General features: G+C 62.4%; 49 protein-coding genes and 2 pseudogenes (1 of these 51 running past the window's edge). 22 read left to right on the top strand and 29 right to left on the bottom strand.

What is annotated here, in order from left to right; translation table 11 throughout:
* The 3 genes from KBX18_RS05500 to KBX18_RS05490 form a co-directional block, all read right to left on the bottom strand.
* On the bottom strand, window positions 1–638 hold a 638-nt coding region (locus tag KBX18_RS05500), incomplete at its 3' end, for an ATP-binding protein (protein ID WP_255995143.1).
* Window positions 639–667: 29 nt separating this feature from the next.
* Window positions 668–2,608 carry a cation-translocating P-type ATPase gene (locus KBX18_RS05495; protein WP_255995142.1) on the bottom strand — a complete coding sequence of 647 codons (1,941 nt, stop codon included), beginning with the start codon at window positions 2,606–2,608 and terminating at the stop codon, window positions 668–670.
* 66 nt (window positions 2,609–2,674) lie between these two features.
* Window positions 2,675–2,920, bottom strand: coding sequence for a hypothetical protein (locus tag KBX18_RS05490; RefSeq protein ID WP_038589537.1), 246 nt, complete (start codon window positions 2,918–2,920; stop codon window positions 2,675–2,677).
* 109 nt (window positions 2,921–3,029) lie between these two features.
* On the opposite strand from KBX18_RS05490, the gene KBX18_RS05485 reads away from it, so the two are divergent.
* Window positions 3,030–3,413 (top strand): helix-turn-helix transcriptional regulator, encoded by a 384-nt coding sequence (locus KBX18_RS05485; RefSeq protein ID WP_051904784.1) that lies wholly within the window; start codon window positions 3,030–3,032, stop codon window positions 3,411–3,413.
* Between the two features lie 252 nt (window positions 3,414–3,665).
* Here KBX18_RS05485 and KBX18_RS05480 read toward each other — a convergent pair.
* Window positions 3,666–4,009, bottom strand: a pseudogene (locus KBX18_RS05480) (DNA methyltransferase); the annotation flags it as partial.
* 91 nt (window positions 4,010–4,100) lie between these two features.
* Between KBX18_RS05480 and KBX18_RS05475 the strand changes: the two are divergent.
* Together KBX18_RS05475 and KBX18_RS05470 are read left to right on the top strand one after the other, a co-directional pair.
* Window positions 4,101–4,415, top strand: a pseudogene (locus tag KBX18_RS05475) (integrase core domain-containing protein); the annotation flags it as partial.
* 139 nt (window positions 4,416–4,554) lie between these two features.
* Window positions 4,555–5,148 carry a hypothetical protein gene (locus tag KBX18_RS05470; protein ID WP_255995141.1) on the top strand — a complete coding sequence of 198 codons (594 nt, stop codon included), beginning with the start codon at window positions 4,555–4,557 and terminating at the stop codon, window positions 5,146–5,148.
* Window positions 5,149–5,277: 129 nt separating this feature from the next.
* On the opposite strand, the gene clpB is transcribed toward KBX18_RS05470, so the two are convergent.
* The gene (gene clpB / locus KBX18_RS05465; protein WP_255995140.1) at window positions 5,278–7,926 is read right to left on the bottom strand and encodes an ATP-dependent chaperone ClpB; all 2,649 of its coding nucleotides are present in this window, start codon (window positions 7,924–7,926) and stop codon (window positions 5,278–5,280) included.
* A gap of 436 nt (window positions 7,927–8,362) precedes the next feature.
* On the opposite strand from clpB, the gene KBX18_RS05460 reads away from it, so the two are divergent.
* On the top strand, window positions 8,363–8,851 hold the full coding sequence (locus KBX18_RS05460; protein WP_255995139.1) for a YafY family protein: 489 nt from the start codon (window positions 8,363–8,365) through the stop codon (window positions 8,849–8,851).
* Here KBX18_RS05460 and KBX18_RS05455 read toward each other — a convergent pair.
* Window positions 8,848–10,236: a sodium/glutamate symporter gene (locus tag KBX18_RS05455; protein WP_005288290.1), complete on the bottom strand. Its 1,389-nt coding sequence runs from the start codon at window positions 10,234–10,236 to the stop codon at window positions 8,848–8,850. The genes KBX18_RS05460 and KBX18_RS05455 overlap by 4 nt on opposite strands.
* Window positions 10,237–10,309: 73 nt before the next feature.
* Between KBX18_RS05455 and KBX18_RS05450 the strand changes: the two genes are divergently transcribed.
* The gene (locus KBX18_RS05450) at window positions 10,310–11,230 is read left to right on the top strand and encodes a hypothetical protein (RefSeq protein WP_255995138.1); all 921 of its coding nucleotides are present in this window, start codon (window positions 10,310–10,312) and stop codon (window positions 11,228–11,230) included.
* Here KBX18_RS05450 and KBX18_RS05445 read toward each other — a convergent pair.
* The gene (locus tag KBX18_RS05445) at window positions 11,227–12,018 is read right to left on the bottom strand and encodes a carbon-nitrogen hydrolase family protein (protein ID WP_255995137.1); all 792 of its coding nucleotides are present in this window, start codon (window positions 12,016–12,018) and stop codon (window positions 11,227–11,229) included. The genes KBX18_RS05450 and KBX18_RS05445 overlap by 4 nt on opposite strands.
* Before the next feature lie 90 nt (window positions 12,019–12,108).
* On the opposite strand from KBX18_RS05445, the gene KBX18_RS05440 reads away from it, so the two are divergent.
* The 3 genes from KBX18_RS05440 to KBX18_RS05430 are packed head-to-tail and all read left to right on the top strand — an operon-like array spanning window position 12,109 to window position 15,328.
* Window positions 12,109–12,339, top strand: coding sequence for a hypothetical protein (locus KBX18_RS05440; RefSeq protein WP_255995136.1), 231 nt, complete (start codon window positions 12,109–12,111; stop codon window positions 12,337–12,339).
* Window positions 12,340–13,527: an alpha/beta hydrolase gene (locus KBX18_RS05435; protein WP_255995135.1), complete on the top strand. Its 1,188-nt coding sequence runs from the start codon at window positions 12,340–12,342 to the stop codon at window positions 13,525–13,527.
* A 49-nt stretch (window positions 13,528–13,576) separates the two neighbouring features.
* The gene (locus KBX18_RS05430; protein ID WP_255995134.1) at window positions 13,577–15,328 is read left to right on the top strand and encodes a pyruvate dehydrogenase; all 1,752 of its coding nucleotides are present in this window, start codon (window positions 13,577–13,579) and stop codon (window positions 15,326–15,328) included.
* A 605-nt stretch (window positions 15,329–15,933) separates the two neighbouring features.
* Here KBX18_RS05430 and KBX18_RS05425 read toward each other — a convergent pair.
* The 4 genes from KBX18_RS05425 to dnaK form a co-directional block, all read right to left on the bottom strand.
* Complete coding sequence (locus KBX18_RS05425) at window positions 15,934–16,335, bottom strand: heat shock protein transcriptional repressor HspR (RefSeq protein ID WP_005288272.1); 402 nt, start codon at window positions 16,333–16,335, stop codon at window positions 15,934–15,936.
* 24 nt (window positions 16,336–16,359) lie between these two features.
* Entirely contained in the window at window positions 16,360–17,559 is a 1,200-nt protein-coding gene (gene dnaJ, locus KBX18_RS05420) for a molecular chaperone DnaJ (RefSeq protein WP_255995133.1), read from the bottom strand.
* A gap of 135 nt (window positions 17,560–17,694) precedes the next feature.
* On the bottom strand, window positions 17,695–18,420 hold the full coding sequence (gene grpE / locus KBX18_RS05415; protein ID WP_255995131.1) for a nucleotide exchange factor GrpE: 726 nt from the start codon (window positions 18,418–18,420) through the stop codon (window positions 17,695–17,697).
* A 9-nt stretch (window positions 18,421–18,429) separates the two neighbouring features.
* Complete coding sequence (dnaK, locus tag KBX18_RS05410) at window positions 18,430–20,295, bottom strand: molecular chaperone DnaK (RefSeq protein ID WP_255995130.1); 1,866 nt, start codon at window positions 20,293–20,295, stop codon at window positions 18,430–18,432.
* Between the two features lie 294 nt (window positions 20,296–20,589).
* Between dnaK and KBX18_RS05405 the strand changes: the two genes are divergently transcribed.
* The 3 genes from KBX18_RS05405 (at window position 20,590) to KBX18_RS05395 (ending at window position 23,762) form a co-directional block, all read left to right on the top strand.
* Window positions 20,590–22,110, top strand: coding sequence for an AI-2E family transporter (locus KBX18_RS05405; protein ID WP_255995148.1), 1,521 nt, complete (start codon window positions 20,590–20,592; stop codon window positions 22,108–22,110).
* Window positions 22,111–22,179: 69 nt separating this feature from the next.
* Window positions 22,180–22,704 carry a type 1 glutamine amidotransferase domain-containing protein gene (locus KBX18_RS05400; protein ID WP_255995129.1) on the top strand — a complete coding sequence of 175 codons (525 nt, stop codon included), beginning with the start codon at window positions 22,180–22,182 and terminating at the stop codon, window positions 22,702–22,704.
* Window positions 22,701–23,762 carry a biotin/lipoate A/B protein ligase family protein gene (locus KBX18_RS05395; protein ID WP_255995128.1) on the top strand — a complete coding sequence of 354 codons (1,062 nt, stop codon included), beginning with the start codon at window positions 22,701–22,703 and terminating at the stop codon, window positions 23,760–23,762. Before KBX18_RS05400 ends, KBX18_RS05395 begins: the two co-directional genes overlap by 4 nt.
* Before the next feature lie 15 nt (window positions 23,763–23,777).
* Here the strand turns inward: KBX18_RS05395 and KBX18_RS05390 are convergent, their stop codons facing one another.
* The 3 genes from KBX18_RS05390 to KBX18_RS05380 all read right to left on the bottom strand — a co-directional run bounded on the left by KBX18_RS05390 (window position 23,778) and on the right by KBX18_RS05380 (window position 25,468).
* Complete coding sequence (locus KBX18_RS05390) at window positions 23,778–24,455, bottom strand: GPP34 family phosphoprotein (protein ID WP_005288251.1); 678 nt, start codon at window positions 24,453–24,455, stop codon at window positions 23,778–23,780.
* An 83-nt stretch (window positions 24,456–24,538) separates the two neighbouring features.
* Window positions 24,539–25,027 carry a MarR family winged helix-turn-helix transcriptional regulator gene (locus KBX18_RS05385; protein ID WP_005288248.1) on the bottom strand — a complete coding sequence of 163 codons (489 nt, stop codon included), beginning with the start codon at window positions 25,025–25,027 and terminating at the stop codon, window positions 24,539–24,541.
* A gap of 21 nt (window positions 25,028–25,048) precedes the next feature.
* Window positions 25,049–25,468, bottom strand: coding sequence for a hypothetical protein (locus KBX18_RS05380; protein WP_005288245.1), 420 nt, complete (start codon window positions 25,466–25,468; stop codon window positions 25,049–25,051).
* 174 nt (window positions 25,469–25,642) lie between these two features.
* Between KBX18_RS05380 and ribB the strand changes: the two genes are divergently transcribed.
* Genes ribB through KBX18_RS05365 form a run of 3 tightly spaced genes read left to right on the top strand, consistent with a single transcriptional unit; the run spans window position 25,643 to window position 29,738 of the window.
* The gene (gene ribB / locus KBX18_RS05375) at window positions 25,643–26,395 is read left to right on the top strand and encodes a 3,4-dihydroxy-2-butanone-4-phosphate synthase (RefSeq protein ID WP_005288240.1); all 753 of its coding nucleotides are present in this window, start codon (window positions 25,643–25,645) and stop codon (window positions 26,393–26,395) included.
* The gene (locus KBX18_RS05370) at window positions 26,392–27,633 is read left to right on the top strand and encodes a lysophospholipid acyltransferase family protein (RefSeq protein ID WP_005288238.1); all 1,242 of its coding nucleotides are present in this window, start codon (window positions 26,392–26,394) and stop codon (window positions 27,631–27,633) included. Before ribB ends, KBX18_RS05370 begins: the two co-directional genes overlap by 4 nt.
* Window positions 27,634–27,635: 2 nt before the next feature.
* Window positions 27,636–29,738, top strand: coding sequence for an MMPL family transporter (locus KBX18_RS05365; RefSeq protein ID WP_005288235.1), 2,103 nt, complete (start codon window positions 27,636–27,638; stop codon window positions 29,736–29,738).
* 111 nt (window positions 29,739–29,849) lie between these two features.
* Here KBX18_RS05365 and KBX18_RS05360 read toward each other — a convergent pair whose 3' ends face one another.
* The 9 genes from KBX18_RS05360 to KBX18_RS05320 all read right to left on the bottom strand — a co-directional run bounded on the left by KBX18_RS05360 (window position 29,850) and on the right by KBX18_RS05320 (window position 38,145).
* A complete protein-coding gene (locus tag KBX18_RS05360) occupies window positions 29,850–30,530 on the bottom strand; it encodes a GPP34 family phosphoprotein (RefSeq protein ID WP_005288232.1) in 681 nt (226 codons plus the stop codon).
* Between the two features lie 279 nt (window positions 30,531–30,809).
* A complete protein-coding gene (locus KBX18_RS05355; protein WP_005288227.1) occupies window positions 30,810–31,265 on the bottom strand; it encodes a GPP34 family phosphoprotein in 456 nt (151 codons plus the stop codon).
* A gap of 235 nt (window positions 31,266–31,500) precedes the next feature.
* Entirely contained in the window at window positions 31,501–32,454 is a 954-nt protein-coding gene (locus KBX18_RS05350) for a sulfite exporter TauE/SafE family protein (RefSeq protein WP_050748860.1), read from the bottom strand.
* A gap of 31 nt (window positions 32,455–32,485) precedes the next feature.
* Window positions 32,486–33,202 (bottom strand): sirohydrochlorin chelatase, encoded by a 717-nt coding sequence (locus KBX18_RS05345; RefSeq protein WP_255995127.1) that lies wholly within the window; start codon window positions 33,200–33,202, stop codon window positions 32,486–32,488.
* Window positions 33,203–33,218: 16 nt separating this feature from the next.
* Window positions 33,219–34,538, bottom strand: a complete 1,320-nt coding sequence (locus KBX18_RS05340) for a sulfate adenylyltransferase subunit 1 (RefSeq protein ID WP_005288218.1) — start codon at window positions 34,536–34,538, stop codon at window positions 33,219–33,221.
* Window positions 34,538–35,440: a sulfate adenylyltransferase subunit CysD gene (gene cysD, locus KBX18_RS05335; protein ID WP_005288216.1), complete on the bottom strand. Its 903-nt coding sequence runs from the start codon at window positions 35,438–35,440 to the stop codon at window positions 34,538–34,540. The genes KBX18_RS05340 and cysD overlap by 1 nt, the downstream gene beginning before the upstream one ends.
* A complete protein-coding gene (locus KBX18_RS05330; RefSeq protein WP_005288215.1) occupies window positions 35,433–36,209 on the bottom strand; it encodes a phosphoadenylyl-sulfate reductase in 777 nt (258 codons plus the stop codon). Before KBX18_RS05330 ends, cysD begins: the two co-directional genes overlap by 8 nt.
* The gene (locus KBX18_RS05325) at window positions 36,209–36,466 is read right to left on the bottom strand and encodes a hypothetical protein (protein ID WP_005288214.1); all 258 of its coding nucleotides are present in this window, start codon (window positions 36,464–36,466) and stop codon (window positions 36,209–36,211) included. Before KBX18_RS05325 ends, KBX18_RS05330 begins: the two co-directional genes overlap by 1 nt.
* The gene (locus KBX18_RS05320) at window positions 36,463–38,145 is read right to left on the bottom strand and encodes a nitrite/sulfite reductase (protein WP_255995126.1); all 1,683 of its coding nucleotides are present in this window, start codon (window positions 38,143–38,145) and stop codon (window positions 36,463–36,465) included. The genes KBX18_RS05325 and KBX18_RS05320 overlap by 4 nt, the downstream gene beginning before the upstream one ends.
* Before the next feature lie 223 nt (window positions 38,146–38,368).
* Here KBX18_RS05320 and KBX18_RS05315 point away from each other — a divergent pair, with 223 nt between their 5' ends.
* Window positions 38,369–39,058 (top strand): hypothetical protein, encoded by a 690-nt coding sequence (locus KBX18_RS05315; protein WP_255995125.1) that lies wholly within the window; start codon window positions 38,369–38,371, stop codon window positions 39,056–39,058.
* Between the two features lie 200 nt (window positions 39,059–39,258).
* On the opposite strand, the gene KBX18_RS05310 is transcribed toward KBX18_RS05315, so the two are convergent.
* Window positions 39,259–39,657: a type II toxin-antitoxin system VapC family toxin gene (locus KBX18_RS05310; RefSeq protein WP_255995124.1), complete on the bottom strand. Its 399-nt coding sequence runs from the start codon at window positions 39,655–39,657 to the stop codon at window positions 39,259–39,261.
* Window positions 39,658–39,663: 6 nt separating this feature from the next.
* Window positions 39,664–39,930, bottom strand: a complete 267-nt coding sequence (locus KBX18_RS05305; RefSeq protein WP_255995123.1) for an antitoxin — start codon at window positions 39,928–39,930, stop codon at window positions 39,664–39,666.
* Window positions 39,931–40,040: 110 nt separating this feature from the next.
* On the opposite strand from KBX18_RS05305, the gene KBX18_RS05300 reads away from it, so the two are divergent.
* The 5 genes from KBX18_RS05300 (at window position 40,041) to KBX18_RS05280 (ending at window position 46,421) form a co-directional block, all read left to right on the top strand.
* On the top strand, window positions 40,041–41,765 hold the full coding sequence (locus KBX18_RS05300; protein WP_255995122.1) for an ABC transporter ATP-binding protein: 1,725 nt from the start codon (window positions 40,041–40,043) through the stop codon (window positions 41,763–41,765).
* Complete coding sequence (locus KBX18_RS05295; RefSeq protein WP_255995121.1) at window positions 41,762–43,576, top strand: ABC transporter ATP-binding protein; 1,815 nt, start codon at window positions 41,762–41,764, stop codon at window positions 43,574–43,576. Before KBX18_RS05300 ends, KBX18_RS05295 begins: the two co-directional genes overlap by 4 nt.
* 95 nt (window positions 43,577–43,671) lie before the next feature.
* A complete protein-coding gene (locus KBX18_RS05290; RefSeq protein WP_255995120.1) occupies window positions 43,672–45,033 on the top strand; it encodes a Na/Pi symporter in 1,362 nt (453 codons plus the stop codon).
* Window positions 45,034–45,043: 10 nt separating this feature from the next.
* Entirely contained in the window at window positions 45,044–45,421 is a 378-nt protein-coding gene (locus KBX18_RS05285) for a hypothetical protein (protein WP_005288192.1), read from the top strand.
* Window positions 45,414–46,421, top strand: coding sequence for a substrate-binding domain-containing protein (locus tag KBX18_RS05280; RefSeq protein ID WP_255995119.1), 1,008 nt, complete (start codon window positions 45,414–45,416; stop codon window positions 46,419–46,421). The genes KBX18_RS05285 and KBX18_RS05280 overlap by 8 nt, the downstream gene beginning before the upstream one ends.
* 126 nt (window positions 46,422–46,547) lie before the next feature.
* On the opposite strand, the gene KBX18_RS05275 is transcribed toward KBX18_RS05280, so the two are convergent.
* Window positions 46,548–47,480, bottom strand: coding sequence for a DUF3824 domain-containing protein (locus KBX18_RS05275; RefSeq protein WP_255995117.1), 933 nt, complete (start codon window positions 47,478–47,480; stop codon window positions 46,548–46,550).
* A 99-nt stretch (window positions 47,481–47,579) separates the two neighbouring features.
* A complete protein-coding gene (locus KBX18_RS05270; protein WP_255995116.1) occupies window positions 47,580–48,836 on the bottom strand; it encodes a hypothetical protein in 1,257 nt (418 codons plus the stop codon).
* 154 nt (window positions 48,837–48,990) lie between these two features.
* On the opposite strand from KBX18_RS05270, the gene KBX18_RS05265 reads away from it, so the two are divergent.
* Entirely contained in the window at window positions 48,991–49,632 is a 642-nt protein-coding gene (locus KBX18_RS05265; RefSeq protein ID WP_198002214.1) for a DUF1707 domain-containing protein, read from the top strand.
* 32 nt (window positions 49,633–49,664) lie between these two features.
* Window positions 49,665–50,933, top strand: a complete 1,269-nt coding sequence (locus KBX18_RS05260) for a pyridoxal phosphate-dependent aminotransferase (protein ID WP_255995115.1) — start codon at window positions 49,665–49,667, stop codon at window positions 50,931–50,933.
* A gap of 71 nt (window positions 50,934–51,004) precedes the next feature.
* Here KBX18_RS05260 and KBX18_RS05255 read toward each other — a convergent pair whose 3' ends face one another.
* On the bottom strand, window positions 51,005–54,445 hold the full coding sequence (locus tag KBX18_RS05255) for a hypothetical protein (protein WP_255995114.1): 3,441 nt from the start codon (window positions 54,443–54,445) through the stop codon (window positions 51,005–51,007).
* Window positions 54,446–54,559: 114 nt separating this feature from the next.
* Window positions 54,560–54,964, bottom strand: partial view of a UDP-glucose/GDP-mannose dehydrogenase family protein gene (locus KBX18_RS05250; RefSeq protein ID WP_255995113.1) — the 3' portion only. Its footprint extends 933 nt past the window's final position; the window shows 405 of its 1,338 coding nt (coding positions 934–1,338); its start codon lies beyond the right edge, outside the window — the gene reads right to left on this strand; it ends in the stop codon at window positions 54,560–54,562.

The following is a 54,964-nucleotide window of genomic DNA, read 5'->3' as shown; positions in this document are numbered from 1 at the left end:
AGGCATGGAGGTAGATTACCTTTCCCCGACTCAACACAGCCGGACTCAGAGGTGTCTACCAAACAGGGGTCAGGTCCTTGTTTGATGTCGTCGCGGGTTCGCATGTCTTCTCCTGTCAGGGTGAGTTTCGAGCCGTGGTTGGCGAGTCTGGACATGACTGCGTCTGCCAGTGCTGCCTCGGAGAACACGTCGTACCAGTAATCGGGTTCGTGTTGGCTGGCGATCACGGTAGAGGCATGCTCACGCCCGACGAGCAGGTTGAATACCTGGTTCAACGCGTGCGCTGAGACATCGGTGGCGAGAAAGTCATCGATGACGGCAAGTGCCGGGGCTTGCAGGTCGGCGAGGAGCTGTTTGCGGGCCTGGGGATGCTCAGCCGCGGCGTCGAAATCGTTGGCCAGGTCGTTGAGCCGGAAGTAACGGGCGGTGAGCTTTTTGCGGCACGCCGCGACGGCCAGGGCTTGAGCGAGAAAACTTTTACCGGTGCCGGTAGCTCCCACGATGATGAGGTCTTTGCCGTAGTCGATCCATTCGCAGGTGGCGAGCCGGTCGATGCGGTCTTGGGTCACACCGCGGCCGGGATAGGCATCGAAGCGCTCGAGTGCGGCGGTTGAGCCAAGGAGTTTCGCTTCACGCAACCTTGTCTGTATGACCTTGTTGTCGCGGGCTATGCAGTTCGTTTTTGCCGGGTTTCGCCGCGGCCGGGGAGCATCATACGCAGGCCGTTGAGGATGATCAGCGCGGCGCTGCCTTCATTCAGCAGCAGTCCCGTGGTGAGGGTCATCCAGCCGGCGAGGGCCGCGATGATCAGAATGGCCACGACGGCAAGGCTGAGCGCGATGTTGATCTTGATGTTGTTCCGGGCCCGTCGGGAGAGGCGGATGGCTGCGGGGAGCCGGTCCAGTTCGTCGGCCATGAGTGCGACGTCAGAGGTTTCGAGTGCGACGTCGGTTCCGGCGGCGCCCATGGCGATGGCCAGGTCCGCGTTGGCCAGTGCGGGGGCGTCGTTGACTCCGTCGCCGACCATGGCGATAACCCCGTACCGTTCGCGCAATTCACGTACGGCGGCTGATTTGTCCTCGGGCAGCAGTTCGGCGCGGTAGTCGTCCAGACCCAGGGCATGGGCGGTGGTTTTAGCGACGGTGGCGTTGTCTCCGGTGAGCATCAGCACCCGTTCGATGCCTAGTTCGCGCAGTTCGGCGATAGTGCTGTGGGCGTCGGGGCGCAACTGGTCCGCGACCGCCAGAACGGCCAGTGGCCGGGTGTCCTCGCGCAGTACGACGGCGGTGGAGCCGTTTGCCTCGGCTCCGGCCACGGCCGCTCCGACTTGCGGGTCGGTGCGGTCCGCGTCCGAGGGCCGGCCGATGTGCATGGCTCGGCCGTCGACGACGGCCTCCATGCCGGCCCCGGGGAGGGCGCGGGCGTCCCTGGCGGTGGGGATGTCGAGGCCCCGGTCCCTGGCCCCGGCGGTGATGGCGGCGGCGATGGGGTGTTCGCTGCCGGCCTCGACGGCGGCGGCCAGTGCGAGGGCTTCCTGTTCGGTGGTGCCGCCGAACGCGGTGACCTGGGCCAGGGCAGGCCGGCCGCGGGTGAGTGTGCCGGTCTTGTCGAAGGCGACGGCCTTGATGTCGGCCAGGCGTTCGAGGTAGATGCCGCCCTTGATCAGGATGCCGTCCCGTGCTCCGCGGGCGATGGCGGTGACGACGCTGACCGGCACGGAGATGACCAGCGCGCAGGAGCAGGAGACAACAAGGATTACAAGGGCTCGATAGATGGCCTCACGCCATTCGAAGCCGAACAACGGCAGAACCAGGGCCACCAGGACCGAAAGGGCGAACATGGCGGGGGTGTAGACGGCGCTGAACCGGTCGGCGAAGCGCTCGGTGCGGCTGCGGTTAGCCTGGGCCTCCTCTACCTGTTCGATCACCCGGGCGAGGATGGTGTCGTAGTGCTCCTTGGTCACCTGGACGCGCAGCACGCCGTTGCCGTTCAGGCTTCCGCCGAAGACCTCGGTCCCGGCGGAAGCCTCCACCGGCTCGGATTCGCCGGTGACCGGGCTGGCATCGACCCACGAAGCACCCTCGGTGACGGTGCCGTCGGTGGGCAGACGCTCACCGGGGCGGACGAGGACGACATCACCGGGGTGCAGCGCCTCCACGGACACGGTTTCGGTGAAGCCCCCGTCTGTGAGCCGGTTCGCGTTCGGGGGTGCCAGCTCCAACAGCGCGCTGATGGAGCCGCGTGCCTTGTCGGTGGCGTAGGCTTCCATGGCCTCGCCCAGGCTAAAGATGACCACGAGCATCGCGGCTTCTTCGATCACCCCCAGCGCGATCGCACCGATGGCGGCCATGATCAGCAGCACGGTGATGGTCAGCTGCCTGTTGCGCACGGCGCGGATGGCGCTGCGCAGCGGGTAGGCGCCGCCGATGACGATCGTGGCCCAGAATAAGGTCAGGGCCACCGGCTCGGAGTGGATGGTCCACTCCACGGCCAGCCCCGCGGCCAGCAGCACCGCGGCTACCGCCAGGGCCACCATCTCGCTGCTCTGCCACCACCGGCGCCGGGACTGAGCGGTGAGCTGTGTTGAGGTGTCAAATTCGGCATTCATTCGGTGATTTCTTCTCTCTGTGAAACGTGAGGACATGACTCGTGAGGGTCAGCCCTCACCAGGTGATCAGGCGCGGACGGGGCGTGCCGGGCCGGCCGGCGCCAGGGACAGGCCGGCCTTCTGTGCCGCTTCAACGATGGCGCTGTCGGCCACGGTGCCGTCGTGCGTGACCAGCACGACGCCGGAGGCCAGGGCGTCGACCTTCTGCACGCCGGGCAGGGCCTCGACGGGGGCAAGGTCTCTGGAGCAGCTTACGCATCCGCCCCCGAGCGCGCGGTACTTGGAACGGACCAGCTGGATGGGTGTGTTCACGGGTGTCTCCTTCACAATGTGCAGTACTTCGACAGACTTCGAAGTCCGGCTTCCATGATACTCACACTTCGATAGTTGTCAAACTATCGAAGTATGCTAGAATGGAGGCATGTCGATCCCATCCTTGGACCCTCCTGCGCCAAGTGCGCTGGGTTACTGTACGCCGTTGTCCGGTGAGCCAATCACGGCGGCCCAGGCCGAGGCCGTCTCCCGGATGCTCAAGGCCCTGGCGGATCCGGTCCGGCTGCGGCTGATGTCCATGGTGCTCTCGCACGAGGGCGGCGAGGCATGCGCAATGTGTGACCTGACCGAGGGCTTCGACCTGGCAGTTTCGACACTCAGCCACCACCTGAAAATCCTGCACGACGCCGGGCTCGTTGACCGTGACAAGCGAGGGGTGTGGGTCTACTACAAGGCCCGCCCCGAGGCCATGGATGCTCTGCGCACCCTCTTCGGTTCCGACCTTTCCACGCCGCCGGCAGAAGCTGGTTGAGCACGCAACCGCGCGGCACCGGGTATGGGCTTGCGATGCGCGAATCAGCTCAGAAGAAAGCCGTTTGCCGCATGCTCCTAAAACGATCCTTAGCGCTACTTTTCCGCGGAATGGTCCTCGACCCCCGCCTCGCGCGCACCGCCTGAGCAGCCTCCTACATCCGGTTGAGGATGGTCCTGCGGGACTGGGCGATCGGCCATAAAGAGCCGCAGCCATCGTTCTCTGGAGCACCGTCTACCTCGACCGCACGGTCAACCCTCGCGCGTCGGAACGCGGTGAGTAGACTTTTTCCCAGCTAATCTCCGCCACAAAGTTCCCACTTCCAAAGACTTCATCCATAAGCGCGCGCATGCGGTGGTTTCCACGTCGTCCAGGTGAACCCAGATCGAACCGTCATCGCTAAGAAGCTTGCGCAGGTGAACCAGACGATCACGCATCATGGTGAGCCAGACGGAGTGTTCGAGGTTGTCCTCGTAATTGGCGAAGGTTTGTGCGGTGTTAAACGGCGGGTCAATGTAGATGCACTTCACCTTGCCGAGGTACTTCTCGCGCAACTCCGGCACGCGGGTGAGAGCTTCAAGCACGTCGCCGGACTTCACCGTTAAGGAAGCCCGTCCCGAGACACGCTTCGGACCTCCGTGCAGCAGCGACCTTGCTTCTCGCGCGCCCGTACTACGTGGATTTCGCTCAGAAGGGCTTGTCCACCACAGTGACCGCGGCTCGCAGTATGTGTCGATCCGTTACGGTGAAGCGCTCGCCCAGGCGGGTATCGATCCGTCTGTCGGCACCGTTGGCGACTCCTATGACAACGCGTTGGCTGAAACGGTCAACGGGCTCTACAAAACAGAGCTGATTTATCCCCACCGGCCGTGGGCATCGGTCGGTGAAGTCGAGATTGCCACCCTTCGCTGGGTGCACTGGTGGAACAACCAGCGACTTCATCAATCCCTGGGATATATAACTCCACAGGAGATGGAGGACGCTTACTATCAACGATCAGGCGCTCAAACGTTGGGCGTTAAACAAGCGGAACGAAAGCCAGGACGCTTCATGGGTGGTTACGCGATCGAAAGAAACCGCCGAACTGACCCGCGGCGCTCACCCCTGCACGACCATGCCAGAGGGTCAACGTTGTCGGCGCATGAAGCTGCGCCCTGAAGAGATCACGCTTATCGACGGCGCCCGCACCCTCACCCCATTCCGCACCGCCGCCGACATTGCCGCTACGTATGGGCTGGTGGAAGGCCTGGTGGCTATGTCTTGGTTGAAGTACAGCGGGTGGGGAATTGGGAGGTTGCGTCGAGAAGCGGAAAGGCTTGGGCCGGTTAAAGGGATCGCGACAATTCGACAGTGCATCGAGCTGAGCAGTCCGCGCGCGCTGTCTCCGTTTGAGCCGTATGCGCAGGGGCTGTTCGTCGAAGCCGGAATTGAAGGCATCCGGATGCACCCGCGGCTGTCTCTTCCCGGTGGGCGGTACATCGAGCCCGACCTGATGATCGGTGACCACGTGGCCGTGGAAATCGACGGGGATGCGAAGTACGACGGCGTCACCTACGGATCCCTCGACGACATCAGCCGCGGCGAACTGAAACGGCAGAAACTGCTGATCAACATGGGCCTGGAAGTTGTGCGGTTTTCGCCGCGGGAGCTGTTAACAAACCCCGAGTACTGCATCGAGACTTTGCGTGGCGCGATCGAGCGGGCCAGCCGCCGCCCAAGCCAACCCGGCAAATAGCTAGAACCAGACAGCTAGATTGCCCGGTTCTCGGCCCGAAACGGAGCTTTCTAGTCGTCGGGTTCTAGTCAATCGGAATGGTGGGGGCGCGGTGGGGTCGAGGTGGGGACTGTCGGGCCTGCCGCAGCGCTAGTTGGCGTCTGCGGTGTCGGTGTCGGCTCCGGCGTGCGCGGCTCCGTCGCCAGCACCCTCACCAGCGTCAGCGGCCTCGCCGGCACCGCCAACTGCGGCACCGCGGGTGACGGCCAGCGTGTCCGCGTCCGGGCCGACCTCAACGAGCACGGCATCACCGTCGCGGATCTCTCCGGCCAGTACCTCGCGGGCCAGCTTGTCGCCGATCTCCTTCTGGATCAGGCGGCGCAATGGGCGGGCGCCGTAGGCGGGGTCGTAGCCGCGGTCGGCGAGCCAGCGCTTGGCGGCGTCGGAGACGTCGAGTGCAAGCCTGCGTTCCGCGAGCCGCGACGCGAGCGAACGCAGCTGGATGTCCACAATGCCGACCAGCTGGTCCTGCGTCAGCGGATCGAACACGACCACGTCGTCGAGGCGGTTGATGAACTCCGGCTTGAACGCCCGCTTCACAGCCTCCATGATCTCGTCCCGCGAGCCACCGGCACCCAGGTTGGAGGTGAGGATGATGACGGTGTTGCGGAAGTCGACGGTGCGGCCTTGGCCGTCGGTAAGCCTGCCTTCGTCAAGGACCTGCAGGAGGACGTCGAAGACGTCCGGGTGGGCTTTCTCGACTTCGTCGAAAAGCACGAGCGAGTACGGGCGACGGCGCACGGCTTCGGTGAGCTGGCCGCCGGCGTCGAAACCGACGTATCCGGGGGGCGCACCGACGAGGCGCGCGACGGAGTGCTTTTCGCCGTATTCGGACATGTCGATGCGGATCATGGCGGATTCGTCGTCGAAGAGGAACTCCGCGAGCGACTTCGCCAGCTCCGTTTTGCCCACACCCGTCGGGCCGAGGAAGAGGAACGAACCGATCGGGCGGTTCGGGTCGGCGATCCCGGCGCGCGAACGGCGCACAGCATCCGACACCGCGTTGACCGCCTCGTGCTGCCCGACGACGCGCCCGCCGAGCACGCTTTCCATGTGCAGCAGCTTCTCGGTCTCGCCTTCCATCATCTTGCCGGCGGGAATGCCCGTCCAGCTGGACACAACGTCCGCGATGACATCCGGCGTGACTTCTTCCGTCAGCATGGTCTTCGCGCTTGCCGACGCCTCCGCCGCCTCCACCTGCGCCTCCAACTCCGGGATGCGACCGTATCGCAGCTCCGACACCTTGGCGAAGTCACCGTCACGTTCAGCGATCTCGGACTGGTTGCGCAGATCTTCCAGCTCTTCCTTGGCGTGCTGGACCTTGTCGATTTCGGACTTCTCGTTCTCCCAGCGGGCTTTCATCTCGCCGAGTTTCTCGCGCTGGTCGGCGAGTTCCTGACGCAGGGCGTCGAGACGCTCGCGCGAAGCTGCGTCGGACTCCTTTTCCAGTGCGATCTCCTCAATCTCGAGACGGCGGACGACGCGCTCAAGCTCATCGATCTCCTGCGGGGAGGAGTCGATCTCCATGCGCAGGCGGGAGCCGGCCTCGTCGACCAGGTCGATAGCCTTGTCCGGAAGGAAGCGGTTGGTGATGTATCGGTCCGACAGCGACGCCGCCGCGACCAGCGCCGAGTCCTGGATGCGGACACCGTGGTGCACTTCGTAGCGGTCCTTCAGGCCGCGGAGGATGCCGATGGTGTCTTCCACGCTCGGCTCGCCGACATACACCTGCTGGAAACGGCGCTCCAGGGCGGCGTCCTTTTCGATGTACTTGCGGTACTCGTCAAGAGTGGTCGCACCGACCAGGCGCAGCTCACCGCGGGCCAGCATCGGCTTGATCATGTTGCCGGCATCCATCGAGCCATCGCCGGTCGCACCGGCGCCGACGATCGTGTGCAGCTCGTCGATGAAGGTGATGATTTCACCGTCGGAGGACTTGATCTCATCGAGCACGGCCTTGAGGCGCTCCTCGAACTCGCCGCGGAACTTCGCGCCCGCGACCATCGAGCCCAGGTCCAGGCTGATCAGCGTCTTGCCCTTCAGGGATTCCGGCACGTCGCCCGCGACGATGCGGCGGGCCAGGCCCTCCACGATCGCGGTCTTACCCACGCCTGGCTCACCAATTAGCACCGGATTGTTCTTCGTGCGGCGGCTAAGCACTTGGACCACACGGCGGATCTCGCTATCGCGCCCGATGACCGGGTCGATCTTGCCCTCGCGGGCGCGTGCCGTCAGGTCGGTCGAGTACTTCTCCAGCGCCTGGAATTGTCCCTCCGGGTCCTGCGTGGTCACCTTCTGGTGCCCGCGTACCGACGGAAACGCCCCCTTAATGGTCTCGTACGTCGCACCCCGCTTCTTCAGCAGGTCAGCGGCTTCATCCGAACCGCGTGCAATGCCGGCGAGGAGGACTTCGGTGGAGACGTATTCGTCGCCAAGCTCGCTGGCGAGTTCCTGCGCAGTGTTCAGCGCGTTGAGGCCGTCGCGGTTGAAGTTCGGGTTGGCCATGTTCTGGCCTTCCGCCTTCGGGTAGCCGTCCACGATGGCGGCGGCCTCTTTCACCACGGTCTGCGGGTCAACACCGGTTGCCTTCAGCACCGGCGCGGCGATGCCCTCCTCCTGGGAGAGGATGGCCTGCAGCAAGTGCGCTGGACGGATATCCGGGTTGCCGTTGGCAGAAGCCGTCTGCAGAGCCTGCTGGAGAGCTTCCTGTGTCTTTGTAGTGGGGTTGAATGAGCTCACGAGGGGCTCCTTTCTGAATGCTTTTGTTCTAAATTCCTAACTCCACGCTAGGTGGTCGCTCACTTCAACGCCCGCAAGGTTGAGTCTGTTCCACTCAAGGCGAAAAAGCTTGACGACGCCCCGCCCCCCTCTGGCCCTTTCCGCCTACATGCGGACATGTGCGCTCCTGCCGATGCGGTCACCGATGTCCTAGTTGCGACCGTTTTTCGGGTTCTAGCAGGAGTTTCGTACGGGCGAGAACTAGGGCTTTTATGCCCTGGTTCTAGCAGCACCAAAATCGCTGCTCAAGACATAAAAACACCAACGATGCGGTCAGTCATGCCCACAACCGCTGGCGAGCACATATCCACCAAACTAACCTAACGGCAGATTCATCGCGGCAACCACGGCCGTGGGGCTGTGTGGATCGTGGGAGACAAAAGAGGGGAAACAGGCCATGACAAACAAGGCCGAAGCGAAGGACGTTGGATCGATCTTTGAAGGTCGCCCCAAGTGCCCACCGTTTCTACGAGGCGCGATGTTGCTCGCGCTTTTGCAAACCAGGCAAACATTCACAGGTAGCGAGCTTGCGGAGCGGATCGGTGTCAACGATCGCACGCTGCGCAGGTACATCGGAGAACTCGGCGCGTTGGGATTCGAGGTCGAGGGCCGCCCCGGATTCTACGGCGGGTACCAGCTCAAGAGCGTCGATGCTATCCCTCCCCTCATCTTCAGCGAGGATGAAATGGAAACGATCCTGGCAGGTCTTGCCTACATCAGGTACCCGGAGGACGAATATGCCGAACGGGCTAATGACCTCGAAGAGCGCATCAGGAAGCTTCTCCCCGAAGCGTTCCTCGAGTCGCTGCGGATGCCCCTCCTCAAGAAGTACGGGGAGGGTTATCAGATGAGGGTGGAGGCGAAAGCGTCGAAAAGCGGGGGCTAGATCGCGTTCTTGATCCGTGTGCTTCCTGAACCGCCGGACCCCGCGCCCGATTGACCGTCGGCGTATTTCTTCGCGGGGGCCCATTTGAGAACAAAACTCATGACCAGAATGCCCGCCGCGATCGCGGTGGAAATCCACCCGAATCCGCCGGTGAAGGAGGCGATGACGGCAATCGGCGCGAGAATGGTCATGCCGATCTCGAAGGGGGCGAAGCCGACGTAGGCCACGCCGTATTCGTTCAGGGTGCCGGATTTGAGCTTCGGGTCGGCCATCTTGAGCAGCGCGATACCGGTGGCCACAGCGGCGGTTGCCCAGCCCCAGCCGAAGAGCCCGCGCTCGATCCAGTGTTCACCGAAGTAGAGCGGCGCCATGACCAGCAGGTAGAACAGGCAGAACACCACGCCGAGAACGAACAGCAGCACGAGCGCCTGCCAGTAGTCCGCCAGCGCGGCGGGAACGATGGAGGCGATACCGAACGCGATCATGTAGTCGGTCGCAGCACCGGAGATGGCACTAACGGTGTCTTTGTCCAGGTAGTTCGGGCGGCGCACCAGGCGCAGGCCAAGGCGGCCCAGCAAGCCGATGACGAACGACAGGGCGTACAAGGGAATGGAGACGTTGGGCCATTGGGCCTTGATTGCGTCGTTAAGCACATAGGCAATGAGCACGGTGAAAACGATGAAGCCGGCGTGCAACGCGAGCGGCTCGATCGACGACGGGTTGGTCGTGGCTTTACCGATGGATGGGCGCTCATCTTCGTTCTCGATGTAGCCGGATCGGAGGTCTTCCGGCAGTTCGCCCTGCAGCTCGGTCGTCTTGCTGGCGCGAATGCCCCAGTTGGCCACGATGACACCGCCGACGATGGCGACAAGCGTGCCCACGGTCGCGGCAGTGAAACCGAGCGAGGATGCGCCTTCCACACCGATGTCCTCCAGCGAGGACCCCACGGCCGCGGCGGTACCGAAGCCACCGACGAAACCGACCGGCAGCATCATGCCGAACCAGTCTTCGGTGCCGAACACGGGCTTGAACAGGTAGAGGCCGAGCAGCACGAACAGGCCCCACTGGAACACGAACATCGTGGTGGAAAACGCCCACATGTTGCGCGCACCCTTAGCCACGGACCCGCCGAGGTCCATCGAGTACGCCATCGACGCGAACACGACGGCGATGAGGATAGTGGTGTAGGTGCCGACGTTCTCTGAGAAGTTGATCCACCCGAGCACCTCCGGCCCAAGAACCAGTCCGAGCAAACCGGCCGTGATTGGGGCCGGCAGCAGCAGTTGCTGGAGCATGCGGATTCGCTGGCGCAGGACGTTGCCGACGATGAGAAGGAGGGAAATCCATCCGACGTCAAGCAGCATGTCGTAAGGTGTGAATTCCATGTGCCGGACCTTTCACGAATTGTGCTATACCGGTTAGCTTAGCGTGCAGCCCGGACATACTAGTGTTTGTTGCATGGCCGAGCTTGATCACATGGCACGGGAAGAGCTGGACGCGCAGCTCACGCAGGTGCCTGAAGCACGCACGCTTATCGACGTTCTTTTCACCCCCTCCCCCACACCCTCCGTCGAAGACACTGCCTTGGACCGGCGGCGCCTGGGCGTCACCCCGGAGGATTACGAGGCATTGGCCGACGAGATGGAGCAAGCCCTCTCCCGCGCGCTGGCGCTGGCAGGGCAGCTTCCGGGACGGATGACAGAGGCCGACGAGCGCGAGCTGCTCGACCGCGCCCGCGGCAGGTTGATCGGCATGGCAGCGGTGGCCCGCCGGGCGGATGTGGACGGCATTCCGCCGGCGACGGCCGCGGAGGTCACGGGCGTGTTGCCCCTATTCATCCCGCCGGAGATCAACGGCTCGGGCATGCCGGGCTGCGCTGTCTATCTTGAGGCTCCTGCCCCGGTCGATTACCTTTCCGGCCAGTCGCTACCAGTCCTGCGGCCGAACGCTGGCCCAGCGGTGAGCGGGGCAGCTGATGCTCTTCAGCAGCAGTGGGAGGAACTCGTTCCCGCCGTTCCTCCGAACGATTACGGTCAGCTCGTCTTCTTCCTGCTTCCGAATCTCCGGGACGGCGGCCAAGCTGGCCCGATTCGCGTGCCGGGCATCGGCGAGTACTGGACTTTCGGCGAGCCGCGCGGCGACGCCATAGACCTCACCCTGCCCGCCGGCGCGTTAGGTGTGACCTTCACCGTCGACGGCACGGGCGAGAGGTTGCCGGGGGCGCGTGCGGCGGTGTTTGAGCTGGTGGGGAGGATGGCTGAGGACGTCGAAAAGCAGCAGATGAGTGTCAATCTGCTTGTCGACGCCATCGGTGCCAACGAGCCCGGCATCCGCTCCCTCGCAGAAAAGACAGACTGGCTTTCTTTGACGCTGTTCTAAAGGAGCGGCAGCGACTCTTGCTGCTTCGCGGCCTCGTCGGGGTCGATGTCGACAACGAGGACCTCGGGCTCGTACCCGCCCTCGGCAAGGATACGGCCGTCGGGCGCGACCGCCATCGAGTGCCCCACGCCGGTCGGCCCGGAATTTTTTCCTGCCTCGGCGGAACCACCCGGCCGAGCCTGGTCTGGAGCCATGATGAACACCCCCGCATCCAGGGCGCGGGCCCGGGAAAGAATGTTCCACTGCTCGACCTTGTTTTCGCCGTCGGCCCAGCTGGTGGGCACGACGATGACCTTGGCACCTTCGCGGGCGAGCTGCTTGAACTGCTCGGGGTAGCGGATGTCGAAGCAAATGGCCACGCCCACCGTCACGCCCTCATGGGTGAAGGTGTGCAGGTCGGTGCCGGGGCGGACAGTTTTGGACTCTTGGTACTGCGCGGTGTCGAAGGTGTGGATCTTGTCGTACCCCTCATGCAGCCCGTTTCCGGTGATCAGCGCGGTGTTGTAGACGCGGTTGATCTCGCCCTGGCTGTCGGCGGGGCGGAACATGCCGGCGACGATGGTGATGCCGAGCTCGCGGGCAAGCTCGCGCAACCCCGTCGCAAACGGCCCGTCAAGCTCCTCGGCCTGCGTGTCCAGGCGGCCGGAGTCGAACGCCTGCGAAGTCGCCTCCGGGCAGACGATGAGGGTGGCACCTTTGTCCGCCGCTTCGCGGATCTTTTCGGACGCCAGCCGGAGGTTGTCCGCCTTGTCGTCGGAAGTGGTGATTTGCACGAGTCCGATACGCATGCGCCCCAGCGTATGTGCAATTCTCGCCGAATTCCACAGGCAAAATCGGGCCTTGTTGCACCTAGTTTGCGGATGGTTTTGGCTAGGGCCATGAGCTACATCGAAACGCCACGTAACCTCCCCTACCTGTCCGAATGGTCCGCACCCACGATGGACGGACTGGCCACTCTCAGCCTGACCGCGACCGCACTCGCCCGCGCGCATGACTCCCTCCAGGCCGCGCTGCGCCGCCGCGACGAGGCCCTCCACGCCCACGACGGCGAACTGCACAGCTTCGTCGCCGACGCCGTCCACGTCGACGACACGGTCTTCGGAGGATAAATGCTGGTCACATCAGAACTCACCGCCGCCGCGTCCAGCTTGCGGTCCGCGCGCACCAGCGCCCTTTCGCGTATCGACGACACCTCCCACCACCTCACCTCCCTCTCCTCCATCGGCTTCGCGGGACCGGCCGCCGATGCCGGGCTGGGCCGTCTGGCTGATCTCGGGCGCGCCTTCGATGGGCCCGCCGACCAGATGAATACTGTGGCCGGGATCTTGGAGGATGCCGCCACAGCGCAGGCCGCCCTCGACCTCGCAAATGAGGCCCTGCGGACAGCCATCGTTCCCCCGCCCGCCATGGCGGCCCACCGCGCCGCCGTCGTCAGCCTGGCCCTGGCCGCCCGGATGCTCGACCAGGCCTGCGCTTCCGCGATCTCCGGGGCCTGTCTCTTAGAGCACGAAGCCGACCTGGACCGGCTGGCTTTCCATCCCGGGGAGTCGCTGAACGATATCAGCGCGCGGAACATGGGCACCGCCCCCACATCCGTCCGAGACGCGATCGAGGATGCGGACGGCCTTCTCCTCGAGGCCGGCCCCGGCGGGTACACCGTCATGGTCGGGCCGCGGAGCGATGTTGCCGACGGTGGCGCCGGCGACCTCATCGACCCCAGCTCCGTGACCACTATGGTCTCGGGCGTGTCCTCCGGAACCCCGGCCAAACTTCCCCGGGCCATCGAAGAAGCACAGAACGTCGCCGATGCGACCGGCGGCGCCGTCATCGTGTGGCAGGGGTACGCCCCGCCGCCGGATGTCCCCTCGGGCATTGACCCGTCAGCTGCCCGCGCCGGTGCCGACGACCTCGCAATCTTCCAAATGGCTATCGACGAACGCTTCCCCGGCGCCCACAAGATCGTCATCGGCCACAGCTACGGATCGGTCGTGGCCACCCGCGCGGCAATGGATCACGGGCTGTTCGCCGATGACCTGGTCCTGGCCGGTTCGCCCGGTGTCCCGGCGCGCAACGCCGACGAACTGACGCTTGTGGGTGATGATCCGCAGGTCACCGTCGTGGACTCCCCCACCGACCCGATCCGGGCTCTCCGGGGACCGTTCGGTGCCGTGCACGGCTACAACCCCTCGAGCCCCATCTTTGGTGCCGACCAACTGAACGGGGTGCGCGGTTCCCACACCGATTACTTCACGGACGCGGAGATGCTGGAGGGGCTGGGGCGGATGGCGCGTCGATAAGCGAAAAGCGCGTACGGTGGTGGTGCAACAAAAATGAAAGGAATTTCTTATGGCTAAAGATTTCGCCCACCAGATCGTGGAGACGCTAGAAAAGAACGGCGTCAAGCGCATTTACGGCATTGTCGGTGACTCGCTCAACCCGGTATCGGACGCGGTCGCGGAAAGCAACATCGAGTGGATTCACGTCCGCAACGAGGAAGCCGCCGCATTCGCAGCCGGTGCCGAGTCCTCCGTGACCGGCGAACTCGCGGTGTGCGCAGCCTCCTGCGGACCGGGCAACACCCACCTTATTCAGGGCCTTTATGACTCCCACCGCAATGGCAACAAGGTGCTCGCCATTGCGTCGCACATCCCCAGCCAGGAGATCGGCTCCAAGTTCTTCCAGGAAACCCACCCGGAGAAGATCTTCCAGGAATGCTCCGGGTACTGCGAGATGGCCAACTCCGCCACCCAGGGCGCGCGCATTTTGCACCACGCGATCCAGTCCACGATGGCCGGCAACGGTGTATCCGTATTCGTCATGCCCGGTGACATCGCCAGCCAGGACGCAGTAGACCTGCCGCTGCTCGAATCCACCATCGCCCGCGGCACCGACAAGCGCGTTTTCCCGGACTCCGGCGAAGCTGCGGCGCTGGTCCAAGCAATTAACGACGCTGAAACCGTGACCCTCTTCTGCGGCGTCGGTGTCCAAAACGCCCGCGAAGAAGTCCTCCAGCTCGCCGAGAAGATCAAGGCCCCCATCGGCCACTCCTTCGGCGGCAAGATGCACATCCAGTACGACAACCCGTTCGACGTGGGCATGAACGGCCTGCTCGGCTACGGCGCGTGCTACGACGCATCCCACGAAGCCGACCTGCTCATCCTGGTGGGCACCGACTTCCCCTACAACGACTGGCTGCCTACCGGGAACGTCGCCCAGATCGACATCAAGGCCGAGAACATGGGCCGCCGCACGAAGGTGCAATACCCCGTCGTCGGTGATGTCAAGAGCGTCATCGAGAACATCCTCCCCCACATCGAGGAGAAGACGGACCGCTCGTTCCTAGACAAGATGCTCAAGGAGCACGCGCGCCTGCTCGAGAACGTGATCGACAACTACGGCCCGAACGACAAGGCCACCCCGATCCACCCCGAGTACGCCGCCAACCTCATCGACGAACTTGCCGACGAAGACGCCCTCTTCACCGTCGACACCGGCATGTGCAACGTCTGGGCCGCCCGCTACATCACCCCGAACGGCAAGAAGGATGAGCTCGCATCCTTCCGCCACGGCACCATGGCCAATGCTGTGCCGCAAGCCATCGGCGCTCAGGCCGCCGACCGTGACCGCCAGGTGATCACCTTCTCCGGTGACGGCGGCGTCTCGATGCTGCTGTCCGAGCTCATCACCGTCAAACAGCACGAGCTGCCGGTCAAGATGATGGTGTTCAACAACTCGTCCCTGGGCATGGTCAAGCTCGAGATGATGGTCGCCGGCCTGAAGGAATTCCAGACCGACCACGACGGCGTCAACTACGCCGACATCGCCTCCGCCGTGGGCATCACCTCCTTCCGCGTAGAAAAGCCGCAGGACCTGGAGAAGACCCTGAAGAAGGCCCTCGCCCACGACGGCCCGGTGCTGGTCGACATCGTCACCGACCCCGACGCCCTGTCCCTGCCGCCCAACTTCGACTGGGCCATGATCAAGGGCTTCACCGAGTCCGCAGTCAAGACCGTTCTCGACGGTGGCATCGGCAACATGGTCGAGCTCGCACGCTCTAACCTCCGCAACATCAAGGGTGCGGCAGCGATCGAGTTCTAGCTTGGTGAGCTAGTTCTCGGAGAGGGTCAGCCTTGTGGCTGGCCCTCTTTTTGGGTTCTGAGGCGGCCCCGCGCGAGTGCCTAGGGTGCGCGTGCGGCGTGCGCCAATTGCGGTGCGCGTGTGGGTTTAGTGCGCCCCTTGGGGTTCACGTGCGGAAAAGTTGACAAACTCGATTTCGATTTACAGACCTCTGGCTCGCCCACCTGCACAAACACAATTTTAGTGAACCCGGCACGTAAACTATTGCGCACGCCGGGCAGCGTGGCCCGGGCTAGGTCCGAGCTAGGTCCAAGTTGGGCACGGGCTAGGCCCGATCGAGCGATCGCACGGGGCCTTGTGCAAAAGATGACAAACTCGAATTCGATTTACCCCCCGAAAAGCTCTCTAACTGCACAGACAGCTCTAGACAGGAATCGGGTTTGTTATCTTTTGCACAACCGCGACCCAAGCGGCCCTCAATCGAACCCAAGACGAACCCGAGACAAGACCGCAAAAGGCCCCCGCATCCCACAATTGCGGGCACAGGGGCCAATGGGGACCGCTGGGACTGCTGAGGGGGCAAAGTCCCCCAGCCGCAACCCCAGCGCCAGCCCCAGTCCCGACCGCTATTGCTGCTGCTGGGTGGACGAGGTCCGACTCCGGCGAGTGTTTCGCGACCACGCCACCACCGCCGTGGAGCGGGGCACGTGGACGAGTTCGCCGCCGCGCCGCTTTTCGCGCTTCTCCTGTGCGAGGAGCTGTTTGAGTTCGGTGTTTTCGTCCTCGAGCTCGTCGATACGCTCGCTGAGGCTGATGATGGTCTTGATGCCTGCGAGGTTCACGCCCTCTTCCTGGGACAGGCGCTGGATGGTCCGTAACCGGTTGATGTCGCGCTCGGAGTAGCGGCGGCCGCCGCCAGAGGTACGCATGGGGGTGACCAGGCCCATCCTGTCGTAAGTGCGCAGGGTTTGGGCGTGCATTCCGGTCAGTTCGGCGGCGACGGAGATGACGTAGTATTCCTCATCCATTGGCACTGTGCGTCACCTCCTTTCCTATACGGCTCCGGCCCAGCCAGCGCGAGGGTTGAAGCCGGAGTCTTTCTCTGCCTGGGCGTAGGCGCGTAGGGCGCTGGAGGCGGTGGCGTCGAGGTTCTTCGGCACGGTGACTTCGACGGTGACCATGAGGTCGCCGGCGTTGCCGGATTTCTTGGGCACGCCGCGGCCTTTCACGCGCAGGGTGCGGCCGTTGGGTGTGCCGGCCGGCACCTTGACCTTGACGGGGTTGTCCAGGGTCGGCACGGTGACGGTGCCGCCGAGCGCCAGCTCGGAGAAGCTGACCGGCACGGTGACTGCGAGGTCGTCGCCGTTGCGGGTGAACACTTTGTCGGGGTGGACGGTGACGTAGACGAAGAGGTCGCCGGCCGGGGTGCCGTTCGGTCCTGCCTCGCCTTGGCCGGCCAGGCGGACCTTTTGGCCGTCGATCACGCCGGCGGGAATCCGCACGGTGATTGACCTGGTCCGGTGGGTGGTGCCGGTGCCGCCGCATGTCGGGCACGGGTCCTCGACGGCCTGGCCGGTGCCGCCGCAGCGGGTGCACGGCCGGGACATCCCGAACGCCCCCTTCTGCTCGCTGACAAACCCGGTGCCAGAGCAGTCCGGGCACGTGGAGGTTTTGCCGGTCTTCGACCCTGAGCCGTGGCAGTCGGTGCACGGCGCTTCGCCGGTCAGCTCGACGGGGATGGTGGTGCCTTTGACGGCTTCGCGGAAGTCGAGTTCTATTTGCGTTTCGACGTCGGCCCCCCGCGTCGGCCGAGCACCCCTGCCAGTGCCGCCGCCGCGGTTAAAGAGGCCACCGAAGAGGTCACCAAGACCGCCTTCCGCAGAAAATCCTCCGCCTTGTCCAAACGCTTCGCCGAATCCGAAGTCTGATGTGGTGAAGTCTTGTTCCGCGCTGCGAAACCCACCCGGGAAACCCGAGCCTCCTTTCCCCCCGAAGCGCATGAAGCCTCCGGAGTCCATCATCCTTTTGAATTCGTCGTACTCTTTGCGTTTCGCGTCGTCGCCGATGACGTCGTACGCTTCGGCCACCCGCTTGAACTTGTCCTCGGCCGCCTTGTTGCCGGGGTTGGAGTCCGGGTGGTACTCCCGGGCGAGTTTGCGGTAGGCCTTCTTAATGTCAGCTGCGGAGGCGGACTTACTCAGCCCCAGGTCGCCGTAATAGTCCTTGTTGGCCCATTCTTGCTGCATAGCCATGTGCACCCCCTCCTTTCGTCTCAGAGGTTTAGTTTCTAAGTGTAGTTTCGCTCAATAAATTCGTTACTAAATAAAGAAGCGGCCAGGGGGAAGCTTTTCGCTTGTCGACGCTTCCCCTCCGGCCGCATCACCCAACTATTCCGTCGGGCCGTCCGTGCCAGGCGAGCCAGCCGGACCAGCCTCATCGGCAGGGCCAGCCCCCTCAGCCGGGTCAGCGATGATGACCATCGCGTTGCGGATCAGCTTGTCGCCGATCTTGTAGCCCTTGCGCAGCACCGTCCCGATGACCTTCGTGTCGCCGGTGGACAGGTCCTGCACAGCTTCGTGGATCTCCGGGTCGAAGGCGTCGCCCTCGGCACCGAAACCCTGCACGTTCTGGCTGTCCAGCACGCCGCGGAGGTTGTCGCTGAACGCCTTCAGGGGTCCTTCGGCCAGGTCGCCGTGCTGTTTTGCGAGCTCGAGATCGTCGATAAGCGGAAGCAGCTGTGCGACGACCTTGGCTTTGGCGGTGTCGGCGATTTGTGCGCGCTCGCGGTCGGTGCGGCGGCGGTAGTTGGCGTACTCGGCGCTCACGCGCTGGAGGTCCTCCGTGCGCTCGGCGAGCTGGAGCTCCAAGTCGCTGACGGTGCCGTCGCCGTCGACGTCGCGGTTGACCTCACGGTCAATGCCTTCACCTTCGGCGAATGCCTCGTCGATTTCCTTGTCTACCGCCGGGTCGGCGAGGGGGTCCTCGGAATCCAGGGCCTCAGCCTCAGCCGCTTCTTCAGCCAAGGTTTCGGTCTGGTCCGGGGAGATGTACTCCTCGTCGGTCGCTTCGGGCGCACCCGGGTTGTCGGGCATCTGCTCGTGCGGGTTCGTCATGGTTGCTCCTTAGTTGTTCCGGGAGTCGTCAGCGTTGTCGGTGGTGTCAGCGTCGTCCTCTTCGACAACCTCAGCGTCGACAACGTTGTCGTCAGCCTCCGGCGCAGCGCCTGCCTGGGTAGCACCGGCGTTAGCGTCAGCCTCGTAGATGGCCTTGCCCATCTCCTGGGACTCGGTGGACAGCTTCTCCACAGCCACCTTGATGGCGTCGATGTCCTCGCCCTTGAGCGCTTCGTCGACCTCATCGGCAGCTGCAGTGACCTTGGTGCGGATGTCCTCGTTGATCTTGTCGGAGTTCTCGTCCAGGAACTTGCGGGTCTGGTAGGCCATGGACTCCGCGTTGTTGCGGGTCTCCTGCTCCTCGCGGCGAGCCTTGTCCTCGTCAGCGTGAGCCTCCGCGTCCTTGATCATCCGGTCGATCTCGTCCTGGGACAGGCCGGAGCCTTCCTGGATCTTGATCGTGTTCTCCTTGCCGGTGCCCTTGTCCTTGGCGGACACGGAGACGATGCCGTTGGCGTCGATGTCGAAGGTGACCTCGATCTGCGGAACACCGCGCGGTGCCGGAGCGATGCCGCCGAGCTCGAAGGAGCCGAGCAGCTTGTTGGCCGACGCCATCTCGCGCTCACCCTGGAAGACCTGAATCTGCACCGACGGCTGGTTGTCTTCAGCGGTGGTGAAGGTCTCGGACTTCTTGTGAGGGATGGTGGTGTTGCGCTCGATCAGCTTGGTCATCACGCCGCCCTTGGTCTCAATGCCGAGGGAGAGCGGGGTGACGTCGAGAAGCAGCACGTCCTTGACGTCGCCGCGCAAGACACCAGCCTGCAGGGCAGCGCCGAGGGCCACGACCTCGTCCGGGTTGACGGACTTGTTCGGCACGTTGCCGGTGAGCTCCTCAACCAGGGCGGACACAGCCGGCATACGGGTGGAACCACCGACGAGGACGACCTGGTCGATGTCGCCGACGGACATGGAAGCGTCCTTGATCACCTGGTTGAACGGCTCCTTGGTGCGGTCAAGCAGGTCAGAGGTGATCTTTTGGAACTCGGTGCGGGTGAGATTCTCATCCAGGAACAGCGGGTTCTTGTCAGCGTCAACCGTGATGTACGGCAGGTTGATGGATGCCTGTTGAGCGGACGACAGCTCAATCTTCGCCTTCTCAGCAGCCTCGCGCAGACGCTGCAGAGCCATCTTGTCCTTGGTCAGGTCGATGCTGTGCTGAGCCTTGAACTTCTCCACGAGCCAATCGACGATGCGCTGATCCCAGTCATCACCACCGAGCTCGTTGTCGCCGGCGGTAGCCAGCACCTCGACGACACCGTCGCCGATCTCCAGCAGGGAGACGTCGAAGGTACCGCCACCCAGGTCGAACACGAGGATGGTCTGCTCGGTGTCAGCCTTCTCCAGGCCGTAAGCGAGAGCAGCCGCGGTCGGCTCGTTGACGATGCGCAGCACGTTCAGGCCTGCGATCTGGCCGGCCTCCTTGGTGGCCTGGCGCTGTGCGTCCTCGAAGTAGGCCGGAACGGTAATGACGGCATCAGTGACCTCGTCACCCAGGTATGCCTCCGCATCACGCTTGAGCTTCATCAGCGTGCGGGCGGAGATTTCCTGCGGGGTGTACTTCTTATCGTCGATGTCAACGTTCCAGTCGTTGTCGCCCATGTGGCGCTTCACCGAGCGGATGGTGCGGTCAACGTTGGTCACGGCCTGGTTCTTTGCGGACTGGCCGACGAGAATCTCGCCGTTCTTCGCAAAAGCGACGACCGACGGAGTGGTGCGCGACCCCTCAGCGTTCGCGATAACGACGGGCTCGCCGCCCTCAAGAACGGAAACGACCGAGTTCGTCGTACCAAGGTCAATACCTACTGCACGTCCCATTGTGTGATGTCCTCCTGTGTAAAGGTGCGTTTATCAGTGTTTTTCTGTGAGTTGATTGCTCTTCACTCAACTTCTGCGGGCCACTGTACCACTCGACCGTGACACTGCTGCGAAGAGTTGAGCTTGACCCACTCAATCTCCACAACCTGCAGCCACACAAAGTTGTTCCCGGTTCGCTCAACTTTCTTCGTTCCCGCTGATCACGCGCGCTTGTCGACGCCACCTCCCCCACACCCGGTGAACGCTGGTGCATCATGACTGTCGCCGAACCGTTACGGAATGCGCCCACAGTCGATGTGGACAAAATCGCCCACTCTGGCAGAATGCACAGGCGTGAATAATTCGAACAAGGACGGCACCACCGGCAAGAACACCGGTGGGGATTTCGCCGACACCCTCCTCGACTCGCTTGAGGAGCCGAAGACCCTCCCCACTCCCGCCGACGCGGCACTGGAGATGTCCCACGAACCGATCGACCGCGGCCAGGTCATCGCCAGCGACGGCAAGTCGGCGGCGGCGTGGGCGCTGCGTTTCATTGTCGTCGTCATTGCGACGGCATTCCTGTTCAAGATCATCGGCTTCGTGTGGGTCGGCGTACTGCCGCTGTTGCTCGCGCTGATCTTCTGCACGGTGTTGTGGCCGCCTGTCCGCTGGCTGCGCAACCACAAGGTGCCCGGCGCGCTGGCCGTCTTCATCGTTCTGCTCGCTTTCTTCGGCGCGATCGGCGGCCTGTTCGCCGCAATGGCCCCGACGATCAAGACGCAGTCGGTGGAGCTCTACCACCAGGCCGAAGAGGGTGTCCAGCGCATCCTGGACTGGGTGGAAACCTCCGCCCCGTTCGACGTGGACACCAGCCAGATTGAGCAGGCCATCAGCCAGGCGGGCGACTTCGTCCGCGGCCAAGCCTCCAACATCGCGTCCGGCGTGGTCACGGGTGTGGGCGCGGTTGCTTCCATCGGTACGACGTTGGCACTGATGCTGGTGCTCACCTTCTTCTTCCTTAAGGACGGTGACCGCTTCCTGCCGTGGCTGCGCAAGTACACCGGCGTGAAGGCTGGCTGGCACCTGACTGAGGTGCTCATGCGCTCCTGGAACACCCTGTCCGGCTTCATCCGCACCCAGGCAATCGTGTCCCTGGTGGACGCTATTTTCATCGGCCTGGGCCTGGTCCTGCTGGGCGTTCCGCTGGCGCCGGTGCTGGCTGTGATCACCTTCTTCGGTGGCTTCATCCCGATCATCGGTGCGTTCACTGCCGGTGCCCTAGCGGTCGTTGTTGCCCTGGTCTCCGGCGGCGTGACTAAGGCGCTTCTCGTGCTTGCGCTGGTCATCCTGGTCCAGCAGCTGGAGGGCAACGTGCTCCAGCCGGTGCTGCAGTCCCAGGCGATGGGCCTGCACGCGGCGATTGTTCTCTTGGCTGTCGCCGTCGGCGGTACGGTCTTCGGCATCATCGGCGCATTCTTGGCTGTCCCGGTGGCTGCTGTCGTGGCCGTCTGGTTCCGCTACTGGGCTGAGATGGTGTCGCTCCGCAGCGGAGAGATCACAGCCGATGACATACAGATAGCCACCCAGCAATCCCAAACGCTGGATTCCCGCGAAGCCTACCTGGCTGTGCGCGACCGCATGCGCTCCCTCGGTCGCCGCAAGGGCCAGACCCAGCTCGACGAGGAAGCGGGCAAGCTCGGCTCCACCAAGGTCCCGCACGATACGAAGAAGACCTACGACGAGGAGACACCGGGCGAATCCCGCGCGCTGTCTAAGGAAGCCGTCTCGTCTGACAAGGAACGCAAGCGCGACCTCGATAGCGACGACGTTTAAGCTGCTTAACCGCGCTCCCATTGAAAGGCCAGCCCCCGGGCTGGCCTTTTTTCTATACCCTGGAACGGCATGAGCACTCTGGAGAACAAGACCATTGCCATCCTTTCCACCAACAACTTTGAAGACTCTGAGCTGACCAGCCCGCGCGATGCCGTGCACGAGGCAGGCGCGACCACCGTAGTCGTGTCCACCGAGTTCGACTCCATCGAGGGCAAGAACGGCACCGAGGTCTCCGTCGACCTGACTACCTCCGAGGCCAACGCCGCTGATTACGACGCACTGCTGCTGCCGGGCGGCACCTCCAACGCTGACCAGATCCGCACCGACGAGGCTGCTGTGAAGCTCGTCCGCGAGTTCACCCAGGCCGGCAAGCCCGTCGGCGTGATCTGCCACGGCGGCTGGATCCTCACCGACGCAGAAGCTGTCTCCGGTGTGCGCATGACCTCGTACCCCTCCCTCAAGACCGATCTGTCGAACGCTGGGGCGACGTGGGTTGATGAAGAGGTAGTCGTCGATAAGCGCATCGTCTCTTCGCGCACCCCCGACGACCTCCCTGCTTTCAACAAGGCCATCATCGAGGAGTTCGCTAAGTGACCTCCCACCACTTTGAGGTGAAGGTCGCCGGAGGCAAGCTCGTCGTCGCGGACGTCCAAGAAGACGGCACGACGATCACGGATGCGCGCATCTCCGGCGATTTCTTCCTCGAGCCGGAGGAGGCGTACGACGCGATCAACCGCGCCCTCGTCGGCGCATCAGTCACCGAGACCGCCGACGATCTGTGCAAACGCCTTGACACGGAGCTTTCTCGCTTCGATGACCTCGCGCTCCACGGCTTTTCGACGAAGGATGTGGCCGTCGTCACCCGTCGCGCCATCCTCGACGCGAAAGACCTCACCGACTACGAGTGGACGGTCATCCACTCCCCCGTCCTGCCCACGCCGATCAATGTGGCGCTGGACCAGTACCTGCTCGAAGAGGTCGCTGCTGGGCGCAAGGGCCCGATCCTGCGTTTTTGGGAATGGGAGGACAAGGCTGTTGTCTTCGGTTCCTACCAGTCCTTCCAGAACGAGTTGGATCCAGAGGGCATTGAGAAGCACGGCATCGTGCCTGTGCGCCGCATCTCCGGCGGCGGGGCGATGTTCATGGAGGGCGGCAACTGCGTCACCTACTCCATGTACCTGCCCGACGACATCGTGCGCGGCCTGTCCTACGTGGACAGCTACCAGTATCTCGATGCCTGGGTCCTGGCCGGGTTGCAGTCGCTCGGTGTGAACGCTTGGTACGTTCCCATCAACGACATCACCTCCGACGGCGGCAAGATCGGCGGTGCTGCGCAAAAGCGCATCCCTGGCGCGATCCTGCACCACACGACGATGTCTTACGACATCAACGCTGACAAGATGATGGATGTCCTGCGCGTGGGCAAGGTGAAACTGTCGTCTAAGGGCGTGCAGTCCGCCGCCAAGCGTGTTGACCCGCTGCGCCGCCAGACAGGTGTCCCGCGCCAGGAAGTCATCCAGGCGCTCATGGACACGTTCATAGCGCGCTACCCCGCAGAGGTCGGCGCGCTTAGCGACGATGATTTGGCCGCAGCCCAGCACCTCGTGGACACCAAGTTCAGCACCGAGGAGTGGACGCACCGCGTCCCGTAGCTGGCGCTACTACGGTTAGCTAGATGCCGCCGCTTCTTCCACAGCGGCGGCGCTGGCGACCGATAGCAGCACCGTGTTGATTCCGTCGACATTCTCGAAGGTGCCTGCGTCCAGCACCTGTCGATCGATCTGCTTCACCCGCATACGCAGGTCATTGAATGGAATGCCCTCGATTTCGCCGAGGAACTGGCGGCGCAGCTCGCCGGTGTTCTTCAGCAGAAGAATGACCATTGCTTCCTCCGGGCGCGGCTCCTCCTTGCCCAGGAAGATGTCGCGGTAGCGCTGGCGCATGGCCTTCTCGATGGTCTCATCCTTTTCCGGGAAGCGCTGCCAGTGCAGGCCCAAGAATCCCGCGCGCTCCTCGTCGAGCACACCCTCTTCAATGAGTCGCTGGGCAATGGCTTCCTTCTTGGCGAACTTCCGGGAATTGAGCAGCGAGTACACGCTCGGGTGCCCCTTCTTCTCCACACGGGCCACACCGTGAGCGAGGGCGGGGTGACCTTCGGAGCGGGCAACGGCGCCGTTGACAAGCGAGACGCTCGGGCTCTTACCGGCATGCACATCGACCAGCCCGGTTGCGACCAGATCGCACAGCAACGCGCCGTTCAACGCCACGCGCTGGTGGCTCACCCCCACCTCGACGTGGGCGGATTTGTCCGAGAGCAGCAGGAAGAGGGCTTCGCTGACGAGCATGGTGGAAAGTCCTTCTATGGTCGATATATAACTCGCCCCAGTCTATCCGGCAATCGGTAAACAACAAGCCGCATTCCCTCGCATCACGGGTGATAGAGGTGCGGAAAACGTCGCTGCAGAGCCCCCTTGAGCTCTGGATCCGACACAAGTGCAACAAGTTCCTCGATCACCGATCCCCCGTGAGCCTCTGACACTGCTCGCAGCTCGGCCGCTAACTGGGATTCGAACTCGACTTTCTTCTCTTTGATCTGAGTGAGAAGCTCACGCCCTTTGGGTGAGAGAGCATGAAGCGTCAGACGCTTGTCCTCGGTCGACTGTGCTGAGACAGATATTCCTTTCCTAACAAGCGCGTCGAGCAAACGGCTAGGGCTACCGGATTCACAGACAAGATACTGGCCAACTTCTTTCGTGCTAATTGGGCCATGAACGCCTAGCACTTCCACGACCTCCGCCTGGGAGTGAGTCAAACCCACCTCAGAGAAGAGCCGATTGAGCCGTCGGCTCCCCTGGCGCTGGAGCGCGAGAATGAGATAACGGAATTCCTCAGGATGAGTGAATAGCTCTAACGGCATGTCATTCCTTCCCTCGTGTTGTCAGCTTTCAGTCTCGAGGAAACGCGCCAATCGCGCTAACCGCTTACCGGGCACCAACGCCGCCTCTCGCTGCCCAATCACGGCCGACAGAGTCCCGGCTTGCCTAATCCGATGAGTAACCCGTGTCGTTCCATCCAACTGGGATTCAAGCAGAAAAGACGAATGTTCGCGCAGACCCGGAATATCAATTTCAAAGTCGACAACGTGGCCCGTTGAAGTCTCAGACGCGGCGGCCACGATCGTACCGTTCAATACTTTTTGCACCGTGAGCGCGTGCGAACCGTCGGCACGAGGCGGGCTCACGAAGCTGAAAGCAGGATTCCACGAGGGCAGGCGTTCCAAGTCTGTCACGACCCCAAGAATGGCGCGCTCACCGGCATGAATCGTCACGGCGGCACTATTTTCGGTTTTAAATGACATGTCACCGACATTATCCAAGACACGTGCTTTGGTCAAGTAAATTTATTTCCCCCTGCCTGGTCGACTTCCACTTCAAATAAATTCCCAGTTCAGAGAAGTTGATCTACGTTTTCCCGTCTGGTTACATTCCGTGTTGCAACATGCATGTTGCCACATCTAAGACTGGAAAGGAACATGATGCTCCAAACACACGAAGAACAGGCATCCGTCAACAAGACTGACGAGCGCCTTTTCGCAGAAACCGAACTCAGCCCGATTGAGAAAATCGTTTCCGACGTCGCGGCGGGCAAGATGGTGGTCCTTGTCGACGACGAAGACCGCGAGAACGAAGGCGATCTGATCATGGCCGCTGAAGCTGCTACTCCAGAGGCCATCAACTTCATGATTACGCAGGGCAGAGGATTGCTGTGCGTGCCAATGCCTGCAAACCATGCACAACGGTTGAATCTGCACCCCATGGTGAAAACCAACGAGGACGATTTCGGCACGGCATTCTCTGTCTCTTGCGACGCGACCGGTGACTACGGGGTCACTACAGGTATTTCAGCCTCTGATAGAGCGCGAACGGTCCAGCTCCTGGCTAACGGGGGTAACGAGAATGACTTTCACCGTCCAGGGCACATCTTCCCCCTCATCGCTCGCGAAGGCGGGGTTCTCACCCGAGTCGGCCACACAGAGGCCGGAAGCGATCTGGCCGCAATGGCTGGTTTCTCTCCAGTTGGCGTCATCATCGAAATCATCGGTGATGACGGTGAAATGCTTCGACTCCCTCAACTCGTCCCGTGGTGCAAAGAGCGCGGGATCTCCATCTCGACCATCGAGCGCATGCGCGACTACCGGAACGAACAAGTACGCGCAGGAGTCCGAATTGACCAGAAACCCGACGGAACTCCCATCGCCGAGACGCTGAAAGGCGACGCACAGTGAAGAACTACAATTCAAGCTTTCTTGGTCAAACTGTCCGCCGAGTTTCTACGCCGCGAATCCACGACTTCGTCCTGAACCACGTCGGCTTCATCGAGGGTTTGGAAAATATTCCACGCACCGGACCGGTCATTTTTGTAGCCAATCACTCCAGTTACATGGACCACTTCGTTACGAAGACCCTGGCAAACTCAGTTCGCGGAGGCGAGGAGTGGTTCCCCACCAAAGCCGAGGCATTCGAATCGTTTCTTTCGCGTGTTTGGCACGAGTCGATGAACTGTTATCCAGTCGACCGTGACGCACCAGGAGAAGAAGTATTTCGTCGCGCACAAGACGTTCTCGAGGACGGCGGCACTCTCGTGCTCTATCCAGAAGGCACACGCAACGTGGGCGAAGGACTCCTGCCCTTCAAATCCGGCGCGTTTCGCATGGCATTAGCGAACAACACACCCGTCGTACCCATCGGAATGACCGGACTTGCAGAGGTTCTACCAAAAGGCGCTACTGTACCGCGGCGCCGTCTCTTCTCCGTTTCCATCGGCGAGCCGTTGGTCCAGCCAGAGGTGGGTGATGAGCGAGAAAACGCCCGTCAAATGCGCGACCAAGCGTTTGAAATCGTCGCTGAGCTAAAGGATCGAAGCAAGAATCCGAATGGAGCCGATCGTGGTGCCGCGGTGAGCCGCATGGTGGAACTGGCGCAAACTATAGTGCGGGAGAACCTCACTCCCCAGGGAACCCTTCCTCCGGCGGTAGTTCGGCGGGTCGAATTGCTGTTGCGCATCGCGCGTAAAACATCCCGCCGCGACCTCAGTCTCCCCGTTCAGCAGACCCGGTTATCCGGTTTCAAGGCCCTCAACTCACACACATCGGCAGGCACTGCAGCACGCGCCGCGATCGTTAACCAGCGGGCTCTTCTACTTTCAGACCTAGACGGATCTGATGATTTTTCTGCTTACCTCGCTGGAAGAAGCGCCTTAACACTGCCACGTTGGCTCGGTGGTGGAGCGAATTTAGCGCGCTCTCAGTTCCAACGGGCGGTGTCCCGCGGAGGAAAGATGACCTCTCAATCGTACGTGGGGCTCGCAGAGTCGTTCCTCAAAATTGGAGACATTGACGCCGCAATAGAGGCTTACCGCCAAGCAGAGGACAGCATCCCCGCCGATGATCCGCGTGGCGATCTCCGTCGAGAAAAGATCGCGTCTGCGGTTGCGTCGGCCAAGTCAGCATCGGAAAGAAACTAAATATGCCCATAAGCCTCGTAAAAAAGTACTCAAAGCTCATTCTCGTAGTGTGGTTGCTCCTTTCCGCGCTCGGGGTAGTTGGAGCACTCCAGCTCAACGGCGCCGTGAAAGCCGGAGGCTTCAACGACGAGAACGGGACGTCCTTTGTCGGCCAAGAGGTGAACGAGCATGCCTTCGGCGATCCCGCGAATCAACTCACTGTCGTCCTGAACTCCGACAGCAGCATCTCTTCAGAAGTGCTAGACAACGTCTCGACGGGTATAGAAACTCTGCCGAACATCGACTCAGTCATCGATGGGCGTGCGCTCGCCTCATTGTCTTCTGATTCAGGGAAAACCCAAATCCTCCAAGTCGGCGTAGCGGCTGATAATACGACGACTCAAAACATGATCCCTGACCTCCGTGACAGAGTCGAGACAGCAGTGGAAGGAGAAGATGTCACGAGCCATGTGACTGGAGCCCCCGCTTTGGACTACGACTTGAACATTCAGTCCCAGCAAGATGCCTTGCGAGCGGAGATCATCGCCTTCCCACTTCTCATTTTGGTTCTGCTGCTCATCTACAGAGCTGTCGGTCCTACGCTGGTGACACTCCTGGTTGCAGGCGCTTGCCTTATTGGAACGCAAGGCATCGGAACCCTGCTAGCTTCGTTCCTCGATGTTTCCAACATGTACATCACCGCAGCCTCCCTTATCGGCTTGGCCGTTTCGGTGGACTACTGCTTGTTCTTGATCGCTCGATACAAGGAGTTTCTTATCGCGGGACATCCGCCTGAGGACGCTCTGCGGCGAGCAACCAACACCGCAGGGCATTCCATCCGCTTTGGCGGCTTGAGCGTCATCGCCGCTCTATGTGCTCTGTTCATCGCTCGGAATATGGTTTTCAGCTCGATTGCCATGGCTGGCATCGTGGTCACGTCCATCGCGCTTTTGGCGTTGGCAACTCTTGTGCCAGCTGCAATTATGCTGCTGGGAGACCGATTCTTCTTCGGCAAACTCCCTGGATACGAGAAAACAATGCGAGCTCCGGAAGATAAGGAGAAACGCACTTCGAGCCTCCCGCTCAAATCGCCCTTGCTTGCAGTCGTGTTGATCGCCGTGCCATTGCTCATCGCCGCTACCCCTCTGGCGAGCATCAAACTCCAGGTTCCCGTAGCAAGCTCGTCCATTCTCCCAGCAGGAATGGACTCACGCGAGGGGATCGAAATCATTGAATCTGAGCTCAACGCCCGCGAGCTGTTTCCCACTATGGTTACGTTCGCCGGGACGGAGGGCCAGTCAGCCCAAGAACTCGATGCAGAAGTCGAGGAATTCCTCGCGGACATCGAAGAGGTTCGACACGTCGATCAGGTATTCGCGTCGGGAACACCTGCAGAGCAGTATTCCCCCTACCCATTGAGCGCCGAGAAAGAGGGACGCGCCTATAAGAGGGTCGTCATTACGTCTACGGACTTACCGGATTCCGACGCCGCCCACGAGATGGTTGCGGATATCAAGAAAGCGGCAGACGAGTACCCCGACACCTTCGTCTCAGGCGCCACAGCGCAGGGCGACGACTTTGATCGACTGGTCCAAAAGTCCATTCCCTGGATCGTGGGTTTCGTCCTCTTGATTTCGCTGCTTCTCCTTGGATGGGCTTTCCGGTCGTGGCGACTAGCCACACTCGCGGTCGTGCTCAACGGTCTCGTTGTCTCCGCAGCGATGGGTTGCCTATCCCTGCTGTGGAAAGCCGTAACTGGTGAAGCGATCAACAGTGTGACGCCGATCGTCGTGTTCGCGATCGTATTTGGCCTGAGTATGGATTACATGGTGTTGATGGCTTCACGAATGAAAGAGCAGTTCGCTTCCGGCTCAACCCATCGCGATGCCATTGCGGAGGGAGTTGCGCACACATCCCGTCTCATCATCTCCGCCGCGATCATCATGATTGGAGTTTTCCTCTCATTCATGGTGGCTGAAATCAGCATCATTCAAGAGCTGGGCCTTGGGCTGGCGATGGCCGTCGCTTTGGACGCACTCATCGTTCGACCCATCCTCCTGCCGGCAACGCTCGCTTTGCTAGGTGAGAAGGTATGGGGCAAAACCCAATCAACGAGCTCTAACTAGACGCTTAGTTCGCGCAGTGCAGTGAGTAAGCGATTGGACGCAGACAAGACTCCTGTGCGGACTTGCTGGCGCTGGACCGAACACTCCCTTGGTGTCCGGTCAGCCCCTGCGCTACCTCCTGGCCTGGTTAGCCATCATCACTGTCGTGTTGACCGTGACCGATGTTTCAGCACTGTTCGCTGCCTTGATCACCAGCTCAAGATCCGGGTCCGTCACCAAGGCCGCCACATCTCTGACTGCCTGCTTCACTTCGCCGCGGCCCATTCCGCGTAGCTCTTCCTTGAGGAGGGCGCGGACGGCATCGTAGGCGTCGAGAAGCGCTACGAGCATCGATTCTTGCAATGTCGGGTTTGCTTGGCCGCGGAGAATCTGCTCAAGTCGGCCGCGGAGCTGCAGCTCCACCGACTCATCGCGAGTAGGAAATTGATTTCGGGAGAGGAAACTGAAAACCCCGTCTGTTTCCTCGAGGACACCCTGCGCGACGAGCCCCTGTGCGACATCTTTCCGCTTCGCGAACCAGTCATCCGCGATGATGTCGTAAGTAGACCTGTTGTTTCGCTTCTCAATCATCTCTACGCCGTGTCGCAGCACAGGATGCTCGACCTGCGCCGACGGAACAGCAGCTGTGAGCTTCGGGGCGCGGATTGTTCGGTCAGTGATCGTGACTAGTTTCCAACCAACCAGATCGGCCATGAGTCCACTGCGGAGGAGCATGTCGTTCCACAGCATTGAGGTTTCGTGTTTACCTTTGTCGTTCGTGGAGAGAAGTAGTATTTGCTCCGAAATCAACATGCCCTCAGTATATGGACACTCGGAGCTGGCCCGCCCGGAAAAATGTCCCCTGCATCATCGCAGTTTCCTGCGTGTTAGCTCCGAACCAGCGGAGCACGGTCGTGTGGTCAGAGCTACTGTCCCCTGGGCTCGGCAGGAATAGATTTTCAGTATCGCCTTTCAGTGAACCGATGCGACGTTTTCCCAGGCGGGATTTCACCGGAGGCGTCAGAAGGCGATAGTAAAAATGTAGTGAGCGCGGTGCCTTGCCCGAAAAAACACCAACACACCCAGTCCGACTTAGGGGGTGAACACGGTCATCGTCGCGCCGACCGCAGCCATTTCCACGCACTTCTTCGCAGCTTTGAGCGTCTGAGCGATCTCGGGGGATGTGACGGAGGCGGATGCGTTTTCAATCGCTTGCTTGCGTTCTGTGCGCCTCATCCCGCGCAGCTCCTCTTTGAGGAGCGGGCGGATGGCGTCGTAGATATTGAGGAGCATGATGAGCGTCGCATCCTGCTCCGTCGGCTGCGCCTGACCACGAAGGATCTGCTCCAGGCGGCCGCGGAGCTGCAGTTCCGGCATCCCATCGCGGGTCGGGAACTGGTTCCGGGAGAAAAGACGGAAGCCTCCGCCGGACTCCTCCAGAACCCCCTCGGCGACCAGTCGTTGGGCGACATCCTGGCGCTTGCCAAACCATTCGGACCACAGGACGTCCGTAAGTCGTTTTGCCCGACCGTTTCTCCAGGGCTTCAACGGCAGTACGGAGGACAGGATCCTCCACTTGGGCCGCAGGCACGCTCGGAGCGACGATCGGGTCTCGGAGCTTGCGCTCTGTGATGGTTGCAAGGCCGCGGCTCATCAAGTCCGCAAGCAAACCGCTGCGCAGCAGCATGTCGTTCCACAGGAAAGCCGACTCGTGCTTGCCTTCGTCGTTGGTGGCCAGGAGGAGGACGCTCTCCGAGATCAGCATGCCTCAAATGTAGATATTTTACCGGACGTGCGAGTCTGCCGGAGTCTCTGTCGCCTCGGCCGAACCCGACTCAGCGCCGATTGCTGCTTCCTTCTCGTTCGCCGCGCGCCAGTTCGCGCGGTGGCGCCGCCAGCCGCGGATCGACAGTGCCACGCCGACAACCAGAACGACCACCCGCACCACGATCAGCACGGTCGCCCCGACACCAAGGGCCTTGAGCACGACGGGCAGGTTGAGCATGACGATCAAGGTGCCCACGATGCCGCCGAGCAGGATCGGGTTGAGCCTGGTCACCAGCCATGCGGCCAGCGGCGCGGCGATCACGCCGCCGAGCAGCAGCGCACCGACCGCGGAGAGGTGGGTGACCAGGTCGTCCCACATTCCCAGCACGAAGCCGGCGGTCGCGGCCGCGGTGACGAAGAACTCCGCGGTGTTGACGGTACCGACAATGCGGCGCGGCTCGGAGCGGCCAGCCGACAGCAGCGTCGAGGTGGTGACGGGACCCCAGCCGCCGCCACCAGTGGCGTCGACAAATCCGCCGAACAAACCCAGGAACCCAAGGAAGGGTTTCGAGTGCGGGGTCTCTACGACCTGCCGGCGAATGAGCCCGCGGGAGAATCGATAGACCAGGTTGATGCCGATCGCCGCGAGAATAAGCGACATGATCGGCTTCGCGGACTCCGTCGACAGGTTGGACAGCACAGTCGCACCGACGAACGCTCCGACAGAGCCAGGAATGCCGATCGCGGCGACAACGCGCCAGTCGACGTTGCCGAATTTCCAGTGGCTGATGCCGGACACGAGCGTTGTACCCAGCTCAGCTGTGTGCACCACCGCGGAGGCCTGCGCGGGTCCCAGGCCTGCGAGCATGACAAGGATCGTCGTCGATGTGACGCCGAAGCCCATGCCCAGGCCGCCGTCCACAAGTTGGCCGGCTAAGCCGGCGATGGCGATGAGTATGAGCGTGATCATGCGGTTCATGGTGGCTGTCCTTTGGTGAGAATTACGCCGTGGCCGAAGCGGCCAGTGCGTCTGTGTGCGCAAGTGCGCGGCGGTAGCGCGAAGCTACGACGTGTGCGAGGTCCGCACCCAGCGGCGCGGAGACGGAACCAGGCCACATTCGAAACGCCCGGTCCAGGAGCAACCCTTCAGTGACAAAGAGCGGAAGCAAATGCTTATCGACGCTTGCCAGCTCCCCCACGTCCCTCTTCCCATGACCCGTCGCGGGAACGGTCGTGACAGGAATACCGACGAGCTTTTCGACATCTCGGCCCAGCTCCACCGTCTTCGCGGCCGCCTCCGTGTTGGAGGTGCCCACCGGGTAGAGGATGATCTCCCGGACGGCGCGGCCGGATGCCGCGATGTCGCTCACGGCTCGCGCGGCGAGGATGGCGGCGACGTCGCGGCCTTGGCCCAACCCTTCGGCAGGGATGAGGTCGAGTCCGGTCGCGGCCCGGGCTTCCGCGATCGCTTGCGGAACGTCGTGGGTGGCGTGGAAGGCGGTGGTGAACAGGGTCGGTACGACAACGGCGCGGGTGTGGCCAGCGTCGACAAGCTGCTGGGCGGCGGCGGTGAGGTCGGGGGTGTCGAACTCGAGGTGCGCATCCACACCGACCACGCCCAGCTGAGCTGCGGCGGCAGCGGTCAGCGTGGCCACACCGGGGCGCGCGCCGGGGTGGCGCGATCCGTGCGACAGCGTGATCAGGGCGGGTGCGTTCATGATGACCTCAGCTCTCCTACCGCAGCCGCGTTCCCACGAGACCAGCTGCCAGCGTGTTACCGGACGCCTGATCAATGAGCAGGAAGTTGCCCACGGCACCGCGCGCCGCGTACTCCTCCACCGGCAGCTCCTGCGCCGTCTGGACGGTCACGTGCGCGATGTCGTTCAGGCCGAAGGACTCTGGCGCGGTGTCATCCGAGTTGGACGAAGCCGTGCCGTCGATGTCGATGACGCGGTCGACGCTGCCAACACGGGCACGGACCAGCGAGGTGCCATAGCGCAGCTTCACAGCCTGCCCAGCCGCGACGTCCTTCTCGGTCAGACCGACGACGGTGCCGTGGAACTCGCGGACGAGCTCCGGGAATGGCGCGGAGGCCAGCAGGTCGCCGCGGGTGAGGTCGATGTCGTCGGCAAGGCGCAGGGCGACCGCATCTCCAGCGTCAGCGGACTGCGCGCCGTCGAGGCCATCCGCCGTGTCGATGTGCGTCACTGTCGTGGTGCGGCCATTCGGCGCGACGACCTCATCGCCGACCTTCACGGAGCCGGAGTTCACAGTGCCGGCGTAGGCACGGTAGTCGGTCTCGTGCTCACGCAGGACGTACTGGATGTTGAACCGGAACGCCAGGTCCAGCGCGCGGCCGGAGTTGACCGGGATGGTCTCCAGCAGCTCGAGCACGGTCGGGCCCTCGTACCAGGATGTCTCGGTGGAGCGCTCGGCAACATTGGCGCCGAACTTCGCGGAGATCGGCACGGCGTGCGGCTCCTCGATGCCCAGGGCAGCACAGCGGGACTCGAACTCGCCCTTGATCTCCTCGAAGACGTTCTGCGAGTAGTCCACCAGGTCGATCTTGTTCACGGCCAGGATGACTGTCTTCACACCGAGCAGGCTCGCCACGGTGAGGTGGCGGATGGTTTGCGGTTTGATGCCGTTTCGGGCGTCGACAAGCAAAACGACGACCTGGGACGTGGACATGCCCGTGACGGTGTTGCGCGTGTACTGCTCATGCCCCGGGGTGTCCGCGAGGATGAAGGTGCGCTGGTCGGTGGCGAAGTACCGGTAGGCGACGTCGATGGTGATGCCTTGTTCGCGCTCGGCGCGAAGGCCGTCGACAAGCAAGGAGAGGTCGAGGCCCTCGAAGCCGCGGTCGGCGGAGGTGCGTTCGACGCTGGCGAGCTGATCCGCGAGCACCGACTTCGTGTCGTGCAGGAGGCGGCCGACGAAGGTGGATTTGCCGTCGTCAACGGAGCCGGCCGTGCAGAGCCTCAGCGTCGCTCGTTGCGCTAACGCTTCACTCGCCGACGCATTCGGCTCTGCAGAATTTCCAAAAGGACTCATCAGAAGTAGCCCTCCTTCTTGCGGTCTTCCATGGCGGATTCGGACAGGCGGTCGTCGGCGCGCGTGGCGCCGCGCTCGGTCAGGGTGGAAGCGGCGAGCTCGACGAGCACCTCATCGATGGTTGTCGCGGTCGAGTCGACCGCACCGGTGCAGCTCATGTCACCGACGGTGCGGTAGCGCACGCGGCGGGTCTCCACGGTCTCATCCTCGCGCGGGCCGCCCCACTCGCCGGCGGTGAGCCACATGCCGTCGCGGTTGAACACCTCGCGGTCGTGGGCGAAGTAAATGGCCGGCAGCTCAATGTCGCGGGCGCCGATGTACTCCCACACGTCCGCTTCCGTCCAGTTGGAGATGGGGAAGACGCGGATGTTCTCGCCCGGAAGCTTCTCGCCGTTGTAGAGACTCCACAGCTCAGGGCGCTGACGGCGCGGATCCCAGCCGCCGAAAGAGTCGCGGACGGAGAAGACGCGCTCCTTGGCGCGGGCGCGCTCCTCGTCGCGGCGGGCGCCGCCGAGAACGGCGTCGTAACCGACCTCAGCGATGGTCTCCACGAGGGGCACGGTTTGCAGCGGGTTGCGGGTGCCGTCGGGACGCTCGACCAGGTCGCCGCGGTCAATCCAATCCTGCACGTGCGCCACGCGCAGGCGGGCACCGGTTTCCTCGACGAGGCGGTCGCGGAACTCGATCACTTCCGGGAAGTTGTGGCCGGTGTCCACGTGCAGCAACTCGATCGGCATTGCGGCGGGCGCAAACGCGCGGCGCGCCAGCTCGAAGACGACACAGGAGTCCTTGCCGCCCGAGAACAGCAGGCCGATCTTGTCGAATTGCCCTGCCACCTCACGCAGGATGTGAATCGACTCGTTCTCCAGATCCCGCAGGTGCGGGGAGAGTTCGTTAGCCATGCAGACCACACTCCGTCTTGCTCGAAAAGGCCCAGCGACCAGCGCGGGGATCTTCGCCCTCAGCGACCGGCAGGGTGCAGGTCGCACAGCCGATGGAGGGGTAGCCCTGCTTGGTCAGCGGGTGGATGATCAAATTCTTGTCCTCTATGTATGCGTCGGTCTCGTCCAGCGACCACGTGATGATCGGGCTGATCTTCAACCGGCCCGTGGCATCCAAACTCAAAGCGGGGGCTTCGGCGCGGGTGGGGCCGTCGTCACGCCGCAGGCCCGTGACCCAGCCGACATAGGGCGAGAGGTTCACCGCGAGCGGCTCCACCTTGCGCATACGGCAGCACGCGGTCGGGTTGCGGCGGTAGAGTGCCTTGCCGTATACGCGGTCCTGCTCCTCACGGCTCAGGATCGCCTTCGCGCGGACGAGGCGCTGCGCCGGATAACGCTCTTCGACCTGGTCCGCGACATCAAGCGTCTCGTCGAAGTGGTACTCCGTATCCAGGAAGAGGAAGTCCGCCTCCGGCAGGTAGTCTTTCGCCAGCTCCGCGAGAACGGTGTTCTCCATGCTCAGCGTCACCACGAGGTTGCCTGGGGCATACTCGTGGGCCCACTCGAGGATCTCTTTCGCGGAGGCGTTGTAGAGTTTGTCGGCCCATTCGTCGACAAGCTTCGCGTTTGCTTCGGCGATCTCTGGGGTCAGCGGCGCTGTTTCTTTGGGGCCCTCGGGGCTCACTTCGGGGTCGCGCACATCACCCGCGGACCTGTTTAGAAAGTCCACTATTTCTCCTTCCTCAACACCGCGTCGTGGCCGTGACGGGCCAGCGATTCCTGCAGTGCTTGCTCCGTTGACTTGGCCTTCTGCGGAGCCACGTCCGGGTCATCTTGCCCGTGGAACAACACCTCGAAGATACGCAGGCACTCGGTGCATTTCCATGCAAAATCCGATTGTTCATCAGGAAATAACCCTTCGCCCGCGCAGTAGGGGCAATACGCGGGGTGGTTGCGGTTCGGGTTCGGCTTGCGGCGGAAGCTCATCGCAGGTCATCCTCGTCGGCGCGCGCGACCCAGTCGCGGAAGAGCTCGCCGTCGTTTCGCTTTTCGACGAAATTACCCGCCACCCTCGTCACATAATCCCCAAGCTCAGTCGAAAGGACCTTGTGGCCGCGGAGCTTCCGGCCGAAGTTGGCGCCGTCGCCGATGGCGCCTCCCAAGTGGACTTGGAAGCCCTCGACCTTGTTGCCGTTGCCGTCGTCGACCATCTGGCCCTTCAGGCCGATGTCCGCGATGTGCGTGCGGGCGCAGGCGTTCGGGCAGCCGTTCAGGGCGATCGTGATGGGAGAGTCGAAGTCCTTGAGGCGTTCCTCGAGTTCGTCGACAAGCTCAATGCCGCGGGCCTTTGTGGTCACGTGGGCGAGCTTGCAGTATTCCAGGCCGGTGCAGGTGAGCATGCCGCGGCGGAATTCGCTGGGGGCGGAGTAGAGGCCCATCTCAGTCAGGTCTGCCGCAAGCGCCCGGACCTGCTCCGGGTCGACGTCGAGGAACAGAATTTCCTTGAACGGGGTGAAGCGCAGACGACTCAGGCCGTAAGACTCGGCCAGGTCAGCGATGGCGATGAGCTGCTCACCGGTGAGGTGGCCCATCGTCGGCTTCACGCCCAGGTAGACGTTGCCATCTTTCTGCTCGTGGATACCAATGTGATCGCGGTCGATCAGGTTGGTCGGCGCGTGGGGGCCGTCGGTGAGCTTGTAGCCCAGGTACTCGTCCTCGAGGACCTGGCGGAACTTCTCGATTCCCCACTGCGCCACCAAGAACTTGATCCGCGCCCGGGCGCGCAGGCGGCGGTAACCGTAGTCGCGGAACAGGCGGACCACGCCTGCCCACACCTCCGGCACCTCCTCCAAAGTGATGAACGCGCCGAGGGACTGAGCGAGCATGGGGTTTGTGGCCAAGCCTCCGCCGACAAAGCACTCGAAGCCCGGACCCAACTCGGGGTGGTTGACCCCGATGAACGCGATGTCGTTGATCTCATGCACGACATCCTGGCGGGCGTTGCCGGAAATCGCGGTCTTGAACTTGCGCGGCAGGTTCTGGAATTCCTCGCGCAGGACGTACTCGTTCTTGATCTTCTCAATCGCCGGTGTGGCGTCGATAATCTCATCCTTCGCGATGCCCGCCACCGGCGAACCCATGATCACGCGCGGCACATCGCCGCAGGCGTCCCAGGTGTTCAGGCCGACCGACTCGAGCTTGTCCCACATCGCCGGCGCGTCTTCGACGCGCAGCCAGTGGAGCTGAATGTTCTGGCGGTCCGTCAGGTCGGCTGTGGACCGGCAGTAGTCGCGGCTGATCTCGCCGACGGCGCGGGCTTGTTCGGTGGAGCACTGGCCGCCGTCAAAACGCACGCGCGCCATGAAGAACTCGTCCTGCAGCTCGAGGTTGTCCTTGCCGGTGTGCTCGCCGCCCAAGTTCTGCTTGCGCTGCGTGTACATGCCCAGCCACTTAAAGCGCGGGTACAGATCTTCTTCCGGGATCGACTTGAAGCCCTGCTTAGAGTAGATGTCGATGACGCGCTGCTTGACCGCCAGCACCGGCTCGACCTGCTTGAGCTCCTCATCGTGGTTGAGGGGCGCCTGGCCGTCGATCTTCCACTGGCCTTCCGGCTTCGGCTTACGCGCCGGGCGGGGCCGTGCTTCTGCGCTTGTGGTGGTGGTCATGCCGCCTCCTTCTGTGTACCGCTCTGTCTATAGCGTTGCGCGGTGCGGTTTGTTGATCAGCACGCTACACAGCCAGCCCGCCTAAGGTCACTCCTCCGCAAGGTTTCGGCTCGCTGGTCTGCACGTTCATATGAATGTAAATCTCGCTTGAGCCTTGACTGCGTACTAATCGTTGCTAAGTTTTTAGACCAAGCGGTCTACCTAGCTACAGAAGGAGCCTCACATGACCAACCGCGTTTCCCGCGTCGCCGTCACTGGAGCCGGCCCCACCGGCATCCACGCATCGGACCTCCTCATCTGCATGCCCGGCCGCAGCTACTTCGTCGACCTTTTCGACGCCTCCCCCGCCCCCACATCCCTCATCCGCTTCGGCTCATCGCACCGCAGCGCCCGCTCGCTTATCGACGTCCCCCGCCTCAGACTCTTCGGCAACCTCACCATCGGAACTGACGTGACCGTCGGCGAACTGACCCACTACTACGACACGATTGTCGTGGCGTCTGATTCTGACGCCGGGGCCGGTGACACCGCCGGGTCCGTCGTGGTCATCGGCACATCTCCTGGCGCGGCCGAGGTTTACGACGCGCTCTCCGCGTCCGCCGCCGATGCCGGTCTTTCGGGCGCCGGCCTCGCCGATGCCGCGATTGCCCTCAGCCGCACCCCCGTCGTCGCCTCACCGCAGGTGACCGACCAGCCCGGGGCGATCGTCGCCCTTCTCGAGTCCCGCAGCCTCCCCTTCACCACGTGGGAAGGCTGGCACCGGCCGGCTTGGGCGAAGAACTCTGCCGCAAAACCGCAGGGACTCCGCAGTGCGGACTCGTCCGCACCGGAGCCATCTGAACCTGGCGTGGTCACGGTGGCCCAGTGGACGACCTTGCTGTCCGCAGCGAATGCCGTTCCGGCAACTCCATAGTTCTGCAGAACCCCAGGGACTCCGCAATGCGGAGTGTCCTCCCCCCGGACCCTAGAATACTGCTCGCCCTTATAAACCAGACTGCACGTTTTTGACCAGTACTTTTACGTGAGCAGTATTCCGGAAATGCCCGAGCAGTATTCCAGCCCGGCGCCACCTCACCGGACTGCCGCAAAACCGCAGGGACTCCGCAGTGCGGACTATCGCCAGTTCTCAACCTCAAGCGATGGCACTCGGGAGAATTCATCGTCGTTCGCCGTCACGAGGACCACATCCTCGCGCAATGCCTGAGCCGCGATCCATAAGTCATTGGGGCCGATAACTCGTCCTTGACTTTGCAGGGCCGCTCGAATTTCCGCGTAGATCTCTGCAGTTCGTTCATCCACACCGATCCTCGGCCAGCCCGCCAAGAACGTGTCGATGGATTGTCGCGCTCGAATAGGGTCCATCGACCGTAAAGCACCTGCATACAGTTCTCCGAGAACCACTGTGGAGACGCCTACTTGATCTCGTGTGCAGCTCGAGGCACGGTCCAGCACGTGCGAATAACTGCCCCGTTCGAGATCAATCCAGACGTTCGTGTCGAACAGATACCGCATGGTCTATCAAGACCTGTCGTCGAAGTCAGGTAAGGGTTCGGGTGGAAGGTCTTCGACTTCTTCGAGAAGTCCCCCTTCGATACCTTCTGCGGCTTGGTAGGCGCGCAGCCGGTTGAGCGCGTCACCGATTGTCTCTTCGACGGGACGGAGGAGCAGACCCTCGGGGACGTGCTCGACGGTCACTCGTTCGACGACGAGTCGGTGGGTCACCGGAATGCGGACAGCCTGACTGTTTCCGGATTTGAACACGGTGGTTTCAACGGGCTTCGTCACAACTTCCTCCTTTGGCACTATCAACACCGTCACTACGGATATAACTCCAAGTATATACGGCCGAATGGCGACACTATGCTCCAGAAACGGCACAGGCCTATGATTGCCCGGTGAACCTCCCCCATCTGATCCGCCTCATCGGCAGCGTGTTCCGCACAGACCGCCGCTTCGCCGCCGCCATCGCGGGCGTGCTGGTACTCCAGCTCGTGTCGGTGCTGGCTACGTTGTGGTTGCCGTCGCTGAATGCGGACATCATCGACAAGGGTCTCGCCCGTGGCGACATACCTTATATATGGCGCACTGGCGGGATCATGCTCATCGCCGCCCTGGTGCAGATTGTCACGGCGGTGGGGGTGATGTGGTTGGCGACGTGGGCGTCGACAAGCGTGGCGCGTGAGCTGCGCAAGGACGTGTTCGCGCACGTCAACCGTTTTGACGCCGAAGATATGGCGGAGTTTCCGCCGGCTACGCTAATCACGCGCGGGACGAACGATATCTACCAGATTCAGGTCGCGCTGCAGCTCACACTGGGCATGCTCGCGACCGCGCCGATCATGGCGATCGGCGGTGTGGTCATGGCGTTGCGGCAGGACGCTGGCTTGTCATGGCTGGTCGCGGTTGCGGTAGTGATTCTCGCGGTGGTGGTCACGGCAGTCGTTGCGCTGCTGTTGCCGTTGTTCACGCAGATGCAGGAGCGCCTCGACGCGGTCAACGCCGTTCTGCGCGAGCAGATCAGCGGCATTCGTGTGGTGCGCGCGTTCGGCCGCGAAGACTTTGAAACGCAACGTTTCGCCGAGGCCAACGCGGACATTACGCGGGTGAGCCTGAATGTCGGCCGCGTGTTTGTGATCCTGTTTCCTGTGGTCATGCTGATCCTCAACGCCGCGATCACCGCCCTGATGTGGTTCGGCGGCCAACGCATCGACGCCGGCCTGATGCAGATCGGTTCGTTGACGGCATTCATGCAGTACATGCTGCAGATTCTCATTGCGGTGGTGATGGGCGCGGCGATGATCATTCCGCTGCCCCGAGCGTTCGTGTGCGCACGCCGTGTAACGGAAGTCTTGGCGCACTCGCCCTCGCTTATCGACGCCCCAACCACCCCGGCCACTGACCCCACCGTCACATTCGACCGCGTCACCTACTGCTACCCCGGCGCAGACGCCCCGGTCCTGGAGGACATTTCTTTCGAGGCCCGCCCAGGCACCACAACGGCCGTGATCGGCTCGACTGGAGCGGGAAAGACGACGCTGCTGTCCTTGATCCCACGGCTGCGTGCGCCCAGGTCCGGCGTGGTGTCACTCGGCGGCGTGCCCACCACGGAGTTGAGCCGCGAGCAACTGGCCAGCACCGTGTCAATGGTTCCGCAGGAGCCGTACCTGTTCTCCGGGACGGTCGCGACGAACCTGCGTTTCGGCAACCCGGACGCCACCGATGACGAACTGTGGGCGGCATTGCGCGTCGCTCAGGCGGACTTCGTCGAGGACTTGGGCATGCCGATCTCCCAAGGCGGCACGAATGTCTCGGGCGGGCAGCGCCAGCGTCTGTGCATCGCGCGCATGTTCGTAGCAAATCCGAAGGTGCTGCTTTTCGACGACTCTTTCTCCGCCCTTGACCCCATCACCGAATCCAACCTGCAGGCGGCCATGGCCGAATACACGGCCGGTGCGGTGACCATTCTCGTGGCGCAGAAGGTCAGCTCGATTGTCGACGCCGACCAGATCCTGGTCATGGAAGCCGGCCGGATTGTGGACCGCGGTACCCACGAATCCCTGCTGGCCAACTCACCGACGTACCAAGAGATCGTTGCGTCCCAGGAAGGAGTGGACGCATGAGTGCCAAGACAGACTTGACCGACGAAGAGTTCCTGGAGTTGGAGGAAAAGACCGGGGAGGCGGGACGCAGACAAGCAAAAGCGTTCTGGCCCTCTGCCTGGCGGATGCTGAAGCTCATGGGGCCGCTCAAGCTGGCGTTCGGTGCCGGCGTGGTGCTCAATGTGGTCTCGGTGCTGCTCATGGTGGCCGGGCCGGCGGTGCTGGGCATAGCCATCGACGTGATCGCGCGCGGCGACATGGAGCGGCTGAGCGACGTTGTGATGTGGCTGCTGGTCATCTACACCGGCGCATCGTTCGCGGACTGGGCCTCAGGCGCGGTGATCAACCGGGCCGTCATGCGGGCGGTGTACGACCTGCGCGCGTCGATCGAGGCGAAAGTTCATGACCTGCCGTTGAGCTACTTCGACACCCGGCAGCGCGGCGACCTGCTGTCGCGCACGACGAACGACGTGGACAACGTGCAGCAAGCCCTGCAACAGGCGATGGGGCACTTGATTCACTCGGCGATCATGCTCACCGGCATCGTGGTGATGATGTTCTCCATCTCCTGGGAGCTCGCCCTCGTCGCTCTCATCGCTGTGCCGCTGTCAGGACTGGTCATCGCCGTGCTGGGAACGCGCTCGCAAAAGCAGTTCAGTCAGCAATGGCGCTCTACCGGCGCGCTGAACGGTCACGTCGAGGAAGCGTTCACCGGCCACGAGGTCGCGCTCATCTTCGGTCGCACCGACGAGATGGAGAATGAATTCGATCGCCGCAACGCCGAGCTGTTCGGCTCCGCGTTCAAGGCGCAGTTCCTCTCGGGCACGATCTTCCCGACCATGCAGTTCATCACCTACCTGTCGTATGTGGTCATCGCGGTCGTCGGTGCTCTGCGCGTGGCTGGCGGGCACATCACGCTGGGTTCGGCGGTGGCGTTCATCCAGTATTCGCGCCAGCTCAACCAGCCGCTCGGTGAGCTCGGCGGGATGTTGCAAATGCTGCAGTCCGGTGTCGCATCGGCCGAGCGCATCTTCGAGTTCCTCGACGCGCCCGCGCAGAGCACCGACGCCAACGGCATCCTTGCCACACCCGCGCGCGGACTCGTCGAATTCGACGACGTTTCCTTCAGCTACTCCCCCGACACGCCACTTATCGAAGACCTGACCCTGCGCGTCGAACCGGGGCAGACCGCCGCGATCGTCGGCCCCACGGGCGCCGGAAAAACGACACTGGTCAACCTGCTCATGCGGTTCTACGACATCGATAGGGGTGAGATCCGGCTCGATGGCGTCGATACGCGAAGCGTCCCTCGTGCGGCCTTGCGCGGCGAGATCGGCATGGTGCTGCAGGACGCTGTGCTGTTCAAAGGCACCATCATGGAGAACATTCGCTACGGGCGTCTCAGCGCCACCGACGAGGAAGTCATCGCCGCCGCGCGCGCCACGTACGTCGACCGCTTCGTGCGCACGCTTGCCGACGGCTACGACACGGTCGTCGACCTTGACTCTGGCGCCATCTCTGCCGGTGAGCGACAGTTGATCACTATCGCTCGAGCGTTTCTTGCTCAGCCTTCGGTGCTCATCCTGGACGAGGCGACATCGTCAGTGGACACCCGCACCGAGGTTCTCGTGCAGGAAGCGATGGGGTCGTTGCGCTCTGGGCGCACCGCGTTCGTTATTGCTCACCGCTTATCGACGATCCGCGACGCCGACACCATCCTGGTCATGGAGGCCGGCCGCATCGTCGAACAGGGCTCCCACGACGAGCTGATGGCGCGCCGCGGGGTGTACTGGCGTATGCAGCAACCAGACGGAGCTGTGGACGACAGCTAGTTCAACAAGCGTTCATCTTCTGTTACTCGCCTGTCCAGTTCCTTAGATTAGCCTGACGAGCGCCCATATTCGCCCCTAATTAGAAGTGAGCGCTAATGAGTAAAAAGGGACTCCCCCGCGATCCAGCTGGTGAGCACGATCTGCCCGACGAGGCAGACGTGCGCGTCATCGACCGGAACGTGAAAGATTCTGAGCCGGTCGATGTCGACGGCAAGAACACCACGACCACTGATTCCTCCGATACCGACTCCTCCGATATCGATGACGACATCGAAGACAAGGCCGAGGAAAACGACCCGCTCGGTTTCCTCCCGTTCGAAGGCACCGCGAAGCAAGTAGCTAACTGGGTTGCCGTTTTCCTCGGCATCTGGCTGCTGCTCAACGGTGTCGGCATGATCGGTGACGGCTTCAAGATGGTCGCCGGCGACCAGGCGAAGGAGCTGTTCTCCTTTGCCGAGAACCCGTTCGTGGGTCTGGCCATCGGTATCGTCTCCACGGCGATCATCCAGTCCTCCTCGACCACCACCTCCATCGTGGTCGGCATGATCGCCGGTGGTCTGCCACTGAACATCGCCATCCCGATGCTGTTTGGTGCCAACATGGGTACCTCGGTCACCTCGACCCTGGTTGCCCTGGGTCTGGCTGGTAACAAGAAGCAGTTCAAGAACGGTTTCTCCATGGCGACCGTCCACGACTTCTTCAACCTCATCGCCATTGGCGTCTTCTTCCCGCTCGAGATTCTCACCGGTTTCCTGGGCAAGACAGCAACCACCATCGCACCGTCGTTGGCCGGTGGCGGTGACAGCATCATTTCGAAGGGCTTCGAGGCCTTCGGGGACTTCATTGACATGATCACAGAGCCGCTCGTTGAGCTGGTCAGCAGCCTCGTCGAGCCACTCGGTGACATGTGGGGCGGCATTATTCTCGCCCTGATCGGTGTCGCTCTGATTCTGGTGTCCATCCAGTTCATCGGTAAGGTCCTCAACGCTCTGCTGGTGGGCAAGGCCCAGGACATCCTCTACGCCGCACTGGGTAAGAACGCTTTCATCGGTGCGCTCTCTGGTGCGCTGATCACCGCGCTGGTTCAGTCTTCCTCCACCACCACCGCCCTGACGGTTCCACTGGCAGCGTCCGGCAAGTTCGAAGTGCGCACCCTGTTCCCGTTCGTGGTCGGTGCGAACATCGGTACCACCGTGACCGGCCTCATCGCCGCGTTCTCCGCATCCGGTGCAGAAGCAGAGGCAGCAATGTCTGGTGCGCTGGTGCACATGCTGTTCAACCTCTTCTCCGCAATCCTCATCCTGAGCATCCCGTTCGTGCGCAACATCCCGCCGCGCTGCTCGGACTGGCTCGCTGGTCTGGCCGAGAAGAACAAGCTCTACGTATTCATCTACATCGGTGGCGTGTTCTTCGCGATCCCGCTGCTGGCCGTCTTCATTTCCAACACTTTGATGTAAGGAGTCTTCGATGACTAACCCGAACGAGACCCCCGACCTGTCCCCGATGGCTCAGGAGCTCATCCAGAACGAGGCTCCGGATGAAGCACTGCAAGCCCTGCTCGAGGAGCTCGAAGAGACCGCAGAAGAGCTGCGCGTCGAGCTCAACGCCCGCGGCCGCAACGCGGACCGTCTAGCCGCTGACCAGGAGGGTGAGGCTGCTGCTGCAACCGGAGAGGGCACCCGCAAGCACAAGAAGATCAACCCGAACGTCACGCCTGAACAGCAGGCTGAGCTCGACGAGAACTTCGCCAAGTACTGGAGCAACTCCCAGGGTTCCTGGAAGAACCTCTTCCGCCTGCTGCGCGAGTTCCGTGCTGAGATGCAGGAGGGCAAGACCAATGGCTAAAGCCCGCAAGTCCATCACCGCAGCCATCCTGGCGGGCATGACCGTCCTCGCAGTCGGCTGCTCCTCTGACAGCGGCTCGAACGGCAGCTCCGGCAACAGCAACTCTGGCGGCGACAACGGCAGCGAGACCAACGCTGCCGCTGGGGGCCCGATCAAGACCACCGGTTCCGCCACCATCGAGCCGATCACCTCCTACATGGCGAACCGCTACGACTTCGATGTCGACGTAGAGGCCATTGGTTCGACCGACGGTTTCGAGAAGTTCTGCAACGGCGAAGCTGACATCAACGACGCCTCCACGCCCATCCCGGGTGACGGCGCAGAGGTCGACTTCCAGAAGCAGTGCGCCGACAACGACGTCGAGTACATCGAGCTGCCGATCGGTCTGGACGCCATCACCATCGTCAAACACCGCGACAACGACTTCGCGACCGACCTGACCGTCGAGCAGCTGCACGACATTTGGTCGAAGGAGTCCGAGGTGTCCAAGTGGTCCGACATCGACCCGTCCTGGCCGGACGAGGAGATCAAGCTCTACGGCCGCCCGGAGGGTTCCGGTACCCTCGGCGTGTTCGAGGACCTGGTCCTGGACGGTGACGAGATCCGCGACGACTACGAGTCCACCGACGACATCGATGAGCTGACCCAGTGGGTTGCTGATGACCCGAACGCTTTGTCCTTCATGGGCATCGGTAACTACCTCGCCGCTGAGGAAGACACTCAGCGCATGATCGACAACGTCATGGTCGGGGGCGTTGCACCGACCGCGGAGGAGACGAAGAAGGGCGATTACCCGCTGTCCCGTCCGCTGTTCATCTACGTGAACAAGGAATCCACCGAGCGCGAGGACGTGGACAAGTTCGTCACCACCTACCTCGAGCACGCTGAGGCTGTCATGCCACGCGTGTACTTCTACCAGCTCCCGGAAGAGGACTACGAGAACGCCCAGAAGCGCTACGCTGATCGCAAGACCGGTGCAGACGAGCGCTGGCAAGCATAAACCCGGACTAGCTGGCAAGCAGCCCGGCCCGGCCGCAACTAAGAGGGTTTGACTCCGATTCTGAATCGGGGTCAGACCCTCTTAGTCATTCTTCACAGTCGAAGCAGTTGGGAGCTGCAGTTTCTGTTACCAGCCGGGTGTGCCCGGACCCTGGTACGGCGGCTGCTGGTACGGCTGGCCCGGGTAGGGCTGGCTAGGATACGGCTGGCTCGGGTAAGGCGCCGGATACGGGGAATCAGGGTATGCAGACGGGTACGGGTGGGCCGGATAAGCCGGGTAGGAACCAGCCGGGTACATGGGATCGCCGTAGGGCGGCTGCATCCCGCGCGCGACGCCGTACGTGGGGACGTAAGGGTAGTCGGAGCGGATCAGCTGGTAAATGCGGGCAAATGCCAAAGACTCGGCCGGGTAGGTGACAAACAGCGAGAGGTTGAGCGTGAACAAGGAAAGCACCGAGTTGATGATGCGCAGCAGAGTGATCGACCCCAGAACCGTCCAGTAGCACCCTTTGAGGTCCTTGAAGACCCGGCCAAAGGCCTCGAATGGGTTCGCTGCCCTATCGATGACGTACACCGGCACCAGAACGACCACCGGGTACACCAGGAACGCGAGCACTACAGCAGCAATGCCGAGGAGAACGGTGAAGGCCGGGTGGACGTCGAAAAGCAGGGCCGCTCCGGCGATAGGCAGACCGACAACGATCACCCCGAAACAGGCGGTCAGGAAGTACGCCACCACTGCCCCGACGATCGGCAAACCAGTGAATGCGTTGCACCAGCGGGCTCCTTCGCCGGCGACATCGCGGAGAGCAACGCGGGTGCGTGCGACCTGCCACCACAACCAGATGAAGCCGAGAACAGCGACGAAAACGAGCGCCTTAATGAGGTCTTCGTTGGTCACGATCTCCTCGTCGGAGAGAACCCCCGTGACCCCACCCATGATCAACGTGGCGATGACAATAGCCGTGAAGATGAGGTTGATCCCGGCGTAGACGAGAAAATTGTCGAATACCCGCTTGAACCCGAACCCGATCGGCTCGGTGACTGTCACCGTGGTCATCTTGGCTCCTTCATACCTGCTGCTAAGAGATGAAAAGCGTGCCGCCCAGCACCATTGTTAGATGCAGGCGGCACGCTGAGGGTTACACCCGGGTGAGCTTTAGTACATGCTCATGTAGCCGCTGGGGGACTCAGGGTGCTGCGGACCGGCCGGCTGGTCGCGGTGTGCGCTGATCCAGCGGTAGATGAAGACATAGGCGATCATCTGAAGCGGGAAGGCCACGAAGTAACCGACGCCGAGCGTGAACCCGCCGATCGCGGCGCAGATCAGGCTGATGAGGATCATCGAACCCAGAATCGGCCAGAAGTTGGGCTTGACGTCCTCCCATGCCATCTTGAGTGCGCCGCCGGCGGTGGTGCGGCCGTCGTACGCGTAAAGCGGTGCCATGCCAAGGAACGGCATAGCCGCGAAGATGGCCACGAACATCAGGATGAAACCGATAGCCATCAGCGCCGGGTGAATGAAACCGAGCAGAACGGTCAGCAGAACGAGAAGGGCAACGGCCGCACCCGCGACCAAACCGATGATGATGTTCACCAGGATGGCCTGACCCCACGGGATGTTCTTGAACAGGGTGCGCCAGCTCGGTTCCTCACCGCGGGTGTCGCGCAGAGCCACTTTGTACAGCACGATCGACATCAAAAATGAGATCAGCAGGATCGGCACATACACCAAGATCAAGCCGATCGGGTTCTCTTCGACCGGGTCGACGTACGGGTCCTCGGCCATCTGAGCGAACAGCGGGATCATGAAGAGCATCATCAGCACGAACATGGCGATGAGCGCCACAGCCGTGAAGCCGATGTAGACGTGCCAGTTCTTGGTGAACAAGCGCTTGAAGGCAAACGGAATCGGCTCCACGACCGGAAGGGGGCCACCGGCGGGCTGCAACAGGCGGCCCGACTCGGAAGCGTTCGGGTCATTCTCCGGGTGCTGGAAACCCGGACCCGGAGCGTATGCCTGACCGTAGGAGTTCTGTCCGTAGCCGTCCTGACCCGGCGTCTGGCCGTACGCACCGTAGCCAGAGCCGCCTTGGTCGTAGCCGTAGCCGTAGCCGTTCTGACCGGACTGACCGAAGGTGGAGTCACCGTAGCCGGAGTTCGGGGTGGAACCAGTCTGGTCCGCGCCGGTCTGGCCGTACGCGCTGGAGCCGCCCTGGCCGTAGGAGCTGGAGCCGGACTGGCCGTAGCCGTTCTGGCCGGATTGGCCGTAACCACCCTGCCCGTAGGAGGTGGAACCGGTCGAGTCAGCGGGGTTCTGGTTGTTGGAATTGCTGCTGTTGTTTCCGTAGCCGCCGCCGAAAGGATTGTTGTCCTGACCGCCGAACGGGTTATTTGGATCATTGGGGTTGGTCATAAGGGCTATCATATTGTGTTGGCGAAAATATGCGAGTTCAAGCGAAGCATTGTTCAGCCATTATTCAGATTGCATCAAGGGGGTAGACAGCGCTTAACGTGCCCCGTTGCATGAACACGCCGCCGCGAGATGAACCAGGTTTAAGATGGATGGCGTGAGTAATCAGCCGTACCCTAAGCCCCCGGCCCGCGACCTTCGCCTGTCTGACGCGGAGCGTGCGGACGCGTTGGCCCAGCTGACCTACGCGTACGGCGAGGGCCGCTTGGATCCGGAGGAGTACGACAAGCGGTGCGATGCCGCTACCCAGGCCGCCACCCACCGTGACCTGGAACCGCTGTTCCGGGACCTCCCCACGCAGCAGCAGTCTCAGGAGATAGAGGCATACCAGCAGTACCAGCCGGCGCACGGCCAGGAACTCGACGTCTATACCCGCCACGAGATTGCGACTGCCCGCAAGAGTGGCCAGAACATCCGCCTCGGCATGTTCGGCCTGGGCACGCTGCTGTCGCTCAGCGGCGGCATCGTGCTGGCGGAAACTGTCGCACCGTTATGGGCGATGATGCCAGTCTTCATTGTTCCGACGCTGTTCATCCTCCTCTACATCATGAAGGTCGGCCCGGATAGCTGGTACACCCCAAGTCCGGCACAGCTTGAGCGCAAGCGACTCAGGGATATGAGGACGGCCCGCCGGCTGGAGGAGGAACGTCGTAAAGCTTTGCGTGCAGCGCAGCGCGACCAGCTCACTGGCGACGTGATGGGCTACGCGCAAGACACGATTAACCGCTTCAAGCGGTGAAAACCGCGGCGAATTCTCAATAGAATGGCCCCATGAGCGACGACACCAATGAGAACCCCCAGCGCAAGCCTTTGAAGAAACACCGCCATTTTGATCAGGCGGACAAGCTCAAGAACGTGGCCTATGACCTGCGTGGACCGGTCGCGGCGACGGCGGAGGAATTGGAGCGCGACGGCCACAACATCCTCAAGCTGAACACGGGCAACCCCGGCATCTTCGGTTTCGATGCTCCCGATGTGATCATGCGCGACATCATCGCCAACTTGCCGCACTCGCAGGCGTACTCGACGTCGAAGGGCATTATTCCGGCGCGGCGAGCCGTGGTCACGCGCTACGAGGAGATCGACGGTTTCCCGGAATTCGATATTGACGACGTGTACTTGGGCAACGGTGTCAGCGAGCTGATCAACATGGTCACGCAGGCATTGCTTAACGACGGAGACGAGGTCCTCATCCCGTCTCCCGATTACCCGCTGTGGACGGCGGCGACGTCGTTAAGCGGCGGCACTCCCGTGCACTACATCTGCGACGAGGAAGACGACTGGAACCCCTCGCTCGAGGACATCCGCTCCAAGGTGAACGACCGCACCAAGGCGATCGTGGTGATCAACCCGAACAACCCCACGGGTGCTGTGTACTCGCGCGAGGTCCTCGAGGGCATTGCGGACATCGCCCGCGAGCACGAGCTCATGGTGCTTGCCGACGAGATCTACGACCGCGTCCTGTACGACGGCGCCAAGCACATTTCCATGGCGGAGGTCGCCCCCGACCTTGTCACCTGCACCTTCAATGGCCTGTCGAAGGCGTACCGGGTGTGCGGTTACCGCGCCGGCTGGATGATGATTACCGGCCCGAAGCGCCGCGCCACCGGATTCGTCGAGGGCCTGGATCTGCTCGCCGGCACGCGCCTGTGCTCCAACGTGCCAGGCCAGCACGCGATCCAGGTCGCGCTCGGCGGCCGGCAGTCCATTTTCGGTCTCACCGGTGAAGGCGGCCGACTGAAGGAACAGCGCGACATCACCATCAAGAAGCTGCGGGAAATCCCCGGTGTCTCTGTCGTCGAACCGAAGGGTGCGCTCTACGCCTTCCCGAAGATCGACACCGAGATGTACCACATCTACGACGACGAACGCTTCATGCTCGACCTGCTCAAGAGCGAGAAGATCCTCATGGTCGGCGGCTCCGGCTTCAACTACCCCAAACCGGACCACTTCCGCGTTGTCACACTGCCGTGGGCGTCCCAGCTGGAGAACGCCATAGAACGGCTGGGCAACTTCCTCAGCGACTACCACCAGCACTAAGGGGGCGCAGGGGCGCGGGGGCTAGGGGGCGCGCCGATAAGCGACAACGATTATTGCCCGCCCCCTGACCTTTATTGGCGCGTGAGACTCTTCTTGATCTGCTCCGGGTACAAGGTGATCGTCGGCATACCCAGCAAACCAAGGCCCGCAGCCAACAGACCGAACGGCAGCAACCACAGCAGAGCATCGCGCGAGTTCCCCGACGGTTTCGGCTCAGCCGGCTTGTTCGGCGTGCCTGTACTGCTCGGCTCTTCCGGCTCCTCCGTTTTCGGGTAGGAAGCCTGGATAGTGAACTTGTGCTCAGAACCGTCTTTACGCTTGTAGGCGAGTTCAGCCCGGGAGATCCTACCGCCGAAGTTCGGATTCGGGAAGAAAGTGATCTCACCCGTAGCGCTGTCAATAATCCAGCGACCCTGGCCCGGAACTTTCATTTCACGCATGTCCGGGGTGATCTCCGGCTGGAGGTCGACACCGCCAACACCGGTGAACTTCAGGGAGCCTGTTTCCATCTCCGGCACGTCCACCTGCACAGAGAACGGGTTGTCCGTCGGTGCAGTGACCTTGATAACGGAATCGCTGATCTCGAGGCTGTTGCCGTCCAAGGTCGTAGTGATCGGAGCCGGCGTCAGCGTGGTAGTGACGGGATCCGGAGTCGCCGTTGCCGGTTCAGGCGTGACCGTGACGGTGGGAGAAACACGCGGCGTCACAGTCACGGTGACCGGGTTCGGGGTCACCGTCACCGGCGGCACTGCCACAGTGACGGGCGTGCCGCTGACCGTCGTGACCACGTCCGGCACCGTCGCGGTGATGGCCTCCGGAGTGGCAGTGACCGCCGTCGGTTCACCCGTGACGTTCACCGTTGTGGTGATCGGGGCAGGCGTCACCGTGACCGGGCTGGGCGAAATGGTCTCCGTCATCGGCGCGGGGAACTGCGTGATCGTTGCCTGCGGCGGGGTCGTCGTGACCGTGACCTGGTACGTCGACTTCGACGTCACGGTCGTGGTGACGGTCTTTTCAACCGTTGTCGGAACACCGCCCACGGTGGTGGGGACCGCAGTAGTCACAGTGGTCGGAACTTCGGTGGTGACCGTCTCCGTCACCGGCGGCAACGTCGTCGTGTTCGTCGCCGTAGTCTGGCCCGTCACCGACACCTGGTAGGTGGTGGATTCCTTCGCGCCGGTCTTCGTCATTGCTTCCACAGTGACGGTACCGGGGGTTCCGCGGTAGTTGTCGGCAGGCTCGAACGTGACCACGCCGGTGGTCGGGACGATAGTGTAGGTGCCCTCGTTCCTCGTCAGAACGTTGTCCGCAGCATCCGCAAGCGAGTACGCGATAGTCCAGTCGCTCGGGAAGGACGGGAACATCTCCCTGCCCGACTTCGACTTCTGCGGCTGGTTTGCATCGCCAGTGCTTGTCGACGGCGACGTCTTCACAGCCTTGTACTCACCCAGCACCGTGCCCGGCTCCGAGCGCACACCCTCAGCGTTGGCCACGGTGTAATCGACCGGGTCCGGGGTGCCGTAGAAACCGTCGACAGGCGTGAACGTGAAAACGCCCTCACGGTCAACGGACCAGGCACCCTGGTTGGGGATAGTCTTCGTTTTGCCGCTGCTGTCCGCGTCAGCACCGTCGATCTGAACGGAGCCCGGGACCATACCCCTGCCGTACTTCGGAGCCGCAGTGAGCTTCTCCCCCACCTCGCCGGTGGCGGACACAGGCCGCAGGATCATGTTCGTCGTCGACACAATCGGCCGGTAGTGACCGTCCGCAGGGCGGGGCTGGCCATTCGCAGTCTTCAGATTCGTGATGCGCACGCCGACAGCCGGAGCAGCGCCCGTGAAGGACGGTTCCGGAGTGAATGTGACCTCACCGGTGTTCTTGTTGATGCTGTACCGGCCGACGTTCGCAATCTGCAGCGAAGTATCTTGCGTGACCAGCTCACCATCAGGGGTGACCAGGCCGTACGTGAACTCGCCGTACCACGACCTCGGGTAACCCGGGAACATCTTCTGGGCGGTCAGGCCCCAGTCGCCCTTACCGTTGTCCGTGGACTTCTGAGCTTTGCCCTGCTCCTCGATCGTCGTCGCCAGCGTTCCGTCCTGCACGTCGTACCGCACGGAAAGGGTAGCCCTGCCCGCGGGAACACCGTGCTCGTTCTTCGCGGTGTACTGGATCGGCGTGGGGTTGCCCACGAAACCGAGCTCAGGGGTGAAGGTCACCGAGCCGTTGCGGTTGACCTTCCACGTGCCCTCGCCGTCGACCGTCAGCTCGCGCCCGGCGTCCTGACCAGTGGCATTGATCAAGGCCACTGAGGATTTATCGATCGCCGCCTGCCCGCTGGACTGCGCGAAATCAGGATTCAGCGTGACGTCGCGTCCGGCCAGTTCATTCGCTTCCGCGTTGTTCAGGCCGACCGTCGGCTTGACGACGTTCGGCGTGTAAAGGGTGGTGACCTCCGCATACGAAGCATTATTCGGGTTGATTGTGTGCGCCGGCCGAGTCTGCCCGTACGCCATGACGCGGCGGTTTTTCCCGATCGTATTCGTGGTCATGTTGCTGACGACGACGCGCACCGGTGCCGCCGACTTCTGCGTGATGTTCGCATCCTTGACCTCGGCATCCGAGAAGAAGGTCGGGCTCGGCGTGAAGGAGACCTCACCAGTGTCCGGATTGATCGAGTACTTACCTTCGCTGGTGTTCAGCTCAGTGGTGACGTGGCCGAGGTAATTGGTGGCAGCGTCAGTCTTGTAGTCGAGAGCGCCGTCGACCTTGCCTGCGACTGCGTCCTGCCTATCCACCTGGAAGGCGTACTTCGGTGTGAACCCGGACCAGCCCATGCCGTCCTTCACACCGTTGAAGCCAGCAGATGCCTGGGCAGTCTGCGTGGCACCGAAGGCGCCCGTGGATGTCAGATACGTCGTGCCTTTGCCCGGCAGGTCAACGGTGGCGTAGTGGTACTCCTTTTTGAGCTTCGATTTAAAGGGATCGATCTGGATCGGCAGCGGCGGGGCGTAACCGATGTACCCCGGAGCGGGAGTCCAGTTGACGGAGAACACTTCATTGAATTCGGAGGTGTATGACCACTCGCCCAGCGGAGTTGCAAGCCTGTTGGAACCCTTGAACGGCACCGGGCGATCGAGACCAGAGAAGACGTTCTTGTAGTCCGTCTTATCTTGCTTGCTCCAGATGGTCAGCGGTACTGAGCTACCCCAGTTGCCGTACTTGCCTGTCTTAGCCTTTTCCTTCGAAATTGCATCGAGGCTTAAAAACATTCCGCTGAACTGATTTTCATTCTTTACCGCACCCCACGGCACGTTTTGCGGAGCTTGGTCGTTGTAATGCTGGCCGTTTACGGTCTGGGGTTCCGCCGAAGCAGCAGGAAGCGCGCCCCAATCGGGGGCAACTACCCGGACAGTGGACAATCCAATAATGGCGACCGTGGCGGCACTGACGGCGCGCTTGGTAACGGAAATGCGCAGGCCAGAGGGCTGCACAGAGCTAAGGGGGGTCATTGAGAGGATTCGCCTAACGTTTCTGTACTGATTAACCAACGAAAGACTACCTGCAACACAGAATGTTGTAAACAATCCTGAATAAAAATGCTTCCCCCCTCGAACGGACCTCCGTTAGAGGGTGCGGCCGAGCGCCCAGAGCTGCCAGCCTACGGCCTGCCAGGCGTCGACGGGGAGGACGTTGCGCCCGTCGATAAGCCGCTTTTCCGCAACGAGCCCACCGGCGTGAGCTGGGTCGAGCTCCTTGAAGTCCTGCCATTCGGTGGCGAGGATGACCAGCTCAGCGCCGGTGAGGGCATCATCAAGCGACGCGGCGTAATCGAGCGTCGGGAAGACCTTGCGCGCGTTGTCCATGGCCTGCGGGTCGTAGACGCGCACGGCGGCACCGGAGAGATTGAGCTGGCCGGCGACGGCAAGGGCCGGCGAGTCGCGGACATCGTCGGAGTTCGGCTTGAACGCCGCGCCGAGGACCGTGATCCGCTTGCCGATCAGTGAGCCGAGAATCTCCCGCGACAGATC

Origin of the sequence: Corynebacterium sp. CCUG 69979 (assembly GCF_024454095.1) — a bacterium.
Classification (GTDB): Bacteria; Actinomycetota; Actinomycetes; order Mycobacteriales; family Mycobacteriaceae; genus Corynebacterium; species Corynebacterium genitalium.
The sequence above is the reverse complement of the archived record's forward strand: the minus strand, read 5'-3'. Positions and strand labels throughout refer to the sequence as shown.

What these genes read in the sequence shown, in the direction of transcription:
- dnaJ (WP_255995133.1), bottom strand. Translation starts at nt 17,559, where the DNA reads ATGGCTATGCAGCAAGAATGGGCCAACAAGGACTATTACGGCGACCTG.
- KBX18_RS05360 (WP_005288232.1), bottom strand. Translation starts at nt 30,530, where the DNA reads ATGTTGATTTCGGAGCAAATACTACTTCTCTCCACGAACGACAAAGGT.
- KBX18_RS05290 (WP_255995120.1), top strand. Translation starts at nt 43,672, where the DNA reads ATGAGTAAAAAGGGACTCCCCCGCGATCCAGCTGGTGAGCACGATCTG.
- KBX18_RS05425 (WP_005288272.1), bottom strand. Translation starts at nt 16,335, where the DNA reads ATGGATGAGGAATACTACGTCATCTCCGTCGCCGCCGAACTGACCGGA.
- KBX18_RS05495 (WP_255995142.1), bottom strand. Translation starts at nt 2,608, where the DNA reads ATGAATGCCGAATTTGACACCTCAACACAGCTCACCGCTCAGTCCCGG.
- KBX18_RS05295 (WP_255995121.1), top strand. Translation starts at nt 41,762, where the DNA reads ATGAGTGCCAAGACAGACTTGACCGACGAAGAGTTCCTGGAGTTGGAG.
- KBX18_RS05435 (WP_255995135.1), top strand. Translation starts at nt 12,340, where the DNA reads ATGCTGGTCACATCAGAACTCACCGCCGCCGCGTCCAGCTTGCGGTCC.
- KBX18_RS05350 (WP_050748860.1), bottom strand. Translation starts at nt 32,454, where the DNA reads ATGATCACGCTCATACTCATCGCCATCGCCGGCTTAGCCGGCCAACTT.
- ribB (WP_005288240.1), top strand. Translation starts at nt 25,643, where the DNA reads ATGATGCTCCAAACACACGAAGAACAGGCATCCGTCAACAAGACTGAC.
- KBX18_RS05445 (WP_255995137.1), bottom strand. Translation starts at nt 12,018, where the DNA reads ATGCGTATCGGACTCGTGCAAATCACCACTTCCGACGACAAGGCGGAC.
- KBX18_RS05255 (WP_255995114.1), bottom strand. Translation starts at nt 54,445, where the DNA reads ATGACCCCCCTTAGCTCTGTGCAGCCCTCTGGCCTGCGCATTTCCGTT.
- KBX18_RS05325 (WP_005288214.1), bottom strand. Translation starts at nt 36,466, where the DNA reads ATGAGCTTCCGCCGCAAGCCGAACCCGAACCGCAACCACCCCGCGTAT.
- KBX18_RS05400 (WP_255995129.1), top strand. Translation starts at nt 22,180, where the DNA reads ATGAGCACTCTGGAGAACAAGACCATTGCCATCCTTTCCACCAACAAC.
- KBX18_RS05470 (WP_255995141.1), top strand. Translation starts at nt 4,555, where the DNA reads ATGAAGCTGCGCCCTGAAGAGATCACGCTTATCGACGGCGCCCGCACC.
- KBX18_RS05485 (WP_051904784.1), top strand. Translation starts at nt 3,030, where the DNA reads ATGTCGATCCCATCCTTGGACCCTCCTGCGCCAAGTGCGCTGGGTTAC.
- KBX18_RS05430 (WP_255995134.1), top strand. Translation starts at nt 13,577, where the DNA reads ATGGCTAAAGATTTCGCCCACCAGATCGTGGAGACGCTAGAAAAGAAC.
- KBX18_RS05455 (WP_005288290.1), bottom strand. Translation starts at nt 10,236, where the DNA reads ATGGAATTCACACCTTACGACATGCTGCTTGACGTCGGATGGATTTCC.
- KBX18_RS05440 (WP_255995136.1), top strand. Translation starts at nt 12,109, where the DNA reads ATGAGCTACATCGAAACGCCACGTAACCTCCCCTACCTGTCCGAATGG.
- KBX18_RS05260 (WP_255995115.1), top strand. Translation starts at nt 49,665, where the DNA reads ATGAGCGACGACACCAATGAGAACCCCCAGCGCAAGCCTTTGAAGAAA.
- KBX18_RS05450 (WP_255995138.1), top strand. Translation starts at nt 10,310, where the DNA reads ATGGCCGAGCTTGATCACATGGCACGGGAAGAGCTGGACGCGCAGCTC.
- KBX18_RS05405 (WP_255995148.1), top strand. Translation starts at nt 20,590, where the DNA reads ATGTGGACAAAATCGCCCACTCTGGCAGAATGCACAGGCGTGAATAAT.
- KBX18_RS05390 (WP_005288251.1), bottom strand. Translation starts at nt 24,455, where the DNA reads ATGCTCGTCAGCGAAGCCCTCTTCCTGCTGCTCTCGGACAAATCCGCC.
- grpE (WP_255995131.1), bottom strand. Translation starts at nt 18,420, where the DNA reads ATGACGAACCCGCACGAGCAGATGCCCGACAACCCGGGTGCGCCCGAA.
- cysD (WP_005288216.1), bottom strand. Translation starts at nt 35,440, where the DNA reads ATGGCTAACGAACTCTCCCCGCACCTGCGGGATCTGGAGAACGAGTCG.
- KBX18_RS05460 (WP_255995139.1), top strand. Translation starts at nt 8,363, where the DNA reads ATGACAAACAAGGCCGAAGCGAAGGACGTTGGATCGATCTTTGAAGGT.
- KBX18_RS05380 (WP_005288245.1), bottom strand. Translation starts at nt 25,468, where the DNA reads ATGTCATTTAAAACCGAAAATAGTGCCGCCGTGACGATTCATGCCGGT.
- KBX18_RS05280 (WP_255995119.1), top strand. Translation starts at nt 45,414, where the DNA reads ATGGCTAAAGCCCGCAAGTCCATCACCGCAGCCATCCTGGCGGGCATG.
- KBX18_RS05340 (WP_005288218.1), bottom strand. Translation starts at nt 34,538, where the DNA reads ATGAGTCCTTTTGGAAATTCTGCAGAGCCGAATGCGTCGGCGAGTGAA.
- KBX18_RS05315 (WP_255995125.1), top strand. Translation starts at nt 38,369, where the DNA reads ATGACCAACCGCGTTTCCCGCGTCGCCGTCACTGGAGCCGGCCCCACC.
- KBX18_RS05365 (WP_005288235.1), top strand. Translation starts at nt 27,636, where the DNA reads ATGCCCATAAGCCTCGTAAAAAAGTACTCAAAGCTCATTCTCGTAGTG.
- KBX18_RS05275 (WP_255995117.1), bottom strand. Translation starts at nt 47,480, where the DNA reads ATGACCACGGTGACAGTCACCGAGCCGATCGGGTTCGGGTTCAAGCGG.
- dnaK (WP_255995130.1), bottom strand. Translation starts at nt 20,295, where the DNA reads ATGGGACGTGCAGTAGGTATTGACCTTGGTACGACGAACTCGGTCGTT.
- KBX18_RS05310 (WP_255995124.1), bottom strand. Translation starts at nt 39,657, where the DNA reads ATGCGGTATCTGTTCGACACGAACGTCTGGATTGATCTCGAACGGGGC.
- KBX18_RS05345 (WP_255995127.1), bottom strand. Translation starts at nt 33,202, where the DNA reads ATGAACGCACCCGCCCTGATCACGCTGTCGCACGGATCGCGCCACCCC.
- KBX18_RS05320 (WP_255995126.1), bottom strand. Translation starts at nt 38,145, where the DNA reads ATGACCACCACCACAAGCGCAGAAGCACGGCCCCGCCCGGCGCGTAAG.
- KBX18_RS05385 (WP_005288248.1), bottom strand. Translation starts at nt 25,027, where the DNA reads ATGCCGTTAGAGCTATTCACTCATCCTGAGGAATTCCGTTATCTCATT.
- KBX18_RS05270 (WP_255995116.1), bottom strand. Translation starts at nt 48,836, where the DNA reads ATGACCAACCCCAATGATCCAAATAACCCGTTCGGCGGTCAGGACAAC.
- KBX18_RS05285 (WP_005288192.1), top strand. Translation starts at nt 45,044, where the DNA reads ATGACTAACCCGAACGAGACCCCCGACCTGTCCCCGATGGCTCAGGAG.